Below are 57,671 nucleotides of genomic sequence, written 5' to 3' on the forward strand. Positions count from 1 at the left end.
AGCTCCCTGTGTTACCGCTCGACTTGCATGTGTTAGGCCTGCCGCCAGCGTTCAATCTGAGCCATGATCAAACTCTTCAATTTAAGTTTGATGCTCGTGAATTAAACTTCGTAATAAATTACGCATGTTCACTCAGAGACTTGGTATTCATTTTTCGTCTTGCGACGTTAAGAATCCATGTCACTTTGAGTGCCCACACAGATTGTCTGATAAATTGTTAAAGAGCAGTGCAACGCGGCTTTCGCTCACCGTTGCGAGGTCCCGTATATTACGTTTTCCTCATTCAGAGTCAAGTGATTATTTTCGCTTTTCTCTGTTGGCGTTCATCTCTGAACCCCGCTAACCCGGCGGCCTGCAAGCCGTTGTTCCGTGTCAGTGGAGGCGCATTATAGGGAGTTCTCAGACGTTGACAACCCCTCTTTTAAAAAAAACTTTCAACCGTCTCTTTTTTGCTCAAAACCGTGCTATAGCGCCAGTTTTTCGAGCGTTTCAAAGCCATAACGGCGTAAAACGGGTAAAAGTTGTTCAGTTTCTTTTGTTAACGCCATACAAAACGAGATATTCGCATCCGTAGATTTCGCATCCGGGGCTTCATGCTCCAGCAACCAGGCCGTACGACGGGCGATAGCCGCACCGGAATCCACCAGGCGAGTCCCCTCCGGCAGCACCTCTAATAACTCTTCCTGGAGTAGCGGGAAGTGGGTACAGCCCAACACAACGGTATCCGGGGGTTCAGACATCCGCAGCCACGGACGAAGAATACGACGCAGCTCGTCGAGTGATACCGCCTTGCCATGCAGCTTCGCTTCCGCCATCTCTACCAGCTCAGCCGAACCGAGCATCGCAATCTGGCATTCGTTGGCGAAACGGTCGATCAGCTCGCGGGTATAAGGACGCTTTACCGTACCTCGCGTGGCCAGCAGGCCCACAATGCCGTTCGCCGTCAGACGCGCGGCAGGCTTTATTGCCGGGACGACGCCCACAACCGGGAACTGGAATTTTTCACGCAGGGCGGGAAGAGAAACGGTGCTCGCCGTATTACACGCGATAACGGCCAGCGCAAGGGGATAACGCTGTTGTACCGCAGTGACGATTTCCACCACGCGCTCGACAATAAAATCTTCGCTCTTTTCCCCATACGGGAAAGCGACGTTATCGAAGGCGTAGATGTAATGGAGATCCGGCAGGAGATGCCGAATCTCATCATAGACCGAAAGCCCACCGACGCCGGAATCAAACACCAGCACGGTAGGGCGCGGATTAGAAGGTGTAGCTGCCAGACAAGGTGTATTCCCGTCCTGCAGTTTGGTAGCCATAAACTGTCTCGTAATCTTTATCGAACAGGTTGGCTATTTTACCACGAACTGTAAGGTGTGAGGTGACAGGATACGAAACTGCGACATCCCACAGGCTTACACCGCCCATTTTTACTTTCTCAGACGGGTAAGTACCAAAGTCAGTGTCGTAACGCGTACCGAGATAGTGATAAGTCAGGCTCCAGTCGAAATCATAGATCTGCGTGTCGAGCTGATATTTCACCTGCTGCTTAGCACGACGATCCAGAAGTTCGTTGGTTGCGGCATTTCGGGCATCCACGTAGTCATAGCCAACAGTATGCGTCAACGGACCCGTATCAAACGATGCTGTCGCTTCCACACCTTTAATGCGCGCTTTACCGACGTTGTAATATTGCTGAAGGTTATTATCGAAGTCGATGAGATTATCAACGTCATTACGGTAGCCGGATACGCGCCAGCTCACGCCCGCCGTCAGGCCTTCAAACGCACCTTCCCACTGCTTGCTCTCTTCTGGATCAAGATGGTCATTGCCATAGAAACCGTAGAGTTGACCCAGATTCGGTGCCTTATAGGCCGTACCATAAGAAGCAACGAAACGGTAACCCTCCACGAACTCCCAGGCCGCACTGCTTTGCCAGGTGCCATGACGACCGAACTGAGAGTTGTCATCGCTGCGAACAGCCCCTTCCAGGGTGAAGTCACCAAACTGCTGCAGCCCGGTCAGGTAGACGCCGGTGTTACGCAGGTCGTAGCCGTTGGTCACGTAGTTTGTACCCGGCTCGGTGCTCTGCTTCTGCCAGTCAATGCCCGCGCCAATGTTCCCATGGCCAACATCAACGGAGTTGAGCCACTGGACGTTGTACTGTTTGATTTCATCCAGCGTGGCTGTCGAATCGTAGCGGCCTAAATTTGGGTCGTAGTTATAGTCCTTGCTGTGGCTATAGCTGGTGAGCAGCTGCGAATGGAAGATGTCATCGTTGAAGCGCAATCCTGCATCCCAGGTCTGGCTATAGAGCTGGCGGGTATCGACCAGTACGTCAGGGGTAAAGGAGCTGTAGTAGCCGTCGTAGGCCGTACGGTTGCTGTAGCCAAAGCCGCGAACAAAACCGCTCCACTGGTCTGAGAATGCGTGATCCAGTGCGCCGTAGAGCGTTTTATTCATAAAGCCGTCGCGATCGGTCTGGGCAAGGCCACCATTGTTGCCGTCCGCAACCACATCAAACCCTTTGGTATAGGTGTAATCACCCGCAAGCGTGACGCGCGTGCTGTCGCCCAGTGTTTGCTGAGTACTGCCGCCATAATTCTGGTAGCCGTGTGAGCCTACGCCAGCATTCAGCGTGGTACCGTCCTTCGCACGAGTAGTAATAATGTTTACGACACCACCAATCGCATCTGAGCCGTATACCGCCGAACGCGGTCCACGAACATATTCGATTCGCTGCACCAGGGAGATTGGGAACTGGCTGAGATCGGACGACCCCGTGACGCCCGCCTGGTTAAGGCGGATCCCATCAACAAGGATCAGGACGTGGCTGGAGTTGGTGCCACGGATAAAGAGAGAGGAGAGTTGCCCCATCCCACCACTTTGCGCCGTATCCACGCCGGGCAGGCGGCGCATAACATCCAGGAGCGAGGTTGACTGCCAACGGTCAATATCGGCACGCGTAACAACCGTGTTTGCAGCCAGAATAGTTTTTTCAGGTTGTTCAAAACGATTTGCCGTCACCACCAACGAGTCTGCGCTATCCTGCGCCCAGCCCGAAAATGCCGTGACGGACAACGCCGTCAACAGCGATACTTTTTTAATCATTGTTAAAGCATCCACAATATAAGAAGGATGCCGCAGGCCTCATCGATAGCACGCGATGATGAAACCAAATGCGACGTGATCCCGGCAGGTCTTCGGGCTAGGTGGCTATATAAGGATGAAGACTTCCCATTTTCACAGTGTCTACAACGCTCATCCCGCCAGTCTTTACCGCTGCGCGTCAGCTCCAGATTTACACTGGATTCCCTTTTCACTCTCAGGAGACCGGAAACAGAATGCTACAATTAGACACGTATGGATGTCCAGACAGCTATTGGCCATTAAATCTGGACATCCCCTGAACAATGCCTACAATCGCCGCGTAATTCTTTATCACTCAGGACGCATCATGACCCCAGAACACCTCCCGACAGAACAGTACGACGCGCAGCTGGCAGAGAAAGTCGTCCGCCTGCAAAGTATGATGACGCCTTTCAACGCGCCCGTTCCCGAGGTGTTCCGCTCTCCTGTCAGCCACTACCGCATGCGTGCCGAGTTCCGCATCTGGCACGACGGTGACGACCTGTACCACATCATTTTCGATCAGCAGACGAAATCCCGCATTCGCGTGGACAGCTTCCCGGCAGCGAGCGAGCTTATCAATCAGCTGATGACGCTGATCGTTGAAGGCGTGCGTAACAACCCGGTGCTGCGCCACAAGCTGTTCCAGATTGACTACCTGACCACGCAAAGTAACCAGGCGATTGTCTCACTGCTGTACCACAAAGCCCTGAACGACGAGTGGCGCGAGCAGGCCGAAGCCCTGCGTGATGCGCTGCGTGCGCAGAACATCAACGTTCACCTGATTGGCCGTGCGACAAAAACCAAAATCATGCTGGATCAGGACTACGTCGACGAGCGCCTGTCGGTGGCGGGTAAAGAGATGGTCTATCGTCAGGTGGAGAACAGTTTTACCCAGCCGAACGCCGCGATGAACGTGCAGATGCTGGAGTGGGCGCTGAAGGCGACGGAAGGGTCTAAGGGCGATCTGCTTGAACTCTACTGCGGTAACGGCAACTTCTCGCTGGCACTGGCGCGTAACTTCGATCGCGTTCTGGCAACCGAAATCGCCAAACCGTCGGTGGCCGCCGCGCAGTACAACATTGCCGCCAACCATATCGACAACGTGCAGATCGTTCGTATGGCCGCAGAAGAGTTCACGCAGGCCATGAACGGCGTACGCCAGTTTAACCGTCTGGAAGGAATCGATCTGAAGAGCTACCAGTGTGAGACGATTTTTGTCGACCCGCCGCGCAGTGGCCTGGACAGCGAAACCGAGAAGATGGTGCAGGCGTACCCGCGTATTTTGTACATCTCCTGTAACCCGGAGACGCTGTGCAAGAACCTGGAAACGTTAAGCCAGACGCACAAGGTTGAACGTCTGGCGCTGTTCGATCAGTTCCCGTATACGCACCATATGGAGTGCGGCGTACTGCTCACGGCGAAGTAATGTGGCCTTGTAGGGCAGGTAAGCGAAGCGCCACCTGCCAAAAAAGCCGGATGGCGCTTCGCTTATCCGGCCTACAAAACCCTATCTACTCCGGTAACTGGCTCTTACGGCTACGCATGCGCGAGCCAATCCAGAACACCAGCGCAACAGACAGTACCGCAGGGAAGAAGTTAGAGCCGATATCCGGATACTCCGCGCGCACCACCGTGCTGTACAGCAATACGCCCAGAATAAAGCAGGCGGCGGCCAGCCCCGGTAACCCCACCGGCATGGTGCGGTTCAGGTAGCGTTGATGCAGGCAGTACACCGTCAGCACCAGCGCAATAAGCGGGAAAATCGAAAACGGCACGATGGAGCTAAAAATAGCGGCGAACGTACCATTAATGGATAAGCCAGCGATCAATGCCAGCAACAGCGTCCCTTTATCCTGACCTGACTGTTTCATTACTCACCTTCACTCTTCGGTTTGATGTGCCAGTTTCTCTTGTTCACGGCGATACCAGTAGTACGCGCCTTTGGAGATCATCCTGAGCTGCAATACCAGTCGCTCTTCAAGCTGCTTGCGTTGTTCAATGCTGACATCCAGCGCTTCGGCACCTGCGCTGAAAACAATCGTCACCATCGCCTCGGCCTGTGCTTCGGTAAACGCACGCGGCATATGGTTTTCGAGTTCAAGATAGTCGGCAAGTTCCGCGATGAAGTGCTGAATTTCACGCGCGACGGCGGCACGAAACGCCGCCGACGTGCCCGAACGCTCGCGCAGAAGCAAACGAAACGCGTTGGGGTTGTTGCCGATAAATTCCATAAAGGTCGACACGGAGGTACGGATCACGCTGCCGCCTTTGGCGATACGCTGACGCGCCTGGCGCATCAGCTGGCGCAGCATCAAACCGCTCTCGTCGACCATGGTCAGGCCCAGTTCATCCACATCACGGAAGTGACGATAGAAGGACGTTGGCGCAATCCCGGCCTCGCGTGCAACCTCGCGCAGGCTCAAACTGGCAAAACTTCGCTCAGCACTCAGTTGACTGAATGCGGCTTCCACCAGCGAACGCCGGGTTTTCTCTTTTTGTTGTGCTCTTACGCCCATCACGATAGTTGAATCCTTCCAAAGGCCTGATGGCACTATACCAGAGAATAAAATTAATCTGTTTACCTGGCTTTGTGAATGATTGTTTACGTGCGGTTTGTGCTCCACTGCCGGAAAAAAGCACAACGATAATTGGGTTACTCTGGCAATGATGTTATGATTCTGTTGCTTTTATGTATAAGAACAGGTAAGCCTTACCATGCCACATTCCTACGATTACGACGCAATAGTTATTGGTTCCGGCCCCGGCGGCGAAGGCGCTGCTATGGGTCTGGTGAAACAGGGAGCCAGAGTAGCGGTCATTGAGCGCTACCATAATGTCGGCGGCGGTTGCACCCACTGGGGCACCATCCCTTCGAAAGCCCTCCGCCACGCCGTTAGCCGCATTATCGAATTTAACCAGAATCCTCTTTACAGCGACCACTCCCGACTTCTTCGTTCCTCTTTTGCCGACATCCTGAATCACGCGGATACCGTCATTAACCAGCAGACGCGCATGCGTCAGGGGTTTTATGAGCGTAACCACTGTGAAATTTTGCAGGGCAACGCGCATTTTGTGGATGAACACACCCTGGCACTCGAATGCCACGACGGATCGGTTGAAACCATCACCGCTGAAAAATTTGTGATTGCCTGCGGTTCACGTCCGTACCATCCGGCCGACGTGGACTTCTCGCACCCGCGCGTCTACGACAGCGACTCGATTCTGAGCCTGCACCATGAACCCCGCCACGTCATTATCTATGGCGCAGGGGTCATTGGTTGCGAATATGCGTCGATCTTCCGCGGAATGGACGTCAAAGTTGACCTGATCAATACTCGCGACCGCCTGCTGGCCTTCCTCGATCAGGAGATGTCGGACTCCCTCTCCTACCACTTCTGGAACAGCGGCGTGGTCATTCGCCACAACGAAGAGTACGAGAAGATCGAAGGCTGCGACGACGGGGTGATCATGCACCTCAAGTCAGGCAAGAAGCTGAAAGCGGACTGCCTGCTGTACGCAAACGGCCGTACCGGCAACACCGATTCCCTGCAGCTGGAAAATATCGGGCTTGAAACCGACAGCCGCGGTCAGCTGAAGGTCAACAGCATGTATCAGACCGCCCTGCCGCACGTTTACGCGGTCGGCGACGTGATTGGCTACCCAAGCCTGGCCTCCGCCGCTTACGACCAGGGACGCATTGCGGCTCAGGCGCTGGTGAAGGGCGAAGCGACGGCGCATCTGATCGAAGATATCCCGACGGGTATCTACACCATCCCGGAAATCAGCTCAGTCGGCAAAACCGAGCAGCAGCTGACGTCAATGAAGGTGCCTTACGAGGTGGGTCGTGCGCAGTTTAAACATCTGGCGCGGGCGCAAATCGTGGGGATGAGCGTGGGTACGCTGAAAATTCTGTTCCATCGCGAGACGAAAGAGATCCTCGGGATTCACTGCTTTGGTGAACGCGCCGCGGAAATCATTCATATCGGCCAGGCGATCATGGAGCAGAAAGGTGGTGGTAACACCATTGAGTACTTCGTCAACACCACCTTTAACTACCCGACCATGGCGGAAGCCTATCGGGTAGCCGCGCTGAACGGCTTAAACCGCCTGTTTTAACGCGCTGTCAAAATGGCCATCCATCGCACCGCGGATGGCCTCTGCCAGCTGCTCATAGCGGCTGCGCAGCGGTGAACCCGGGCGATAAACCAGGCCAATCGTACGACGCGGCTCTGGCTTAATGCACGGCAAGTAGACCACGCCATCACGCTTACGCTCGTGCGGCACCGCCAGCGCAGGCAGCAGCGTAATACCGCTTCCCGCCGCGACCATATTTCGCAGGGTTTCCAGGCTGGTTGCGCGGAAGTGGGTATCTTCATCAGCACCCGCTTCGAAACAGAAGCCCATCGCCTGGTCGCGCAGGCAGTGGCCATCTTCCAGCATCAGCAGCTTTTCACCCGCCAGATCGGCCATCGGCACGCGATCGCGGTTCGCCCACGGGTGATCTTCATAGATCGCCAGCATCATCGGCTCATCGAACAGCGGCACTTCAATAAAGGCTTCACTCTCTTTTACCAGTGCCAGAATGGCGCAGTCGAGCTTGCCGCTGTCCAGCTGCGCCAGCAGCTGATGCGTCTGCGCTTCATGCAGGTACATTTCGAGTTTCGGGAACGTCTGGTGCAGCATCGGAATGATGTGCGGTAACAGGTACGGGCCAACGGTTGGGATCAGGCCAATATGCAGCGGGCCGGACATCGCCTCCCCCTGCTGGCTTGCCATTTCCTTGAGCACTTTGACCTCGCGCAGCACGGTGCGCGCCTGATCCACCAGCAGAAGACCTGCCTGTGTGAACAGAACCTTACGACTGGTGCGCTCCAGCAGCATCACGCCCAGCTCGTCTTCAAGCTTGCGGATCTGGCCGCTCAGCGTGGGCTGGCTGACGTGGCAGGAATCTGCCGCGCGGCGAAAGTGACGATGCTCGGCTAACGCTACCAGGTATTCAAGATCACGAATATTCATTATTCATCCTCCGTCGCCACGATAGTTCATGGCGATAGATAGCATAGCAACGAACGATTATCCCTATCAAGCATTCTGTTGAATAATACACCACATAGACGAGGCGGCACGTGTTTGACCCTTGACGTCCCCGCCACCGTCAGCGAGTTTCTCTCAAAACTCGAACAACTAAAGCCAACGTGAACTTTTGCGGACCCCGTGGTCCGCTTTTTTTTTGCGTAAAAAAGCCCAACTCAGGGTTGGGCTGGGGTTTTGTAGGTCGGGTAAGGCGAAGCCGCCACCCGACGTTTCAGACATCAAATCAGGCGGTTTTTCGCCTCCGCAATGGCCTGCGCCACCTGCTTCGGCGACACGCCGCCTTTTGCAGCACGCTTGTCCAGGCAGGACTGCAGCGCCAGTATCGGATACACATCATCCCCGATAGCCGCGCTGAATTTTTGCAGGTCGGCCAGCGCCAGATCTTCCAGCGGTTTACCCTGACGAATGGCTTCCACTACCGCTTCACCGACAATATGGTGCGCTTCACGGAACGGCACGCCCTTCGCCACCAGATAATCCGCCAGCTCGGTCGCGTTCGCATAGCCCTGCTGCGCCGCTTCCTGACAGCGCGGACGCTTCACCTGAATGCCGTCCAGCACCAGCGCGCCCATATGCAGACAGTCGAGCCAGGTGTCGAGCGCGTCGAACAGCCCTTCTTTGTCTTCCTGCATATCTTTGTTGTACGCCAGCGGCAGCCCTTTAAGGGTCATCATCATGCCGGTCAGCGCGCCCTGCACGCGGCCACATTTCCCGCGGATCAGCTCCAGCGCGTCCGGGTTTTTCTTCTGCGGCATCAGGGATGAGCCTGACGTCACGCGATCGGACAGCTCAACGAAGCCCGCTTCACCGGAGTTAAAGAAGATCAGATCTTCGGCAAAGCGCGACAGGTGCACCATCCCGATAGAGGCATTGGAGAGCAACTCCAGCACGTGGTCACGGTCAGAGACGCTGTCCAGGCTGTTACGGGTGGCGGAGGCAAAGCCCAGCCAGCCTGCCAGCTGTTCACGGTCGATTTCGTAAGCGGTACCCGCCAGCGCGCCGCTGCCCAGCGGGCTGACGTCCAGACGCTTCAGGGTATCCTGCAGACGGCTTTCGTCACGCGCCAGCATCTCAACGTAGGCCAGACACCAGTGCGCAAAGGTCACCGGCTGCGCGCGCTGCAGGTGGGTATAACCCGGCATCACCGCGTCCTGATTGTTCTGTGCGGTCTCCACCAGCGCGGTCTGCAGCTGACGGTTAGCCGCCAGCAGCTCCGCGACGGTATCTTTACACCACAGCTTCAGGTCGGTCGCCACCTGGTCATTACGGCTACGCCCGGTATGGAGCTTTTTACCCAACTGGCCGACTTTGTCGATCAGTTTGCCTTCCACCCAGCTGTGAATATCTTCGGCATCGCTCTGCAGAATTTGCTGCGGATCCAGACGCACTTCTTCCAGCAGATTGTTCAGCGCCTCTTCCAGCTGCTGCTGTTCGTCTGCGGTCAGTACGCCAACGGTCACCAGCGCTTTGGACCAGGCCACAGAGCCGACGATATCCTGTTCGGCCAGGCGGTAGTCGAAGCGCAAAGAGTCGTTGAACTGTTTGAACCGCTGATCCGCTGCCTGTGTAAAACGCCCACCCCAAAGTGCCATAACGAATTTCCTTAATGATGATATTTTTGCCCGGTGGCGCTGCGCTTACCGGGCCTACAAAATTCACGTAGGCCGGATAAGCGAAGCGCCATCCGGCACAGAATCTTAAGCCAGAATACGCGTGCCAATCGGCGAGCCGTTAAACAGCGCCGGAAGCTGCTCCGCGTGACGCCAGGAGGCGATATCAACCGGACGGCCCAGCGTGCGCGCCGCATCCAGCGCGGCGTTCACTTTGACGATCATGCCGTCGGTGATGATGCCCTGCGCAATCAGCTGCTCGGCTTTTGCCGCAGTCATTTCCGCAATGCGCTGGCCTTTACCGTCCAGAATGCCGCTCACGTCGGAGAGCAGGATCAGGTCCGCACCCAGCGTTGCCGCCAGTGCAGTTGCCGCCTGGTCAGCGTTAACGTTCATCAGCTCGCCCTCTTCGGTCACGCCGATAGAGCTCACCACCGGCAGGAAACCGCCTTCCAGCAACGTGTTAATCAGCTTAGGCGAACCCGGCTGCGCCAGTCCAACGTGACCGAGCGCTTCGTCGAGCTGGGTCACTTTTACGCTGTCGCCATCGCCCAGATAGAGGCCAACGGAGGCAATGTGGTGTTTCTTCGCCCAGGACAGCAGGGTTTTGTTCGCCGTACCCGCCAGCGCACCGGTGATAATGTCAATCTGATCCGCAGGCGTCACGCGCAGGCCGTTCTTCTTGATCACCGGCAGGTTGAGCCCTTTCATCAGTTCATCCACCACGCAGCCGCCGCCGTGCACAATCACCAGCGGACGTTGGTGTGATTCGCGATAGTTCACCAGCGCGGTAAACAGACGCTCCAGCGCTTCTTCGCTGTCCAGCAGTACACCACCGAGTTTGATAATTAATGGGTTCATCATCACACCTTAAATAAGAGCCTGCGTTTCCGGGAAACCGAAACGAATATTTGCACACTGCATTGCCTGAGCGGCAGCGCCTTTCAGTAAGTTATCTTCTGCGGCCACCACGATGAGATGCTCACCCTGCACGGCAAAGCCGATGTCGCAGAACGGCAGGCCGACCACATTTTTCAGCGCCGGCACGCCTTTGTCGTACAGGCGCACCAGCGGTTTGTCCGCATACGCCTGCGTGAAGACCTCATTCACCTGCTCTTTGGTCACGCCCGGCTTCAGGCGGCAGGTAATGGTTTCGAGGATCCCACGCGGGAAGCTGCCCAGGTGCGGGGTGAAAATGACGTCCGCGCCCAGATGCGTCGTGATTTCAGGATGATGACGGTGGTTAAACACGCCATACGGCTGAAGGCTCACTTCGCAGAAGCTATTGGAGATCGCCGCCTTGCGTCCTGCACCGCTCACGCCGCTGGTGGCGTTGATCACCGGCCACTGGTTCAGATCCAGCAGACCCGCGTCGATCAGCGGCTTCAGGGAAAGCTGCGCCGCCGTCGGGTAGCAGCCCGGAACGGCAATCAGGTCCGCTTCTTTCAGTTTATCTGCGCTCCACTCCGCCAGGCCGTACACCGCTTTTTCAAGCAGATCCGGATGCTGATGGGTGAAACCGTAATATTTTTCGTAGAACGCGCCGTCGTTAACGCGGAACGCGCCGGAGAGGTCGAAGACCACGCAGCCAGCCGCAAGGAACTGCGGCGCCAGGTCGTGGCTGACCTCGTGCGCGGTGGCTAAAAACACCACGTCGACGCCGTCGGTAAACTCGCTGATGTCAGACATGGGCTGCAAAGGCAGATCGACCAGCCCCTTAAGCTGCGGATGCAAATCGGAAATTAACTTTCCTGCATCATTGCTTTGCGCTGACACGGTCAAAGCGGTTATGGTCATATGTGGATGGCGATTCACGTAGCTTACAAGCTCTGCGCCCGCATAACCGCTAGCGCCTACAATCAGCGTATTCAACATCGGGTTCCTTTATGCTCAACGTTAATGTATTTTTATTCACATTTATTGCATGGATATTGATACTATCACGACCTAAGGTGTGTCAACAATGAAAATGAACTTACCGCCATTTATCGAGATCTACCGCGCCCTGATTGCCACACCGTCCATCAGCGCAACGGAAGAAGCGCTGGATCAGAGCAATGAGTCTTTAATCAATCTGCTGGCGGGTTGGTTTAGCGATCTTGGGTTTAACGTTGAGGTTCAGCCCGTCCCCGGCACTCGCCACAAATTTAACCTGCTCGCCAGTACCGGAACCGGTGCGGGCGGCCTGCTGCTGGCCGGTCACACCGACACCGTGCCGTTTGACGATGGCCGCTGGACGCGCGATCCGTTCACCCTGACCGAGCACGACAACAAGCTCTACGGTCTGGGCACCGCAGACATGAAAGGCTTCTTCGCCTTTATCCTCGACGCGCTGCGTGACGTGGACGTGACGAAGCTGAAAAAACCGCTCTACATTCTGGCGACCGCTGATGAAGAGACCAGCATGGCGGGCGCACGCTACTTCTCAGAAAACACGTCGATTCGTCCGGATTGCGCGATCATCGGCGAGCCGACGTCTCTGCAACCGATTCGCGCACATAAAGGCCATATCTCTACCGCCGTGCGCGTGCTCGGCCAGTCCGGCCACTCCAGCGATCCGGCGCGGGGCGTCAACGCCATTGAGCTGATGCATGACGCCATCGGCCGCATCATGACCCTGCGCGACGATCTGAAAGAGCGTTACCACTATGAGGCGTTCACCGTGCCGTATCCAACGCTCAATCTCGGCAGCCTGCACGGCGGTGATGCCTCGAACCGTATCTGCGCCTGCTGCGAGCTGCACATGGACATCCGACCGCTGCCGGGCATGACCCTGAGCGATCTGGATGGTTTACTGAACGAAGCGCTGGCCCCGGTGAGTGAGCGCTGGCCTGGCCGCCTGACGGTCTCGGAACTGCACCCGCCGATCCCGGGTTACGAATGCCCGCCGGACCATCAGCTGGTCGAAGTGGTGGAAAAGCTGCTCGGTGAAAAAACTGACGTGGTGAATTACTGCACCGAAGCGCCGTTTATTCAGACGCTGTGCCCGACGCTGGTTCTTGGCCCCGGCTCCATCAACCAGGCGCACCAACCGGATGAATATCTTGAAACCCGCTTTATCAAGCCCACCCGCGAACTGATTACCCAGGTTGTACATCATTTCTGCTGGCATTAATGACCTTTCCCCTCTCGGAAGAGAGGGGAAAATCCCGCGATCTCCGTCACATTTCCATAAGCATCTCTTATCTGACGCAATGCGAATTAAATTTCGTAAATTGCCCACATTTATTCGTTTGCTGAACCGTTTTCGCAGCAATTGACGACGGGGGTTTTACGTGGCTTTATAAAGGGAGATGACAAAATAATGTCCAGAAGATTTTCGCCTGGGCATAAACAAAAATGATGGGGTGACTGGGTTTTTATGAACGAACAATATTCCGCGTTGCGTAGTAATGTCAGTATGCTCGGCAAAGTGCTTGGAGATACCATCAAAGATGCGTTGGGGGAGAACATCCTCGACCGCGTTGAAACCATCCGCAAGCTGTCTAAATCTTCCCGTGCCGGTAACGAGGCCAGTCGTCAGGAGCTGCTCACCACCTTGCAGAACCTCTCGAACGACGAGCTGCTGCCCGTTGCACGCGCATTCAGCCAGTTCCTGAACCTGGCCAACACCGCTGAGCAATACCACAGCATTTCGCCAAACGGCGAAGCGGCCAGCAACCCGGAAGTCATTGCCCGCACCCTTCGTAAACTGAAAGACCAGCCAGACCTCAACGAAGCCACCATCAAAAAAGCGGTGGAGTCACTTTCGCTGGAGCTGGTACTGACCGCTCACCCAACCGAGATCACCCGTCGCACCCTGATCCACAAAATGGTGGAAGTGAACAACTGCCTGAAGCAGCTGGATAACAAAGACATTGCCGACTATGAACGCAACCAGCTGATGCGCCGCCTGCGCCAGCTGATTGCTCAGTCCTGGCACACCGATGAAATTCGTAAGCATCGCCCAAGCCCGGTCGACGAAGCTAAATGGGGCTTTGCGGTGGTGGAAAACAGCCTGTGGGAAGGGGTACCGAACTACCTGCGCGAGCTGAACGAACAGCTGGAAGCGAACCTGGGCTACCGTCTGCCGGTCGACTTTGTGCCGGTCCGCTTTACCTCCTGGATGGGCGGCGACCGCGACGGCAACCCAAACGTCACCGCAGAAATCACCCGTCACGTCCTGCTGCTGAGCCGCTGGAAAGCGACCGATCTGTTCCTGAAAGACATTCAGGTACTGATCTCCGAGCTGTCGATGGTAGAAGCGACGCCGGAACTGCGCGCGCTGGCCGGTGAAGAAGGCGCCAGCGAGCCGTACCGTTTCCTGATGAAAAAACTGCGCGGTCAGCTGATGGCTACTCAGGCCTGGCTGGAAGCGCGCCTGAAAGGCCAGCGTCTGCCAAAACCAGAAGGGCTGCTGAGCCAGAACGAACAGCTTTGGGAGCCGCTGTACGCCTGTTATAAATCGCTGCAGGCCTGCGGGATGGGCATCATTGCCAACGGCGAACTGCTCGACACCCTGCGTCGCGTGAAGTGTTTCGGCGTGCCGCTGGTACGTATCGACGTGCGTCAGGAAAGTACCCGTCATACCGAAGCGCTGGGCGAGCTGACCCGCTATCTCGGCATCGGCGACTATGAAAGCTGGTCCGAAGCCGACAAACAGGCGTTCCTGATCCGCGAGCTGAACTCCAAGCGCCCTCTGCTGCCGCGCAACTGGGAGCCAAGCAACGATACCCGCGAAGTGCTCAACACCTGTAAAGCGATCGTGGACGCACCGAAAGGATCGGTCGCCGCCTATGTGATCTCCATGGCGAAAACCCCATCCGACGTGCTGGGCGTTCACCTCCTGCTGAAAGAAGCGGGAATCGACTACGCCCTGCCTGTCGCCCCGCTGTTTGAGACCCTCGACGACCTGAACAACGCCAACGACGTGATGAGCCAACTGCTGAACATCGACTGGTATCGCGGCTTTATTCAGGGCAAACAGATGGTGATGATCGGCTATTCCGACTCCGCAAAAGATGCGGGCGTAATGGCGGCATCCTGGGCGCAGTATCAGGCGCAGGACGCACTGATCAAAACCTGCGAGAAAGCCGGTATCGAGCTGACCCTGTTCCACGGACGCGGTGGCTCCATTGGCCGTGGCGGCGCGCCAGCACACGCGGCACTGCTGTCACAGCCGCCGGGAAGCCTGAAAGGCGGCCTGCGCGTGACCGAGCAGGGCGAGATGATCCGCTTCAAGTACGGCCTGCCGGAAGTGACCATCAGCAGCCTGTCGCTTTATACCAGCGCGATCCTGGAAGCCAACCTGCTGCCACCGCCGGAGCCGAAAGCCTCCTGGTGCCACATCATGGACGAGCTGTCGGCTATCTCCTGCGATCTGTACCGCGGCTACGTGCGTGAAAACAAAGATTTCGTGCCTTACTTCCGTTCAGCCACGCCTGAGCAGGAGCTGGGTAAACTTCCGCTGGGCTCGCGTCCTGCCAAGCGTCGTCCGACCGGCGGCGTTGAATCCCTGCGTGCAATCCCGTGGATCTTTGCCTGGACGCAGAACCGCTTAATGCTGCCCGCCTGGCTGGGTGCCGGTGCCGCACTGCAAAAAGTGGTGGAAGACGGTAAACAGAGCGAACTGGAAACCATGTGCCGCGACTGGCCGTTCTTCTCTACCCGTCTGGGAATGCTGGAGATGGTCTTCTCGAAGGCCGACCTGTGGCTGGCGGAATACTACGATCAGCGCCTGGTGAAGCCAGACCTGTGGGCGCTGGGCAAAGAGCTGCGCGAACTGCTGGAAGGCGACATCAAAGTGGTGCTGGACATCGCTAACGACTCACACCTGATGGCGGACCTGCCGTGGATTGCCGAGTCTATCCAGCTGCGTAACATCTACACCGACCCGCTGAACGTCCTGCAGGCAGAGCTGCTGCACCGTTCGCGTCTGGCAGAAGAAGAAGGGAAAGAGCCGGATCCACGCGTTGAACAGGCGCTGATGGTGACGATTGCGGGCGTTGCGGCGGGTATGCGTAACACTGGCTAATGCTTTACGCCCGGCGGCGCTGCGCTTGCACGGGCCTACGATAAGTAGGCCGGGTAAGCGTTAGCGCCACCCGGCAAATTTCGGTAGTCTGCTTATGCATTCCGATATCACCCAGATTTTGACAGACCTGGTGAACCGCACGTTACCGCTGGGTCAGATTCATTTCTCAGCGCTGGCTGAACAGCATCCCCGAACCTCTCCCTGCCTCGGCATTACCCTTGACACACCCTGCGAGGCGATTTTTTCTTTTTTTGGACAAATTACGCATCCTGCGCCTCACGCCCTGAGCATACATTTCGGTAAGCAGCAGCTTACAATCGAGTTACAGCATGACAATGTGCTCTTACAACAACTCCAGGTTGCCCGACGTGGTCCGCGAACGGGGGCTTTTCTTCTGCAAACGCTCACCGAATTACAGATGCAGCCAGAAGAGCAGGACACAGCAAGGCTGGTGGTTTTAAGCCTGCTCAGCCACTGCCGGGATCTGCTTGGAAGCGAAATTCACACCGACAGCCGCAGCCGGGCACTGTTCGAAGCCGTTCGGAGCTATATCGAAGAAAATTATGCCTCTTTGTTAACTCGCGAATCCGTGGCACAGGCGTTCTACATCTCACCAAACTACCTTTCCCATCTATTCCAGAAAGTCGGCAGCGTCGGATTCAATGAATATTTAACAAAAACGCGCCTGGAACAAGCGCGTCAGCTGCTGAAAGGCTACGATCTCAAAATTAAAGATATCGCCACACGCTGTGGATTTACGGACAGCAACTACTTTTGCCGTCTCTTTCGCAAGCACACCGAACGTTCCCCTTCCGAATATCGACGCCAGTACCACAGCCAGCTGATCGCCAAAAAGTAGCATTGTGATCGCTCTCTCACTTCGCCAAGGACATTACATTTGTCCAGTATTTGGCAAAATTGACCTGTATTCGCCGCGCCTGGGTGCGCCGTATCCTTTATTCAACCTTTCTGACTTAAGGAAAAATAATGGAACTGTACCTGGATACCGCCAACGTGGCGGAAGTAGAACGCCTGGCGCGCATCTTTCCCATCGCGGGCGTCACCACCAACCCGAGCATCATTGCCGCCAGCCGTGAATCCATCTGGGACGTGCTGCCGCGCCTGCAACAAGCCATCGGGCCGGAAGGCACGCTGTTTGCTCAAACCATGAGCCGCGATGCCGAAGGCATGGTGGCAGAAGCCAAACGTCTGAGTAACGCCATTCCGGGCATTGTGGTGAAAATCCCGGTGACGGCTCAGGGACTTATCGCAATTAAGGCCTTGAAAAAAGAGGGGATAACCACGCTGGGCACCGCCGTTTACAGCGCGGCGCAGGGGTTGCTCGCCGCACTCGCAGGGGCGAAATATGTCGCGCCGTACGTCAACCGCGTCGACGCGCAGGGCGGTGACGGCATTCGCATGGTTCAGGAACTGCAGTCCCTGCTGGAGCTGCACGCGCCGGACAGTAAAGTGCTGGCCGCCAGCTTCAAAACGCCGCGTCAGGCGCTCGACTGCCTGTTGGCAGGATGTGAAGCAATCACGCTTCCCTTAGACGTAGCGCAACACATGCTCGGTACGCCGGCGGTAGAGTCAGCCATAGAGAAGTTCGAGCAGGACTGGAAAAACGCGTTTGGTAACCTCAACCTCTAAGGGAGAACTGTTATGGACCGTATCATTCAATCGCCGGGGAAATATATCCAGGGCGCGGATGTGCTGACCCGTCTAGGTGACTATCTGAAACCCCTGTCAAACCGCTGGCTGGTCGTCGGCGATAAGTTTGTGCTGGGTTTTGCCGAAGACACCCTGCGCCAGAGTTTTAAAAAAGCCGAACTGCATGCCGAAATTGCGCCGTTTGGCGGCGAATGTTCGCAAAATGAAATCGATCGTCTGAAAAGGCTGGCCGACAGCGCCGACTGCCTGGCGGTGCTGGGTATTGGTGGCGGTAAAACGCTGGATACCGCGAAAGCGCTGGCTCACTTTATGGACGTGCCGGTCGCCATTGCGCCGACTATCGCTTCCACCGACGCGCCGTGCAGCGCCCTTTCCGTTATCTACACCGACAGCGGCGAGTTCGATCGCTACCTGATGCTGCCGCACAACCCGAACATGGTCATTGTGGATACGAAAGTGGTAGCAGGTGCGCCTGCACGTCTGCTGGCCGCCGGGATTGGCGACGCGCTGGCGACCTGGTTTGAAGCACGCGCCTGCTCGCGCAGCGGCGCGACCACTATGGCCGGGGGTAAATGCACACAGGCGGCATTAGCGCTCGCCGAGCTGTGCTACAACACGCTGGTTGAAGAGGGTGAAAAAGCGATGCTGGCGGCGGAACAGCATGTGGTGACGCCTGCGCTGGAACGCATTATCGAAGCCAACACCTATCTCAGCGGCGTCGGCTTTGAAAGTGGCGGGCTAGCGGCTGCACACGCTATTCATAACGGCATGACGGCGGTGCCGGACGCGCATCACTTCTATCATGGGGAGAAAGTGGCGTTTGGTACGCTGACGCAGCTGGTGCTGGAAAACGCGCCAGTAGAAGAAATTGAGACCGTCGCGGCGCTTTGCCACAGCGTAGGGCTGCCGATCACCCTGGCACAGCTGAACATCAAAGAGGATATTCCGGCCAAAATGCGTCTGATCGCCGAAGCCTCATGTGCGGAAGGAGAAACGATCCACAACATGCCGGGGGGCGTCACGCCGGATCAGGTGTATGCGGCGCTGCTGGTGGCAGACCAGTATGGACAGCGATTCCTGCAGGAGTGGGAATAATAAAAAAGCCGGGTGGCGCTGCGCTTACCCGGCCTACATGGCACTTTAATTTGTAGGCCGGGTAAGGCGTAGCCGCCACCCGGCACACTGGCTACTTCACGTCAAACCGATCCAGATCCATGACCTTCGCCCAGGCGGCAACGAAGTCGCGGACAAACTTCTCATGCGCATCATCGCTGGCGTAAACCTCGGCCAGCGCGCGCAGGACGGCGTTAGAGCCGAAGACCAGATCGGCGCGTGTGGCGGTATATTTCACTTCACCGCTGGTGCGATCGCTTCCGGCAAACAGCTCATTGGACTCATCGGTCGCCTTCCACTGCGTGTTCATATCCAGCAGGTTCACGAAGAAATCAGTGCTCAGCACGCCCTCACGGTTGGTAAACACGCCGTTCTTGCTGCCATCAAAGTTGGCACCCAGTACGCGCAGGCCGCCGATCAGCACCGTCAGTTCTGGCGCAGTCAGCGTCAGCTGTTGGGCTTTATCAATCAGCAGAGACTCCGTGGTGGACACATCCACCTGCGCACGGTAGTTGCGGAAACCATCGGCAATCGGTTCGAGCAGGTTAAACATCTCGATATCCGTCTGATCCTGACGCGCATCAACGCGGCCCGGCGTGAACGGTACGGTGACATACACACCTGCTGCTTTTGCGGCCTGCTCAACGCCTACCGCGCCCGCCAGCACGATGATATCGGCCAGAGAGGCTTTGTTGGTGGTGCGCTGGATAGCTTCCAGGGCTGGCAGCGCGCGAACCGCCGCAGCGTTCACGTCCCAGTCACGCTGAGGCGCCAGCGCCAGACGCGCGCCGTTGGCACCGCCACGCTTATCGCCACCGCGGAAGGTCGAGGCTGACGCCCAGGCAACGGAAACCAGTTCGCTCACGGAGAGACCAGAGGCAACAATTTCCGCCTTCAGGCTTTCAATGTCTTCTTTCGTCGGATTGAACACCGCCTGCGGCAGCGGGTCCTGCCAGATCAGATCTTCTTTCGGCACTTCCGGGCCAAGGTAACGCGATTTTGGCCCCATATCACGGTGGGTCAGCTTGAACCAGGCACGCGCGAAGGCTTCGTTGAAAGCCTGCGGGTCGTTCAGGAAGCGGCGGGAAATCTTCTCGAATTCCGGGTCGAAGCGCAGCGTCAGGTCGGTGACCAGCATGGTAGGCTTGCGTTTTTTCGACGGGTCGAACGGATCGGGCATGATTTCCGGTGCATCCACGGCTTCAAACTGAATCGCCCCTGCCGGACTGCGGGTCTGTACCCATTCGTATTTGAACAGGTTCTCGAAGAAGTAGTTGCTCCACTGGGTCGGGGTTTGTGACCAGATGACTTCCAGACCGGAGGTAATGGCATCAGCGCCAACCCCCGTGCCGTGCGTGCTGGCCCAGCCCAGGCCCTGTGCTTCAATCGGTGAGGCTTCGGGGTCGGTACCCACGTGGGTGGCTTCACCCGCGCCGTGAGTCTTGCCGAGGGTGTGGCCGCCTGCAATCAGCGCGACGGTCTCTTCGTCGTTCATGCCCATGTTGCCGAAGGTCGCACGAATCGCTGCCGCCGCTGACAGCGGTTCACCGCTGGCGTTCGGCCCTTCCGGGTTCACGTAGATCAGGCCCATTTCGGTGGCTGCCAGAGGACGCTTAGCCAGCGCTTCCGGGTCACGGTGGGTCAGCCAGGCTTTTTCATCACCCCAGTTCACGTCCAGATCCGGTTCCCAGACGTCTTCACGCCCGGCACCAAAACCAAAGGTACGGAAGCCGGAGTTCTCCAGCGCCACGTTACCCGCGAGGATAAACAGGTCGGCCCAGGAGATTTTTTGTCCGTATTTTTTCTTGATAGGCCACAGCAGACGGCGCGCTTTATCGAGGCTTACGTTATCCGGCCAGGAGTTCAGTGGCGCAAAGCGCTGTTGACCGCGTCCTGCCCCACCGCGCCCGTCCACGGAGCGATAGGTACCCGCACCGTGCCACGCCATACGGATAAACAGGCCCGCATAGCTGCCCCAGTCGGCAGGCCACCACGGTTGAGAGTCGGTTAAAAGTGCTTTGAGGTCGCCTTTAAGGGCAGAGTAATCAAGCTTGCTGAATTCTTTGCGGTAGTCGAAGTCTTCACCCAGCGGGTTCGAACGATTGGAATGTTGGTTAAGAAGATCGATGCGGAGTTGTTTTGGCCACCAGTCGCGGCTGCCTGTACCTGCGCCCGCGCTGTGATCGACGCCGCCCTGATGGAACGGGCATTTGCCGACTGATGCCGCTTTATTGGTCTCGTCTGACGTGCTCATCGCTATGCTCCCTTTTACAGTGTTACCGTTACGATATACACCACTAGCAATAAGTTATAGTTGAATTAATCCACAGATTCGATAGCTGATACCTTTTAACTTTTTACCCTGTTAAAAAGCCCTCTATTTAAGAGGGCTTTTGGTGTTTTACGCGGGGCGAACGCCCAGAGTATGGCAGATGGCATAGCTCATCTCCGCGCGGTTTAGCGTGTAGAAGTGGAAGTCTTTCACCCCTTCACGGCTTAAGATTTTCACCATGTCCATCGCGATATTGGCCCCCACCAGCTTGCGGGTTTCCGGGTCATCATCCAGACCTTCGTACATTTTGGACATCCACAGCGGAATGCGCACGTTGGTCATATCGGCGAATTTCTTCGCCTGTTTGAAGTTAGAGACCGGCAGAATGCCCGGGATAATTTCAACGTCGATGCCCGCGGAGACGCAGCGGTCACGGAAGCGCAGGTAGCTTTCGACATCAAAGAAGAACTGGGTAATGGCGCGGTTGGCACCGGCCTCCACTTTACGCTTGAGGTTAAGCAGATCCGCCTGGGCGCTTTTCGCTTCCGGGTGAACCTCAGGGTAAGCAGCCACGGAGATATCGAAATCTGCCACCTCTTTCAGCAGCCCAACCAGGTCGGCCGCATACATCTCTGGCTTGCCGCTGCCGGGCGGGAGGTCGCCGCGCAGTGCGACAATATGACGGATGCCGTTATTCCAGTAATCCTGGGCGATGGCACGCAGCTCGTCGCGGGTAGCGTCGATACAGGTGAGGTGCGGCGCCGCTTCCAGACCGGTACGATCTTTGATGCCTTTAATGATGCTGTGCGTACGGTCACGCTCGCCAGAGTTCGCACCGTAGGTCACGGAGACAAACTTTGGTTTCAGGCTGCTGAGACGATCGATAGAGCTCCACAGGGTTTGCTCCATTTCACTGGTGCGCGGCGGGAAAAATTCAAAAGAGACGTTAATCTGGCCGTTTACTTCGGCCAGGCTCTGGTTCAGTGCTTCCCGCTGGTTGGCGTGAAAAAAGCTCATACCCTACCCCTATCAATCGCGTGTAATTGTCTGTTGTGTTGTGAACTTCTATACGTTTAGACGTCCAGATGTAAAAATGACGGAAAAGCGGAGGGACGTCAATAGAAATAATCAACAATAACGGTGAGGTTTGCTCAGGGAAGATGAGGGAAATTCATGATGGGGGTGAGCGCGGTCCGATGCCCTCACCCTAACCCTCTCCCAAAGGGAGAGGGAAATTGAGTTTTTACAGCAGCTTAGCCAGACGGTTAATGTCGGACTGGATCGCCCCGGCGGTGACGTCGCGCCCGGCGCCCGGGCCGCGGATCACCAGCGGGTTATCGCGGTACCAGCGGCTTTCGATGGCGAAGACGTTATCGCACGGCAACAGCGCCGCCAGCGGATGTTCAGGACGCACCGCCTCGACACCGACGCGCGCTTTTCCGTTGGCCTCGAAACGTGCCACGTAGCGCAGCACCAGACCCATCTCGTTCGCCGCTTCCAGACGCTGCACCATCTGCTCGTTAAGCTCTTCACCATTTTCAAAGAAATGATCCACAGAACCCTCTTCACAGCCGGCAGGCACCAGCGACTCGACGCGGACGGAATCCGGCTCGATGTCATAACCGGCTTCGCGCGCCAGGATCACCAGCTTACGCATCACGTCTTTACCGGAGAGGTCAACGCGCGGATCGGGTTCCGTTAAGCCCTGCTGCCACGCCTGATCCACCAGGTCAGTGAACGGCACGGTGCCGTCAAACTGCAGGAACAGCCAGGAGAGCGTACCGGAGAAGATACCGCTCAGCGCCAGAATGCTGTCACCGCTTTCAATCAGGTCGCGCACGGTGTGGTTTACCGGCAGGCCCGCGCCCACGGTGGCGTTATACAGCCAGTGACGGCCGGTTTTTTCAAACGCGTCGTGGATCTGGCGGTATTTATCGGTGCTGCTTGCCCCCGCCAGCTTGTTGGCGCTGATGACGTGGAAACCGTGGCTGGCGAAATCAAGATACTGATCGGCAAGCTGTTCGCTGGCGGTCACGTCCAGCACCACCAGATCGTCATACGGGTGCGCGCGCATCCACAGGAACAGCGACTCTTCATCCTGTTCAACGGCTTCATCATTAAAGAAGGCAAGCGCGCGGCTGGCATCCAGCCCTTCGTAGTTCAGCAGGCTGCGGCGGCTGTCCACCACGCCTGCGAGAATGAATTCGAACCCGGTACGCGCCGAGAGCGTGACCTGCTCGCGGGCGAACAGCTCCAGCCAGCGGGAACCGATGTTGCCTTTACCAAACAGCACCAGGCCGATACGTTTTTCCGCGCGGAACAGAGAGGTATGCAGACCCTGAATCAGGCTTTCGGTTGGCCCTTTGCGCAGAACGGCAACCAGGCTGATGCCCTCTTCCGACTGCCAGGTGAACTCCACCGGCTGGCCTTTCAGCTGCTGCCAGAAGCGGTGGCAGTGCAGCGGGTTACGGGTGACGCCCGCGCCCACCATCGCCACCAGCGCCAGCCCCTGACGCAGGCGAAGTTCGCCCGGCAGGCCTGCTTCATCCAGAATTTTCAGCGCGCTGTCCGCCACTTCTGCGGTATAGCAGAACTGCAGCAGCTGGCGGTCATTATGAACACCCACGGCCAGCGGACGCACCTGGGCGCGTTTCAGGATCGTGTCGATCTCTTTATGTGCCAGCCTGAAGTCCTGGCCCGCAGGAACCTGGAACTCAATCAGGCAGATGTCGTCGTGGCTCGTAACAATACGCGCCCCGGTACCAGAGGCCAACACGCGCTCAATGCGCGTGGAGCCTTGATCCGGGGTGTAGCTGCAGCGCAGCTGCAGGTCAATATCGCTACCGGAAACCGGCTGCAGCGTACGGGCGTGCAGCACCGGTGCCGCCAGACGCGCCAGCTCGCTGGCTTCATCCAGGCGCAGCAGCGGCAGCAGGCAGGCATCTTTTACTTTGCGCGGGTCCGCGCTATAAACACCGGCCACGTCGCTCCAGATGGTGACGCGGGACACGCCCGCCAGAGCACCGATTTGCGTCGCCGAGTAGTCGGAGCCGTTACGGCCCAGCAGCACGGTTTCACCCGCGTTGCTGCGGCTGATAAAGCCGGTAACCACAATGCGTTTACCGGGATGTTGCACCAGCAGCTGTTGCAGCAGCGGGTAGGATAACCCTTCATCCACCTGCGGTTGCGCGGCGCGTTCGGCACGCAGGAAATCACGCGCGTCGAGCCAGGCGGCGTCCACACCCAGGTGTTGCAGAACCGCAGCCATCAGGCGCGCGGACCATACTTCACCGTGGCCCACCACTTCGGCATACACCGCATCGGTAATGCCGCTGTCCAGCAGGGCAGCCAGACGCTCAAGATCGTGCGTGAAGGCGCTGATCAGCCCGTCCGCCACGTCCGCAGGCAGCAGGCCGGCAATCAATTCGCTCTGATAGCGACGTAATGACTGTTGCACCTGATGCGCAGAAAGGCGATCGGTCTGGCTCAGTTTCAGCCAGCTAATCAACTGGTTGGTGGTGCTGCCCGCCGCCGAGACAACCATCATGTCACCCGGCTGTGAATATTCCGTCATGATCCCTGCGACACGCAGGTAACATTTCACATCAGCAAGACTACTACCACCAAACTTGTGCAGCTGACGACCCTTCGCCCCTGCCTGCGCTATCACACTCATGATTACCCCTTGGCTGCGACCCGGAAGCCATTTTCCAGATCGGCAATTAAATCTTCAGAATCTTCGATACCGGTTGAGATCCGCAGCAGCGTCTCAGAAATCCCGGCGGCGGCACGTGCTTCGGGTGCCATACCTGCGTGCGTCATGGTCGCGGCGTGGGAGATCAAGCTTTCAACCCCACCTAAGGATTCCGCCAGCGTAAACAATGACAGCCCGCTCAGGAAGCGACGCAGCGTTTGCTCGTCACCGTCCAGTTCAAAACTTAACATCGCGCCAAACCCTTTCTGCTGGCGCGCGGCAATCTCGTGCCCCTGATTTTCCGGCAGCGACGGGTGATACAGCTTCTTCACCAGCGGCTGGGTTTTCAGGAAGTCGACAATCGCCTGAGCATTGCGCTGCGCCACGTCCATACGCGGCGACAGCGTACGGATGCCGCGCAACAGCAGGTAGCTGTCGAAGGCGCCTGCGGTGACGCCAATATTATTGGCCCACCATGCCAGTTCGGTGACAACGTCAGGATCTTTGGCAATCACCACGCCTGCTACCACGTCAGAATGGCCGTTCAGATATTTAGTGCATGAATGCAATACCAGATCGGCACCCAGTGCGAGTGGGTTCTGAAGGGCCGGACTGAGGAACGTATTATCCACTACACTTATCGCTCCCGCATCCCTTGCGAGCTGACAAATTTTCGCAATATCGACAACGCGCAACAATGGATTGCTTGGACTTTCTACCAGAACCAGCTTCGGTTTCTCTGCCAGCGCCTGTTTCAGCGCCTGTTCATCGTTTTGATCGACAAACAGCACGCGATAGCAGCCGCGCTTTGCCAGGCTATCAAACAGGCGATAGCTGCCGCCGTAGCAATCGTGCGGCGCAACCAGCAGGTCGCCGGGTTTAAGGAACACCGTGGTCACCAGGTGAATGGCGGACATCCCCGTGTTGGTTAATACGGCGCCTGCGCCCCCTTCCAGCTCGGCCAGCGCGCGCTGGGTTACATCACGCGTAGGGTTGCCACGACGCGAGTAGTCATGCGCACGGGGTTCATTAAATCCGGTGAAATTGTAGGTACTGGAAAGATGAATGGGCGGGACAACGCAGCCGTACTGCTCGTCATCATTTAATCCGCTACGCACTGCGATAGTGGCCTGTTTACGCGTCATGGTGAGGGCTTCCTGGCGAATGAGGTGAAAAGTCAGGCACCAGAGTAAACATTGAAAGTATGGACGTCAATACATCTGGACATCTAAACTTCTTTGCGTATAGATTGAGCAATGCGCAAATAGCCGTTAAAATTATATGCTTTAGTGCACGCTGCAGCGGCAATATCCGTGCCACGGTATCGTCTCTACGGTAAACTAGGCAAGATTGCGGTTCAAAACGGGTGGTTACCGGTTTTGCACCTTTAGATAAATGACTGAGAGGATTAAAGGTATCTCATGGCTGAATGGAGCGGCGAATATATCAGCCCATACGCTGAGCACGGTAAGAAGAGTGAGCAAGTAAAGAAAATTACGGTTTCCATTCCTCTGAAGGTGTTGAAGATCCTCACCGATGAACGTACGCGTCGTCAGGTGAACAACCTGCGCCACGCAACCAACAGCGAACTGCTGTGCGAAGCGTTTCTGCATGCGTTTACCGGTCAACCGTTGCCGAACGATGACGATCTGCGCAAAGAGCGTAGTGACGAAATCCCGGAAGAGGCGAAGGTGATCATGCGTGAACTGGGTATCGACCCGGAGACGTGGGAATACTGAGAAGCGGATACAAAAAAGGCACCTTGCGGTGCCTTTTTTTCGGGAAACTTATTTAGCGCCCGGGATGCTGAAACGCTTGTTGAAGCGGTCAACACGGCCACCGGTTGCAACATCACGCTGCTTACCAGTGTAGAACGGGTGGCATTTGCCGCACACGTCCAGGTTCAGATCGTGACCCACGGTAGAGCGGATCTGGATAGAGTTACCGCAAGAACAGTTTGCAGTAATCATTTCGTATTTCGGGTGAATATCTTTTTTCATGGGAGAACCTCAGTTAAGGCCGCGTCGCTCTTCCAGCCCTAACGCCAGACACCACGCGATGTTGATTGTAAGTTCTTTGGCGTAAAGTACACCAAAGGCGGCGAATCATACAGAATTTGACCAACGTATGCAAACTGATCCGCACGCCGCTTTTACTAATGTGTATACTAACGCGCCACTTTTCAAGTCAGGAAGATTCGATGCCCGTCGCTCACGTTGCCCTGCCCGTTCCGCTTCCCCGCACCTTTGACTATCTGCTGCCCGACAGCATGAGCGCCAAAGCGGGCTGTCGCGTGACCGTGCCGTTTGGCAAACAGCAGCGCGTGGGGATCGTCGTCTCCGTCAGCGATAAGAGCGAACTGCCGCTTAACGAACTGAAATCGGTCGTTGAGGTGCTGGACAGCGAGCCCGTCTACTCCACCAGCACCTGGCGACTGCTGCTGTGGGCGGCGGATTATTATCATCACCCCATCGGCGACGTCCTGTTCCACGCCCTGCCAATTATGCTGCGTCAGGGCAAGAGCGCCAGCCATGCGCCAATGTGGTACTGGTTTGCCACGGAGGAAGGCCAGGCCGTCGACATCAACAGCCTGAAGCGCTCGCAGAAACAGCAGCAGGCGCTGGCGGCGCTGCGTCAGGGGAAAATCTGGCGGCATCAGGTCGACGAGCTTGAGGTCAGCGAAACGGCGCTACAGGCATTAAGAAAAAAAGGGCTGAGCGACCTGGCAAGCGAGGCGCCTGCCCTTAACGACTGGCGGGAGAGTTTCTCCGTTTCAGGGGATCGCCTGCGTCTGAATACCGAGCAGGCCACCGCGGTAGGCGCAATTCATAGCGCCTCCGATCGTTTCTCTGCCTGGCTGCTGGCTGGGGTCACCGGTTCCGGCAAGACCGAAGTTTACCTGAGCGTGCTGGAAAACGTGCTCGCGCAGGGCAAACAGGCGCTGGTGATGGTGCCGGAAATTGGCCTGACGCCGCAAACCATCGCCCGATTCCGCGAACGCTTTAACGCGCCGGTTGAGGTGCTGCACTCAGGCCTGAATGACAGCGAGCGACTCAGCGCCTGGCTGAAAGCGAAAAACGGCGAAGCGGCAATTGTAATCGGCACCCGCTCGTCGCTGTTCACGCCGTTTAAAAATCTTGGCGTTATCGTGATCGACGAAGAGCACGACAGCTCCTATAAACAGCAGGAAGGCTGGCGCTATCACGCCCGCGATCTGGCCGTCTACCGCGCGCACAGCGAGCAAATTCCTATTGTTCTGGGATCCGCCACGCCTGCGCTCGAAACGCTGCACAACGTGCGCCAGCGTAAATACCACATGCTGCGCCTGACGCGTCGCGCGGGGAATGCCCGTCCGGCCATTCAGCACGTGCTGGATTTGAAAGGTCAGCAGGTCCAGGCGGGGCTAGCGCCCGCGCTTATTACCCGCATGCGCCAGCATTTGCAGGCGGGGAATCAGGTCATTCTGTTCCTCAACCGTCGCGGATTTGCACCTGCCCTGCTGTGCCACGACTGCGGCTGGATTGCCGAATGCCCGCGCTGCGATCACTACTACACCTTCCATCAGGCCCAGCGTCATCTGCGCTGCCACCACTGCGACAGCCAGCGTCCGGTGCCGCGCCAGTGCCCGTCGTGTGGCTCAACGCATATTGTGCCGGTCGGTCTGGGGACGGAACAGCTGGAGCAGGCGCTTGGGCCCTTTTTCCCGGACGTGCCGATTTCGCGTATCGACCGGGACACCACCAGCCGCAAAGGCGCACTCGAACAGCAGCTGGCGGAAGTGCATCGCGGTGGCGCGCGCATCCTGATTGGCACCCAGATGCTGGCCAAAGGCCACCACTTCCCGGACGTGACGCTGGTCGCCCTGCTGGACGTGGACGGCGCGCTGTTCTCGGCAGATTTCCGCTCCGCCGAGCGCTTCGCCCAGCTTTACACCCAGGTTGCAGGGCGTGCAGGACGCGCCGGTAAACAGGGCGAAGTGGTGTTGCAAACGCACCACCCGGAGCACCCGCTGCTGCAAACCCTGCTGCACAAAGGCTATGACGCCTTTGCCGAGCAGGCGCTGGCCGAACGCCAGACCATGCAGCTACCGCCGTGGACCAGCCACGTCATCATCCGCGCGGAAGATCATAACAACCAGCAGGCGCCACTTTTCCTGCAGCAGCTGAGAAACCTCCTGCAGGCCAGCCCGCTAGTGGATAGTCAGCTGTGGATTTTGGGCCCGGTGCCTGCCCTCGCGCCAAAACGCGGCGGCCGTTTTCGCTGGCAAATTTTACTCCAGCACCCCTCGCGTATTCGCCTGCAGCACATCGTCAGCGGCACGCTGGCGCTCATCAACACCCTGCCGGAAGCGCGAAAAGTGAAGTGGGTACTGGACGTCGATCCCATCGAAGGCTGAAGACGGATCGAAAAATTTAACGCGCCTCACACTTTTTATGAAAATTCTGTAACCGATTCCATTAACTATCTGTAAAAATGGTGGTGTCCGCAGTTCGGTGTTCAGGCGAGGAGAAGACGTTGAAGTCCAGGAAAGAGGTTGCGGCTGCGACCATGAAAGACGTTGCCCAGAAAGCACAGGTCTCTACGGCAACAGTATCCCGCGCATTAATGAACCCGGATAAAGTCTCCCAGGCGACCCGTAACCGGGTGGAGCAGGCTGCGCTTGAAGTGGGCTATTTTCCGCAGGCAATGGGACGTAACGTCAAACGCAACGAGTCGCGCACCATCCTGGTGATTGTGCCGGACATCTGTGACCCTTTCTTTAGCGAGATTATCCGCGGCATAGAAGTCACGGCGGCGGAGCAGGGGTACCTGGTCCTGATTGGCGACTGCGCCCATCAGAACCAACAGGAAAAAACCTTCATCGACCTCATTATCACCAAGCAGATCGACGGCATGCTGCTGCTTGGCTCTCGCCTGCCGTTTGATGCCAGCATCGAAGAGCAGCGTAATTTACCGCCGATGGTCATGGCCAACGAGTTTGCGCCAGAGCTGGAGCTGCCGACGGTCCATATCGATAACCTTACCGCCGCGTTCAACGCCGTAAACTATCTCCAGGAGCTGGGGCATAAGCGTATTGGCTGCATCGCCGGACCGGAAGAGATGCCGCTGTGTCACTACCGTTTGCAGGGTTACGTTCAGGCGCTGCGACGTACCGGCGTGACCGTCGATCCGCACTACATTGCGCGCGGTGATTTTACCTTCGCAGCCGGTGGACAGGCGCTGGAGAAACTTCTGGACCTGCCTGAGCCGCCAACCGCCGTATTTTGCCACAGCGACGTGATGGCGCTGGGCGCATTATCGTATGCCAAACGCCGCGGCCTTCGCATACCGAAAGATTTATCCATCATCGGTTTTGATAATATTTCGCTTTCGGAATTTTGCGATCCGCCGCTCTCAACGGTCGCTCAGCCGCGCTACCAAATCGGCCGCGAAGCGATGCTGCTTCTGCTGGATCAGCTTCACGGTCAAACAGTTAGCAGCGGTTCACGGTTGCTGGACTGCGAACTGATCGTCCGCGGCACGACCCAGGCATTGACTTAAAGTAAACGTCTTTCGGATACCCTTATCTGGTCAAAGCCCCGCCGCTTAAGTAACATGGCGGACTGACGAACGAATAAATACAGCGAAACGATAGTGGCACAACGAGATTATGTACGTCGCGGCCAGCCGGCACCTTCGCGACGCAAAAAGAGTAGCTCAAGAAAAAAGCAACGTAACCTGCCTGCTGTCTCGCCAGCAATGGTCGCTATTGCTGCGGCTGTAGTCGTCGCCTTTATTGGTGGCCTGTACTTTATCACGCACCATAAAAAAGAAGAGTCTGAGGCGCTTCAGGCCAGTAAAGTCGCCGGAAATGGCCTCCCTCCGAAGCCTGAAGAGCGCTGGCGCTATATCAAAGAGCTGGAAAGCCGTCAGCCTGGGGTACGTGCGCCAACCGAACCTTCTGCGGGTGGTGAAGTGCAGAATGCGAATCAGCTGACGGATGAACAGCGTCAGCTGCTGGCACAAATGCAGGCCGATATGCGCCAGCAGCCTACGCAGCTGAACGAAGTGCCGTGGAATGAGCAGACGCCGGAACAGCGTCAGCAAACACTGCAGCGTCGCCAGGCACAACAGCAGATTCAGCAGCAACAGCAGTGGGCGCAAACCCAGCCGGTACAGCAGCCTAAGGCACAGCCGCGGGTAACGGAACAGCCGTATCAGCAGCCGACGCGTACGGTGCAGTCTCAGCCTGTCCAGCAGCAGCCTAAAACACAGCCGCAGAAGCAGGCGGCTCAGCCGTATCAGGATCTGCTCCAGACGCCAGCGCACACCACCGCCCAGCAGCCGAAAACGCAGCAGGCCGCGCCGGTCACGAAAGAGACCGAAGCGCCGAAGCAGACGGCGGAGAAAAAAGACGAACGTCGCTGGATGGTACAGTGCGGTTCGTTCAAAGGTGCGGAGCAGGCGGAAACGGTGCGCGCACAGCTGGCCTTTGAAGGGTTTGATTCGCGTATTACCACCAATAACGGCTGGAATCGCGTGGTGATTGGTCCGGTCAAAGGCAAAGAAAATGCCGATGGCACCCTTTCTCGTTTGAAAATCGCCGGTCACACAAACTGCATTCGACTCGCCTCCGGGGGTTGAAACCCCCAAAATCCCCCCCATCTATCATTTAATTCAGCCCTGGGCACAGGCTCAGGGCTTCTGTTTCCCGATTCTGTAACCAGGGGGTCTGCTCGTGACAACAATAGTAAGTGTACGCCGTAACGGCCATGTGGTAATCGCCGGTGATGGCCAGGCCACGCTGGGTAATACCGTCATGAAAGGCAACGTGAAGAAAGTGCGTCGTCTCTACAACGACAAAGTGATCGCCGGTTTTGCAGGCGGCACGGCAGATGCCTTCACGCTGTTTGAACTGTTTGAACGTAAACTGGAAATGCACCAGGGTCATCTGGTGAAAGCCGCCGTTGAGCTGGCGAAAGACTGGCGTACCGACCGCATGCTGCGCAAGCTCGAAGCGCTGCTGGCGGTCGCCGATGAAACCGCTTCGCTGATCATCACCGGTAACGGTGATGTGATTCAGCCGGAAAATGACCTGATTGCCATCGGCTCTGGCGGCCCTTATGCCCAGGCTGCTGCCCGCGCACTGTTGGAAAATACCGACATGAATGCGCGTGATATCGCGGTGAAGGCGTTGGATATTGCAGGTGATATCTGCATCTATACCAACCACAACCACACCATCGAAGAATTGACCTCCAAAGCGTAAGGATCTCCCATGTCTGAAATGACCCCACGCGAAATTGTCAGCGAACTGAACAAACACATTATCGGCCAGGATAACGCCAAGCGTTCCGTGGCTATCGCCCTGCGTAACCGCTGGCGTCGTATGCAGCTTGACGAAGAGCTGCGCCACGAAGTGACGCCGAAAAACATTCTGATGATCGGCCCGACCGGCGTCGGTAAAACCGAAATCGCCCGTCGTCTGGCGAAGCTGGCCAACGCACCGTTCATCAAAGTTGAAGCCACCAAGTTCACCGAAGTGGGCTATGTGGGTAAAGAAGTGGACTCCATCATCCGCGATCTGACCGACTCGGCGATCAAAATGGTGCGCGTCCAGGCCATTGAGAAAAACCGCTACCGTGCGGAAGAGATGGCCGAAGAGCGCATTCTCGACGTGCTGATCCCACCGGCAAAAAACAACTGGGGTCAGGCTGAACAGCAGGCGGAACCGTCCGCTGCGCGTCAGGCGTTCCGCAAAAAACTGCGTGAAGGCCAGCTGGATGATAAAGAGATTGAGATCGATCTCGCTGCCGCGCCAATGGGTGTGGAAATCATGGCACCTCCGGGCATGGAAGAGATGACCAGCCAGCTGCAGTCCATGTTCCAGAACCTGGGCGGTCAGAAGCAAAAAACGCGTAAGCTGAAAATCAAAGACGCGATGAAGCTGCTGATTGAAGAAGAAGCGGCGAAGCTGGTGAATCCGGAAGAGCTGAAGCAGGACGCTATCGACGCGGTTGAGCAGCACGGTATCGTGTTTATCGACGAAATCGACAAAATTTGTAAGCGCGGCGGCAACAGCTCCGGCCCGGATGTATCCCGCGAAGGCGTTCAGCGCGACCTGCTGCCGCTGGTAGAAGGCTGCACCGTCTCAACCAAGCACGGCATGGTGAAAACGGACCACATCCTGTTTATCGCATCAGGTGCCTTCCAGGTTGCCAGCCCGTCGGATCTAATCCCGGAACTGCAGGGCCGTCTGCCTATCCGCGTTGAGCTGCAGGCGCTGACTACCGAAGACTTCGAACGTATCCTGACCGAGCCAAACGCCTCTGCAACCGTTCAGTACAAAGCGCTGATGGCAACCGAAGGCGTGAACCTCGAGTTCACCGAAGACGGTATCAAACGTATTGCCCAGGCTGCATGGCAGGTGAACGAAACCACCGAAAACATCGGTGCGCGTCGTCTGCATACCGTGCTGGAACGCCTGGTGGAAGATATCTCTTACGACGCGAGCGATCTGAACGGTCAAACCGTTACCATTGACGCAGAATATGTGAGTAAACATCTGGATGCGTTAGTGGCAGATGAAGATCTGAGCCGTTTTATCCTATAATCGCGGTTACTGGATTCTCATCACGTTTAATGGGGGCTAATGCCCCCATTTTTATTGGCTAAATACTTATGACTGACATCAGCCGTACTCAGGCGTGGCTCGAAAGTCTGCGCCCTAAAACACTCCCTCTGGCCTTTACCGCGATTATCGTCGGTACGGCGCTTGCCTGGTGGCAGGGTTATTTCGATCCGCTGGTTGCCGCGCTGGCATTGATTACCGCCGGCCTGCTGCAAATTCTCTCCAACCTCGCCAACGACTATGGCGACGCGGTGAAAGGCAGCGACAAACCTGACCGTATCGGGCCGCTGCGTGGGATGCAAAAAGGGGTGATTACCCAGGCGCAGATGAAGCGCGCGCTGATTATCACCGTGGTGCTGATCTGTTTATCGGGTCTGGCGCTGGTGACAGTGGCGTCTAAGACCCCCAGCGATTTTATTGGCTTCCTGGTGCTGGGCTTATTGGCCATTATCGCAGCCATCACCTACACCGTCGGCACGCGTCCTTACGGCTACATTGGACTCGGGGATATCTCCGTACTGGTGTTCTTCGGCTGGCTGAGCGTGATGGGAAGCTGGTACTTACAGGCGCATACGGTGATCCCTGCGCTGTTCCTGCCTGCGACCGCCTGCGGTCTGCTGGCGACCGCGGTGCTCAACATCAACAACCTGCGCGATATCGACAGCGACCGGGAGAACGGCAAAAACACCCTGGCGGTCCGTCTGGGGCCGATGAATGCGCGTCGCTACCATGCCTGCCTGCTGATGGGTGCTCTGGTCTGCCTGGCGCTGTTTAACCTGATTTCCCTGCACAGTCTGTGGGGCTGGCTGTTTGTGCTTGCCGCGCCGCTGCTGATTAAGCAGGCCCGTTTTGTGATGCGTGAACGCAGCCCGGCCGCCATGCCGCCGATGCTGGAGCGCACGGTAAAAGGCGCGCTGCTGACTAACCTGTTGTTCGTCATCGGGATTGTCTTAAGCCAGACGCTCAGTTAGCTGACAAATATCAATTAACAATTGATGATTTTGCCAACAACGCATTTCGCACGATATACTGAACACATTCGCAGCAACTGAGCGTTAAACCTATGAAATACGATACCTCCGAGCTTTGTGACATCTACCAGGAAGATGTCAACGTCGTTGAACCGCTGTTCTCCAACTTTGGTGGGCGGTCGTCGTTTGGCGGACAGATCGTCACGGTGAAATGTTTCGAGGATAACGGGTTGTTGTACGATCTGCTCGAACAGAACGGCCGTGGCCGCGTACTGGTGGTCGATGGCGGTGGTTCCGTACGCCGCGCATTGATTGATGCTGAACTGGCCGGTATTGCCGCACAAAACGAGTGGGAAGGCATAGTGGTGTACGGTTCCGTGCGCCAGGTGGACGATCTGGAAGACCTGGATATCGGGATTCAGGCCATCGCGGCCATACCGGTAGGGGCGGCAGGTGACGGCATCGGCGAAAGCGACGTGCGCGTTAACTTCGGCGGCGTGACCTTCTTCTCCGGCGACCATCTCTACGCCGATAATACCGGCATTATCCTTTCCGAAGATCCGCTGGATATTGAGTAATAAAACCGTAAGCGTGGACCATAAAAAAACCGCCAACAGCAATGTGGCGGTTTTTTTATCCCTCGGGATTCGCGGTCCGTTGGGAAGGCTTGCAACCTTTGACCAAGTTTTTTATCTTACCCTGGTTCAAATCTCAGGTAATCCCCTCGACCCTTTATAAATTCCTAATTATCTATACAGACCTTAACTACGCTGCTGTTGCTTACTATGATGCTGCGTCCCTTTCCGCCATCTCGCACATGGGCATCGGTCCAGGGAAAGGTGTCTTCACAACCGTAAAGCAACCCTTGATCAGGCTTGTGTCCACCGACTTATCACCGGTGGTGAACGGTGGAGCGGTTAGCTGCAGGGACCGCATAATGAAACGCTATTTATGTATCGCGTTCATTGTCGCCAGCGTACTCGTTGTAAAGAGTGATGAACCGAATGTGTTCGTTGCTTTTACTATGATAGCGCAGGACAAGTAGCGTTAAGGCCGCCTTTGGCGGCCTTTTTTATGGTTGGGTGTCAGTCAGCGAGAACCATAAAAAAAGCCGGGTAGCGGCATCGCCTTACCCGGCCTGTTCAGTTCATCCCAGTGGGAATCAGACTTCTTCCATACGTCCCAGCAGCGCCTGCAGGCGATCCTGCCAGCCGTTCTGCTGTTCGCGCAGCTGGTTGTTTTCGCGCTCCAGTTCTTCGCGGCTGTGCTGCGCGTTCTGTACTTCCTGCGCCAGGCTGCTGTTCTTCTCTTTCAGCTCTTCAATTTCCATCTGCAGCAGGGTGATGGTGTCAATCGCCTGCTGTACTTTCGATTCCAGTTTCTCAAACACTTCTAAAGACATGATGCTACCTCTCCTGAATTGCAAGGCGACGCTTTAACATAAACGCGCACGACATATACCGTCGATTGTATGGAGCGCGGCGCTCTGTGTCCAGCGACACACCGCGCAGATCGCGGTTTGCAACACTTTTAGGTCTGGTCCTGGTGCGTTCGCGTCATATACCCCTAAATTGTTAACTGATTCGTTAATGAAATGATTCAGCTCACCTTCCTGTACTGATCCTGTACTGCTGCAAAAATGTGCTTTATGGCGCGAAAACGCTCATTTTATTGACGCAGACCACACATTTCGATTTCGATATTTCTCGTTTTTGCTCGTTAACGATAAATTAACACTATGTCTACAGGGCATCGTGGCTGTCACGGGCGGCCATGCTAACAATAAACATCAATTTCTTCAGGATTCCGATTATGAGTCAGACATCAACCTTAAAAGGCCAGTGCATTGCCGAGTTCCTTGGTACCGGGTTGTTGATATTCTTCGGAGTGGGCTGTGTCGCTGCACTGAAAGTGGCGGGTGCCAGTTTTGGTCAGTGGGAAATCAGTATCATCTGGGGTCTGGGCGTGGCGATGGCCATCTACCTGACTGCAGGGGTGTCTGGTGCACATCTTAACCCGGCGGTGACTATCGCACTGTGGCTGTTCGCGTGCTTCGACGGACGCAAAGTAGTTCCTTTCATTCTTTCTCAGTTTGCCGGCGCGTTTTGCGCAGCGGCGTTAGTTTACGGGCTTTATTACAATCTTTTCATCGACTTCGAACAGACGCATCATATGGTGCGCGGCAGCGTCGAAAGTCTGGATCTGGCAGGCATCTTCTCAACCTATCCAAACCCGCATATCAATTTTGTGCAGGCGTTCGCAGTTGAAATGGTGATTACCGCTATTCTGATGGGCGTTATCCTGGCGCTGACCGACGACGGAAACGGCATTCCGCGCGGCCCGCTGGCCCCACTGCTGATTGGCCTGCTGATTGCGGTGATTGGTGCCTCCATGGGCCCGCTGACCGGCTTCGCGATGAACCCGGCGCGTGATATCGGACCTAAAGCGTTCGCCTTTATCGCAGGCTGGGGCGACGTCGCCTTCACCGGTGGCAAAGACATTCCTTACTTCCTGGTACCGCTGTTTGCGCCAGTTGTCGGGGCTGCGCTGGGTGCGTTCAGCTACCGCAAATTAATTGGTCGCCATTTACCGTGCGACACCTGTGTGGAAGAGGAGAAGGAAACGACTTCTACCGCACAACAAAAAGCTTCGCTGTAATCTGACTACGGGACACATACCATGACCGAAAAAAAATATATCGTTGCGCTCGACCAGGGCACTACCAGCTCCCGCGCTGTCGTAATGGATCATGACGCGAACATCGTCAGCGTGTCACAGCGCGAATTTGAGCAAATTTATCCTCGTCCAGGCTGGGTCGAACACGACCCAATGGAGATCTGGGCGTCACAAAGCTCCACGCTGGTCGAAGTGCTGGCAAAAGCCGATATCAGTTCCGACGAGATTGCCGCGATTGGTATCACTAACCAGCGTGAAACGACGATTGTCTGGGAACGTGAAACCGGTAAGCCTATTTACAACGCCATCGTCTGGCAGTGCCGCCGTACCTCTGAGATCTGCGAGCAGCTGAAGCGCGACGGCATGGAAGAGTACGTGCGCAGCGCCACCGGTCTGGTGGTTGACCCGTATTTCTCTGGCACCAAAGTGAAGTGGATCCTCGACCACGTGGAAGGTTCACGCGAACGTGCAAAACGCGGCGAGCTGCTGTTCGGCACCGTCGACACCTGGCTTATCTGGAAGATGACCCAGGGACGCGTCCACGTCACCGACTACACCAACGCCTCGCGTACCATGCTGTTCAACATCAACACCCTGGAGTGGGATGACAAGATGCTGGACGCGCTGGATATCCCACGTGCGATGCTGCCTGACGTGCGCAAGTCTTCTGAGGTTTACGGCCAGACCAACATCGGCGGTAAAGGCGGCACCCGTATTCCTATCGCCGGTATTGCCGGTGACCAGCAGGCGGCGCTGTTCGGCCAGCTGTGCGTCAAAGAAGGGATGGCGAAGAACACCTACGGCACCGGCTGCTTTATGCTGATGAACACCGGCGAGAAAGCGGTGAAATCAGAAAACGGCCTGCTGACCACCATCGCCTGTGGACCACGCGGCGAAGTGAACTATGCCCTGGAAGGTGCGGTGTTCATGGCCGGTGCGTCTATCCAGTGGCTGCGCGACGAGATGAAGCTGATCAGCGATGCGTTCGACTCCGAGTACTTCGCGACCAAAGTGAAAGACACCAACGGCGTGTACGTGGTGCCTGCATTCACCGGTCTGGGCGCGCCGTACTGGGATCCGTATGCACGCGGCGCAATTTTTGGCCTGACGCGTGGCGTTAACTCTAACCACATTATTCGCGCCACCCTGGAATCCATCGCCTACCAGACGCGCGACGTGCTGGAAGCGATGCAGGCGGACTCCGGCATTCGTCTGCACGCCCTGCGCGTGGACGGCGGTGCGGTAGCGAATAACTTCCTGATGCAGTTCCAGTCCGACATTCTGGGCACCCGCGTTGAGCGTCCTGAAGTGCGTGAAGTCACGGCGCTGGGCGCGGCGTACCTTGCCGGTCTGGCGGTAGGCTTCTGGCAGAACCTGGACGAGCTGCAGGAAAAAGCGGTGATCGAACGCGAATTCCGCCCTGGCATCGAAACCACCGAGCGTAACTTCCGCTACAGCGGCTGGAAGAAAGCGGTGAAACGCGCCCTGGCGTGGGAAGAGCACGAAGAGTAATCATATATTCCCTCTCCCCTGGGGAGAGGGTCAGGGTGAGGGGCCCGGACCGCACCGGTCCCCTCGCCCCTCCCCACTCTGTGATAAACTTCGTGCAATTCCTTTTGATTGTACGAGTACCTCATGAAACGTGAACTTGCTATCGAGTTTTCCCGCGTCACCGAAGCGGCTGCCCTTGCAGGCTATAAGTGGCTGGGTCGTGGTGACAAAAATACCGCAGACGGCGCAGCCGTCCATGCCATGCGCATTGTGCTTAACCAGGTCAACATCGACGGCACCATCGTGATCGGCGAAGGCGAGATCGACGAAGCGCCAATGCTCTACATCGGTGAAAAAGTCGGTACCGGCAAAGGCGATGCCGTGGATATCGCCGTCGACCCGATCGAAGGTACGCGCATGACCGCAATGGGTCAGGCCAACGCCCTGGCGGTGCTGGCCGTGGGCGATAAGGGCTGCTTCCTCAACGCGCCGGATATGTACATGGAAAAGCTGATTGTCGGTCCTGGTGCGAAAGGCGCAATCGACCTTAGCCTGCCGCTGGAAGAGAACCTGCATAACGTCGCCAGCGCGCTGAACAAACCGCTGAGCGAACTCACCGTCACCATTCTGGCCAAACCGCGCCACGACGCCACCATCGCGCAGATGCAAAAGCTCGGCGTGCGCGTGTTTGCCATTCCGGATGGTGACGTTGCCGCCTCGATCCTGACCTGCATGCCGGACAGCGAAGTAGACGTGCTGTACGGCATCGGCGGCGCGCCGGAAGGCGTAGTCTCTGCAGCCGTGATCCGCGCGCTGGACGGCGATATGCAGGCACGCCTGCTGCCGCGTCATGAGGTGAAAGGCGACAGCGACGAGAACCGCCGTATCGGGGAAAACGAGCTGGCACGCTGCGAAGCGATGGGCATCGAGGCCAACAAAGTGCTGGCGCTGCATGATATGGCGCGCAGCGATAACGTGGTCTTCTCGGCGACAGGTATCACCAAAGGGGATCTGCTGGACGGCATCAGCCGCAAGGGCAATATGGCCACCACTGAAACGCTGCTGATCCGCGGTAAATCACGCACCATTCGCCGCATCCAGTCTATCCACTATCTCGACCGCAAAGACCCGGACGTACAGACGCACATTCTGTAAAACCGTTTGATCGATAGAGCTTTCCGGCCCAAATGGGCTGGAAATCTCCCCGTTAAGTACGGAAGATAGAACAGAGAAACAGCACAGGAGAAGATCATGGCGGACTGGGTAACAGGTAAAGTCACAAAGATACAGTTCTGGACCGATGCGCTATTTAGTCTCACCCTGCATGCTCCCGTCCACCCGTTTAAAGCCGGGCAATTTGCGAAGCTGGGGCTGGATGTCGACGGCGAGCGCGTGCAGCGCGCCTACTCTTACGTTAACGCGCCTGATAACCCGGATCTCGAGTTCTATCTGGTCACCGTTCCTGACGGTAAACTCAGCCCGCGCCTTGCCGCCCTCAAGCCCGGCGACGAGGTGCAAATCGTGAGTGAAGCAGCAGGCTTCTTTGTGCTCGAAGAGATCCCGGATTGTGACACGCTCTGGATGCTGGCAACCGGTACGGCCATCGGCCCTTATCTCTCTATTTTGCAGTACGGCAAAGACCTGGAGCGTTTTAAAAACATCGTGCTGGTTCACGCTGCGCGCTACGCCGCAGACCTGAGCTACCTGCCGCAGATGCAGGCGCTGGAACAGCAGTACGGCGGAAAGTTAAAGATTCAGACGGTGGTCAGCCGCGAAACCGTAGCAGGAACGCTGACCGGTCGCGTGCCGGCGTTAATTGAGAATGGTGCCCTGGAAGAGGCGGTGGGTTTACCGATGACGGCTGAAACCAGCCACGTCATGCTGTGTGGCAACCCGCAGATGGTACGCGACACGCAGCAGCTTCTGAAGGATACCCGGCAGATGACGAAACATCTTCGCCGCCGACCGGGCCATATGACCGCCGAACACTACTGGTGATCAGCGGTATTTCACCTCAACGGTGTCTTTACCGTATTTGTTTTCGCTCTGGGTGCCAATAAACGCGCCCAGATCGACAATCATCATCACGAAGATGACCGACGGCAGCAGCCTGCCCACCACCCACGGCAGGATGGACGGAAGCATCGCCCAGTTTCCCGCCACCAGCATCCACGCCAGAATAATCAGAAATGCCCACGCGCCGGAACGACCGCGATCGTGCAGGCGTTTCACCACGACAGCCGCCGTTGGCCAGAGCAGGCAGACCAGCGCGAAGGCCGCCGTTTGCGTGCTCAGCCACGCGTTATAGGCGACGAAAAACAGAAGCAGCATGGCGACAACCCACGTCACCATCCAGATCCAGAAATCACGGCGTCCAATACGCCCTTTGAATGAAAACAGCCACTGCTGTATGGTCATGTAAGGTTCCTTATTATCGTTTAGCCCGCATTTTACCCTGGAGTTGTGACCTTTTGACAAGCCGACCAGATATCGTTTTAATCATGAGCACTTACGGCCAGGGACAATGTTGATGAAAAGTTCGGCACATTCTCTATTCCTGTGTTTAGCGCTGCTCAGCGCGGGTTTTACCCTGCACGCCGCCGAAACCACAGCCCCGACCACAGCACCGTACCTGCTGGCGGGCGCACCGTCGTTCGATCAGTCCATCAGCCAGTTTCGTGAAGCCTTCAATCAGGCCAACCCCACGCTGCCGCTGGATGAGTTTCGTGCCATTGATGGCCCCCGCGACACGCCTACCCTGACCCGTGCGGCAAGCAAGATTAACGAGAATTTGTATGCCTCCACGGCGCTGGAGCGCGGGACGTTAAAAATCAAAAGCATGCAAATCACCTGGCTGCCAATACAGGGCCCAGAGCAGAAAGCCGCGAAGGCGAAAGCGCTGGAGTACATGAGCGCGGTATTGCAGGCGTTTACCCCTGCGCTGACGAAAAAGCAAAGCCAGCAAAAGCTGCAAAAACTCCTCACCGCCGGTAAAAACAAGCGTTACTACGCCGATACCGAAGGCGCGATCCGCTATGTGGTGGCGGACAACGGCGAAAAAGGACTGACCTTCGCTGTTGAACCGATTAAGCTGGCACTATCTGACACCCTCGGCGGGGCGAATTAATGACAAAAAGCAAAGCCTTTCGAGGGAAAATCTCTATACTGATTCACAGACCATGCTGCCCGACAGGGTGGCCATATTCCTTAATTCGCTTATTGAGCGTGGAGAATTGAAATGCGACATCCTTTAGTGATGGGTAACTGGAAACTGAACGGCAGCCGCCACATGGTAAACGAACTGGTTGCGAACCTGCGTAAAGAGCTGGCTGGCGTGACCGGCTGCGCGGTTGCTATCGCTCCGCCGGATATGTACCTGGATCTGGCTAAACGTGCCGCTGACGGCAGCCACATCATTCTGGGCGCGCAGAACGTTGACGTTAACCTGTCTGGCGCGTTCACCGGTGAAACGTCCGCTGAAATGCTGAAAGATATCGGCGCGAAATACATCATCATCGGCCACTCCGAGCGTCGCACCTATCACAAAGAATCCGACGAGTTCATCGCGAAGAAATTCGCCGTGCTGAAAGAGCAGGGTCTGATCCCGGTTCTGTGCATCGGTGAAACCGAAGCAGAAAACGAAGCGGGCAAAACTGAAGAAGTGTGCGCACGTCAGATCGACGCAGTGCTGAAAACGCAGGGCGCAGCAGCGTTCGAAGGCGCGGTTATCGCTTACGAGCCAGTCTGGGCGATCGGTACCGGCAAATCAGCCACCCCTGCGCAGGCTCAGGCGGTTCACAAATTCATCCGTGACCACATTGCGAAAGCTGACGCCAAAGTGGCTGAGCAAGTGATCATCCAGTACGGCGGTTCCGTTAACGCGTCTAACGCTGCTGAGCTGTTCACCCAGCCAGACATCGATGGCGCGCTGGTTGGCGGTGCATCCCTGAAAGCGGACGCTTTTGCGGTGATCGTTAAAGCGGCAGAAGCGGCTAAACAGGCGTAATTGCCTTTGTGGCGGGTGGCGCTTTGCTAACCCGCCCTACGGTTCTGGAGGCCCGGTAAGCGTCAGCGCCACCGGGCTTTTTTACAGCCGTCCCAGCAGGCTAAACCACAGATAATCCAGCGGCAGCAGCACCAGATACGTTGCCACCGCCAGCGCCAGACAGAGCACCATCCCCGCCCTGGCAGGCACTTTTCCTAACCCCATCGCCACCACGATCGGCGACGCCTGATACGGCAGCAGCGGCGTAGAATAGCCCAGCACCTGAATCATGAGCACCGACAGCAGCGGGAAGCCGGTCGCATCCGAGAAGCTCTGCGCCAGGGTGGTATACAGCGCCGGAACGCCGTTGGCGGTCATGATGAAGTTGAGTGCGGTGGTAATACCGGTCAGCGCCAGGAAGCTGGTGAACGGTCGGTCTGCATCGAGCGGCATAATACGGAGCAACGCCTCGCCCACCGCCGTGCCGATACCGGTTTGCGTCACGACGATCGCCAGCCCCAGAATACCGGCAACGTAGATACAGGTGCGCATATTCACCCCCGCAGAAAACTCCTCCCCGGTGATAAAACCGATGCGCGGCAGCATAACGATGACCGACGCCGCCAGCCCGGTCCAGGCGGGCCCCACGCCGTGCCAGCTCTCCGTCACCCACATCCCCAGCACCACCGCCAGCAGCCAGGCAAGACGCTTTTCGTCCCGCCCCATAGACTCAGACGGCGCCTGTTCCTTCGGCGGTTTTGGGCTGCCGGGAAAAAGCCAGCAGATCAGGCCAATCAGGATCAGGCCTTTAAGAATGCCCAGCACCGGCGTGTGCAGCAGCAGATACGGGACATAGTTCAGGTGGATGCCGTACGAGCCTTCCGCCGCACCGCTCATCACCAGGTTAGGCACGTTAGCGGGCAGAATCGTCGCCGAAAGCTGGAACGTCCCGAACCCTACCGCCAGCGCCAGACCAAACCAGGCGCGGGAGCCGTCGGCGATACCGGCGCGTTTCGCCATTGCGGCGACAATCGGCATCAGCAGCGCAATACGTCCCATATTCGATGGCATCACAAACGCCAGCGCATAGCTCAGCAGCACCACGCTCGCTACCATTAATACCCAGGAGTCGGTGAGCTTTGCTGACAGCGCCCGGGCGGCCCGGTCCGCCAGCCCGGTTTTACGTATCGCTACGCCGAGCACGAATCCGCTGAAGACCAGCCAGAAAGCCGACGAGGCAAAACCGCCGAAAATCACCTCCGGCGGGGCGATCTTCGCAGTCATTGCCGCCGTGAAGAACAGCAGCGCGGTAATGAACTCCGGCAATAGCGACGTCGCCCATAGTACGATGGTGACGCCCACAATCAGTGAAGGCAGCAACAGAGGATACGTTGACCAGAGCGACATACCTGTCTCCTGTAGAATTTTTCAGCAAGTCTACGGCGACAGGCAGGGCGAGTAAACGCTATTTATGGTGCGGTCAATTAAGGATAGCGCATTGATGATCCTGCAGTTCCTCAGCCGACGCGCGGTTAAGCATCAGCAGGTTGCGCTCGGTGGCCAGCAACACAAACGAACCATCTGACTGCTGCGCCATTGCCAGCGCGAAGCGCCCCATATGGTCGCGCGCTTCCGGCAGCTCTTCAGCCAGCATCATAAACGGGCTGCGCTGCACCAGTTCATTCTCCGTCACCCGACGAGCAAGATACTCATGCCCTTCCAGGCCGCCAGGAAGGGGTAGCCATTGGGTGCTGATTTCTCCCTGCGCGGCGTTCAGCTTCTCGCGCACGTCCGGGCGCAGGCAGGAGATATGAATGTGAAAATGGTTCTGCGTGCGCCCTGTCGGCGAGTTAATCGTCAGTGAAATGGCGCTGTCGGGCACCTCGCTTCCACGCTTCAGGGTCATAAAGCTTCGCGACTGCCAGGCCAGCCAGAAAAAGTTCGGCGTATGCGCTTCGGTCAACAGCGGGCTTTCGGTGCCGTTGATGCGATATGTCGGCATCAGCAGGTATTGCAGCGGCCCGTTGCGGTCTTTAAAGACTACATAGCCTGCGTCAGGCTTCACCTGCGCACACGGTGCCGGGTTACGGTGTTGCAGTTGATTTGGCAGGCATTGGTCGAGAACGATATGTCGCAACGCATTCGGATTACCCGCTTTCATCCAGTACCAGCCGCCAGCGGCAAGGGCGATGACAATGAGGATCAATAAGATAATTTTTTTCACGACGCGTTCCCTGTTTTCAATAGAGGCAAAAGAGTAACGCAAAATGATGACCAAATAAAAAACCCGGCGGATTTCTCACGCCGGGTCACCGTGTCGTTTATTTATGTTCAGCGCTGGCTGATCTGGTCAAAGGTGCCGCCGTTAGAGAAGTGCTCTTTCTGCGCTTTCGTCCAGCCACCGAAAACATCATCAATGGTGAAGAGCTTCAGTTTCGGGAATTCGCCGTCATATTTCTTCGCCACAGCCGCATCGCGTGGACGGTAGAAGTTCTTCGCTGCAATCTCCTGACCTTCCGGCGAGTAGAGGTACTTCAGGTAGGCTTCCGCCACCGCTTTGGTGTCTTTCTTCTCAACCACTTTATCGACAACAGAGACGGTCGGCTCAGCCAGAATAGATTCGCTTGGGGTCACGATCTCAAACTTATCTTTACCCAGTTCGTTGGTCGCCAGCAGGGCTTCGTTTTCCCACGCAATCAGCACGTCACCAATGCCGCGCTCCACGAAGGTGTTGGTTGCACCGCGCGCGCCGGAGTCCAGCACTTCGACGTTTTTGTACAGCGCTTTCACGAACTCCTGGGCTTTAGCCTGGTCACCGTTGTTGTGGTGCAGTGCATAGCCCCAGGCGGCCAGATAGTTCCAGCGTGCGCCGCCGGAGCTTTTCGGGTTAGGGGTAATAACTGACACGCCCGGCTTAATCAGGTCATTCCAGTCATGGATCTGTTTCGGGTTGCCTTTACGTACCAGGAAAACGATGGTCGAGGTGTAGGGCGCGGAGTTATCCGGCAGGCGTTTGATCCAGTTTTTGTCGATACGGCCACGCTCGGCGATCGCGTCAACATCGTAGGCCAGCGCCAGGGTCACCACGTCGGCTTCAATACCGTTGATGACGGAGGTCGCCTGCTTGCCAGAACCACCGTGAGACTGGCGAACCACGACATTGTCGCCGGTTTCCTGCTTCCAGTGTGCCGCAAACGCTTTGTTGTATTGTTCATACAGTTCACGCGTCGGGTCGTATGACACGTTCAGTAACTGGATATCCTTAGCCAGAACGCTGGTCGATGCCAGCAATAATGTTAAACCCACGCCCCATTTATTCATCGCCCAGCTCTCTTGTGTAGTGTTTTGATGAATGCAGCGTGCCAGAAAGCGAATCGAGGATTAAAGAATAAAAAAAGATTGGCTATAACATAGTGGAATAAAAAGGCAAATGGTGCAGACAAAAAAAGCCCGGTGGCGCTTCGCTTACCGGGCCTACGAACCGTGCTTTTGTAGGCCGGGTAAGGCGAAGCCGCCACCCGGCACAAACCAAACGCCGATCAGTACAGTTTTTTCGCGCAGTCCAGCCAGTCACCTTTGAACGGACGCTTCATGTTTTCAATCGCGTCGATGATGTCATGGTGAACCAGTTTCTCGTTCTGAATACCGACGCAGCGGCCGCCGTGGCCCTGCAGCAGCAGTTCGATTGCGTACGCGCCCATACGGGACGCCAGAATACGGTCGTACGGGCCAGGGGAACCGCCACGCTGGATGTGCCCCAGTACGGTTGCACGGGTTTCACGCTTGGTTTCGGTTTCGATGTACTTCGCCAGCTCGTCTACGTCACAGATGTGCTCGGTGATAGCCACGATCGCATGTTTTTTGCCTTTCGCGATGCCCGCTTTGATTTCAGCTACCAGATCTTCACGGCTGAATTCCACTTCCGGAACCACGACAAACTCACAGCCCCCCGCAATCGCCGCAGCCAGGGTCAGGTCACCGCAGTAACGCCCCATCACTTCAACGATAGAGATACGCTGGTGGGAGGAAGAGGTGTCACGCAGGCGGTCAATCGCTTCCACAACGGTGCCCAGCGCGGTGAAGTAACCGATGGTGTAGTCGGTGCCTTTGATGTCGTTGTCGATGGTGCCCGGCAGGCCGATGCACGGGAAGCCCATTTCAGTCAGACGTTTTGCACCCATGTACGAGCCGTCACCGCCGATAACCACCAGGGCGTCCAGTCCACGTTTTTTCATGTTCTCGATAGCCACTTCACGAACGTGTTCATCACGGAATTCCGGGAAGCGCGCAGACCCAAGGAAGGTACCGCCACGGTTGATCATGTCAGACACGCTGTAACGGTCGAGCTGAACCATACGGTCTTCATACAGACCCAGGTAACCATCATAGATACCAAAAACTTCCAGACCTTCCGTCAGCGCCGCGCGGACAACCCCACGAATTGCCGCGTTCATGCCCGGCGCATCACCGCCGCTTGTCAACACACCGATTTTCTTAATCATGACTACCTCTGAACTTAGGAATGCAAAATTGAAATCTGTTGCCGGAAGAAACTTATCGACCAACGAATACTGCAGATAGTATATCAATCCCTTCCAGCTGAATTGATTCAGGTCAGACCAAATGGCGGTAATTTATACACAAAATGCTGGCCTGGCTCACTTTTTTACAACGAATTACGAAAGCCCAACATGTCCGGGTACAACCGAGCAGGGATCCTGGTGAATGATGACGTCTGAACCAGGAAAACGCTGCAAAATCGCCTGCTCGACCTGCTCAGCAATCACGTGAGCCTGAACCAGTGGCAGGTTGTCTTCCATTTCAATATGAATCTGAATAAAGCGGGTCGGCCCTGACTGCCGCGTTCGAAGATCGTGTGCACCGCTGACGCCGGGCCAGCCGGTCACGATAGAAAAAATTTCATTACGTTCTGAGTCCGGGAGGGCGCGGTCAAGCAGCGATTGCACTGCTTCATACCCCATCCGCAGGGCACTATATAAAATATAGATACCAATCCCTAACGCAAACAACGCATCGGCCCGATGCCAGCCATACCAGGCCAGACCGAGCGCAATAAGAATAGCCCCATTCATCATAACATCAGATTGATAATGAAGCATATCCGCCCGTACGGCCTGACTTTGCGTTTTGCGAACGACCCAGCGCTGGAACGTTACCAGAACAAGTGTGCAAATAAGTGCAACGACCGTCACAACGACGCCGACGCCAGGATCGTTCATCGGCGTCGGCGAGACGAGATGCTGTATGCCGGTGAGAAACAGGAACAGCGCAGAACCGGATATAAACATGCTTTGCGCCAGTGCGGCCAGCGACTCCGCTTTGCCGTGCCCAAAGGTGTGCTCTTCATCCGCTGGCTGCAGCGAGTAACGCACGACCAGCAGGTTGGTCAATGAGGCGGCAATGTCCATCAGCGAATCCACCAGCGCCGCCAGAATACTGACCGAGCCGGTATACCACCAGGCAAAGATTTTAATCAGTAACAGGCTGGATGCCATGACGGTCGCCGCGATGGCGGCCCGGCTGACCAGTCTTCCATAGGATTGATTCATAAACGCTCCTGTCATGTCATGCCGCTAGTATAACGGAAGCATGTGGAGTCGAAGGATGAATAAACGGTTAACAAACAGAATGTGGGGCAAAAAAAACCCCCACATCATGTGGGGGAAGACAGGGATGGTGTCTATGGCAAGGAAAACAGGGTTTACTGGTTACTACGGGTACTGCTATTGCTACTGAAAAACGAGGTTTCTGAGCTTCGCTGCATCCGTGCAACCTCACGCAGCTGATCCATACGCTGCTGATGTTTGGTGTTCAAAACCGCTTGCTGCTCCGGCGTTAGCAGGTGGAACATCTGGTTGCGGACCTTCGCCATCTCTACCTGGCGAGCAACCTGTTCCTGTGCCATTTTTTCGGCCTGAGCGCGCACAGCGCTTTCGTCAAAATTTTCTGCGGTGACAAGGCGATGCATTGTCTCCATTTCGCTAACATTAACAGGGGGCTGGTCGTGTCTCGCCCTCTGCATCAGATCTCGCATCTGTTGACGCTGATGTTCGGTTAAACTTATGCCGTCAAACATATGGCTTTGGCTGCTGTTCTGCGTTGCGCCCTCTTGTAAGGGACCGTTATCGCTGATGATAGCTACAGCAGCCTGGCTAAACGCACTGAACGCCAGCGTTGAGGCCATGACGGCAGCGGTAACTTTGCGCATCACTTGCTCCCAAAATCTTTCGTGTCGCGATTCAACGAGAGACAGTCTACGATTCAGGCTGCAAACATGCGTCAGGGGGTGTAAAACAACGTAAAGTCATGGATTAGACAGCCTTGATGTCGTAATTTCTGCCTCGGAGGTATTTAAACAATGAATAAAATCCTGTTAGTTGATGATGACCGAGAGCTCACATCCCTTTTAAAGGAGTTGCTCGACATGGAAGGTTTCAACGTCCTGGTTGCCCATGATGGCGAGCAGGCGCTGAGTCTCCTTGACGACAGCATCGATTTACTTTTGCTCGACGTGATGATGCCGAAGAAAAACGGCATTGATACGCTGAAAGAGCTTCGCCAGACGCACCAGACTCCCGTTATTATGCTGACCGCGCGCGGCAGCGAACTCGACCGTGTACTCGGCCTGGAGCTGGGCGCGGATGACTATTTACCGAAGCCGTTTAACGACCGCGAACTGGTCGCCCGTATTCGCGCGATCCTGCGTCGTTCCCACTGGAGCGAGCAGCAGCAGAATACCGACAACAGCTCGCCAACGCTGGAAGTGGACTCCCTGAGCCTGAACCCGGGCCGCCAGGAAGCGAGCTTTGATGGCCAGACGCTCGAACTCACCGGCACCGAGTTCACCCTGCTGTATCTGCTGGCACAGCACCTCGGCCAGGTGGTATCGCGTGAACATTTAAGTCAGGAAGTGCTGGGCAAGCGTCTTACCCCGTTTGACCGCGCCATCGACATGCACATCTCTAACCTGCGCCGTAAGCTGCCGGAGCGTAAAGACGGTCACCCATGGTTTAAAACCCTGCGTGGTCGCGGTTATCTGATGGTTTCCGCTTCATGATAGGAAGCTTAACCGCCCGCATCTTCGCCATCTTCTGGTTGACGCTGGCACTGGTTTTAATGCTCGTACTGATGTTGCCAAAACTCGACTCACGCCAGATGACGGAGCTGCTCGACAGCGAGCAACGTCAGGGCGTGATGATCGAGCAGCACGTGGAAGCCGAGCTGGCAAACGATCCGCCAAACGATTTGATGTGGTGGCGCAGGCTATTTCGCGCTATCGACAAGTGGGCGCCGCCCGGACAACGCCTGCTGCTGGTGACCAGCGAAGGCCGCGTGATTGGCGCCGATCGCAATGAAATGCAGATCATCCGCAACTTCATTGGCCAGGCAGATAATGCCGATCACCCCCAGAAGAAAAAATATGGCCGCGTAGAGATGGTGGGGCCGTTCTCCGTCAGAGATGGCGAGGATAACTATCAGCTCTACCTGATTCGCCCCGCGAGCAGCTCCCAGTCCGATTTTATCAACCTGCTGTTTGACCGCCCTCTCCTGCTGCTGATTGTCACGATGCTGGTCAGCTCGCCGCTGCTGTTATGGCTGGCGTGGAGCCTGGCAAAACCCGCACGTAAGCTGAAAAACGCCGCCGACGAAGTGGCGCAGGGCAACCTGAGGCAGCACCCGGAACTGGAGTCCGGACCGCAGGAGTTCCTGGCCGCCGGGACCAGTTTTAACCAGATGGTGAGCGCGCTCGATCGCATGATGACGGCCCAGCAGCGCCTGCTGTCGGATATCTCGCACGAGCTGCGTACCCCGCTCACGCGCTTACAGCTTGGCACCGCCCTGCTGCGCCGCCGCAGCGGAGAAAGCAAAGAGCTGGAGCGCATCGAAACCGAAGCGCATCGTCTGGACAGCATGATCAACGATCTGCTGGTCATGTCGCGCAATCAGCAGAAAAACGCGCTGGTGAGCGAAACGGTGAAAGCCAATCATCTGTGGCATGAAGTGCTGGATAACGCGGCGTTCGAAGCGGAGCAGATGGGCAAATCCTTCACCGTTAACTTCCCGCCGGGTCCATGGCCGCTGTACGGTAACCCCAACGCGCTGGAAAGCGCGCTGGAAAATATCGTGCGTAACGCCCTGCGCTACTCGCACACGAAGATTGAGGTGGCGTTCTCGGTGGATAAAGACGGGATCACCGTCATCGTCGACGACGACGGTCCTGGCGTCAGCCCGGAAGACCGCGAGCAGATCTTCCGTCCGTTCTACCGCACCGACGAGGCGCGCGACCGGGAATCGGGCGGTACGGGACTGGGGCTGGCGATTGTGGAAACCGCCATGCAGCAGCACCGCGGCTGGGTGAAAGCCGACGACAGCCCGCTGGGTGGGCTGCGGTTAACGCTGTGGCTACCGTTGTATAAGCGTTCGTAGCTGTTAGTGCCGGGTGGCGGCTTCGCCTTACCCGGCCTACTTTTTACGGAGGTCTATTTCCCCCACAACCTCCGCGAATTATCCTCGATCTTGCTGCTTAAACGCCGTTTCTGCATCGTTCTTGTCCAGCTGGTCGACAGCCCCGCCGCCGACAGCAGGCGATGATACTGCTCGTCATCAAACGGCATATGCCACGCAATGGCGCAGGCGTCGTAAACAGACACCTCACTCAGGCGTGATACCAGCTCAAGCGGCGCATCCGCTGAAACCTGCCCAGCCAGCACCACCCGGTACAGCCAGCCGGTTTTACCCGCGCTTTGCATCTGAGCCGACATGTCATGAATGCCGAAATGGTAGTTGAGCTTGAAGCACGGCGAGCGCGGCTGCGTCACCTGAATCAGGGCATCGCCCCAGCGGTAGATATCACCAATAAACACGTTCTTTTCGGTGAGCCCTTCAGTGGAGAGATTTTCACCAAACGCGGGAGCAACGAAGAGATCCGCCTGCTCGGGGAACTCCGCCTTCCAGTGCTGATAGTGCTCGCGCGGATAGTGGCACAGCGCGCGCTCCGGCCCGCCGTGGATCTTCTTTTCGGCCTGCTCGTCACCCGCAAGCCCGAGGTCGGTTAACGTCAGCTCACCGTCGACCTGAATTTTGGCGATGGCGCTCGGGCGGCTGCCGTCGTACTCCCTTACCTTGCCTGTAAATACATTCACCGGATAATGCATCGCTGCCTCCATTACGCAGATACAAAAAAAGCGAGCCATCAGACTCGCTTCTCACAGGCGTCAATGCAACCTTATTTTTTAGCGGCGAAACGCGCTGCTGCTTCGTCCCAGTTCACCACGTCCCAGAACGCTTTGATGTAGTCCGGACGACGGTTCTGGAATTTCAGGTAGTAAGCGTGTTCCCACACGTCCAGACCCAGGATTGGGAAGCCGGATGCGCCAGAGATCGCTTCACCCATCAGCGGGGAGTCCTGGTTCGCGGTAGAAACCACGGCCAGTTTGTCACCTTTCAGTACCAGCCACGCCCAGCCAGAGCCGAAACGGGTTGCAGCGGCTTTCTCGAACTCCGCTTTGAAGTTATCAACGGAACCGAAGTCGCGCTCGATAGCCGCTTTCAGGTCGCCCTGCAGGGTAGTACCGGTTTTCAGGCCTTTCCAGAACAGGCTGTGGTTAGCGTGACCGCCCGCGTTGTTGCGCAGCACGGTTTTCTTGTCCGCTGGCAGCTGGTCCAGCTTGGTGATCAGCTCTTCAACAGGCAGGTTAGCGAACTCAGGCAGGCTTTCCAGCGCGGCGTTCGCGTTGTTCACGTAGGTCTGGTGGTGTTTAGTGTGATGGATTTCCATCGTCTGCTTGTCGAAATGCGGTTCCAGTGCGTCGTAGGCATACGGCAGGGATGGCAGTGTATAACTCATAATCCTCTCCATTATTGTCGGGCGGCACAGCTGTTAATGCCGCGTAAGCAGTTGGTTCATTATAGTTAATTAAATGATATTGAAAATGATTATCAATGCCGTAGTTTTTATAGGGTTATTCATTTTTTGACCAACGCCGGAATAGTGAATGGGTTCAGGGTGTTAATGGACTTCTAGCGCCTTATTGCCCGCCGCTATCTCCTCCCTGCTGCTGAGCGTAAACGCCGACACCACCGTAATCGCCAGCACGAAACAGCCCAGCATCAGGTATGTCTCCTGAAAACCGATCCGGTCATACATATTCCCGGCAAACGCGGAGAGGAAGATTGCCGCCGACTGTTTGGCAAACTGGAAGCCAATCAGATAGATAGTCGCCGAAAGACGCGTATCAAACACCCCGGTGATGTACTTGAAGGCCCCTACCAGCAGGAACGGCACCTCCAGCGCGTGCAGCATCTTCAGGGCAATCACTTCTACGGCGGTGGTGGCAAACGACGAGCCGATAATGCGCGTCGCCATAATCACCCCGGCGATGAGCAGCGTGTTTTTCGCGCCGATGCGGTTAATGATCCACGGTGAACAAAACATGATGATCGCATTGCAGATTTCCCCGGCAGTGGTCGCAAAACCAAAGGCGCGAGTGCCCTCCTGCGGCGTGGCGAAGAACGTTTTGAAGAAGGTAGCAAACTGCTGGTCGAAGACGTCATAGACGCAGGCCACGCCAATCACGTACAGAATAAACATCCACATTCTGCGCTGGCGGAACAGGCTAAAGACCGTTTTCGCGGTGATCTGCGGCTGGTTGGCACCCAGCGCATTCATCACCTGCGCCGTCTGGTTGGGTCTAGGCTTTGCGACCACCAGCAGCAGCATCAACAGCAGCGCCGCCGCCGAACCCATCCAGAAAACATACGACGGATCGATGCCGAACAGGATCCCGCCCGTGGAGGCGCACAGCCCCCAGCCGAGGCAGCCAAACATGCGCGCCTTGCCGTACTCAAAGAAACTGTTACGGCTCACGCGTTCAATGTAGGCCTCAATGGCCCCTGAGCCCGCCGAAAAGACAAAGCCGATATAAATGCCGCCGCTCAGCGCGCCCAGCCAGATGTTAGCTTTCAGTAACGGCGCAAAGACGTAGAGGAAGAAAGGGGCAAACAGGAACAGCAGCACGGAGATGATCCACAGCAGGTGTTTTTTCAGCCCCAGTTTATCCGAGATCACCCCAAGCACCGGCTGGAAGGCAATGGCCGAGAGTGAGATGCAGGAGAAGACGATGCCGGTATGGGTTTTATTGAGGCCGATGATATCCGACAGCCAGATCGGCAGGAACGGAAAGCAGGTGGCCATGATGAAAAAGTAGAGAAAGAAGAACAGCCCGAAAATCCAGAAATTAGGGTTGTCTTTGTGGGTACAGGTTGTTGTGTTCATTATTTTTATCCTCAACGGAGGGCCAGTTTCCCGGCCCGTCACCTTTACACGCGTTCCACGCCAATCAGGATGGCGCTTTCCGGATCGAGAATCGGCAGCGCAATGCCCGCCTGCATCAGCCACTCACCGCTCGCCGTTTGCGGGGCCTCCATCCATGCCGGCAGCTTGCGCATGGTATGGCCTCCTTCACCGGTGATGTGAATATCAGGGTGATCGAGCAGCGAAATACGATACTGCGCGCTGGCCTCAAGCCCCGGCATGCGCAGCGGCATCATCAACGTGTAGTCCGGCATGGCGAGCTGGCTCACGATAAACAGTCCCTGCTTTTTATCTTCGCTCACAATACCCTGTGCCAGCGTAGTGGCATCCGGCATATCCACGCGCCAGTGGGTGCCCTGATGGATAACCTCGCGCCACTGCTTATACAGCGCGGCGTAACGGCGATAACCTTCGCGCTCCTGCTCATCAACGGTGAGGGGATCCAGTTCCAGCCCCATATGGCCAAACAGCGCCGTCAGACCGCGAAATTCAATGCTGTGCTGGCGGAAGGTGGCGTGACATTTATGATGACCGATATGCGCCCCCATCACCTCCGGCGGGAAGAAATAGCTCATGCCGCGCTGGATAGCGTTGCGCTCCAGCGCATCGTTGTTGTCCGAGGCCCAGAAGCGGTGGCAGCGCGTCAGCACTTCATAATCAATTCGCCCCCCGCCGGAGGAACAGGATTCAAATTCGACGTGCGGGAAACGCTTGCCCAGCACGTCCAGCAGGCGATAAAACTGGCGGGTTTGCGCGTCGGCGGCGGCCTTTCCGTCGTGCCCCGGCTGTACCAGCTCACGGTTCATGTCCCACTTCACGTAGTCGACCTCATGTTCACCCAGAAGCCAGCTCATGCGCTCCACCAGGTAATCAAACGCCTGCGGAATGTTCAGGTTAAGCACCAGCTGGTGCCGCCCGGTATGTTGCCTGTAGCCGGGCAACGCCAGCACCCAGTCGGGATGCGCACGATAAAGATCGGAATCCGGGTTAATCATCTCCGGCTCAACCCAGATGCCAAACGCCATGCCGAGCTGTTTCACATGGCTGATGACCGGCGTGAGGCCGTTCGGGTACTTCTTCTCGTCCAGATACCAGTCACCTAGCGCGGCGTAGTCGTCGTTGCGACCTTTGAACCAGCCGTCGTCGATGATAAAGCGCTCCACGCCCAGCGCGGCCGCCTCGTCGGCCATGCGCATGATGTAGTCCGGGTCGTGGTTAAAGTAGATGCCTTCCCAGGTATTGAGGTGGACCGGGCGCGGTTTGTTTTCGGGGAAGCGGATAACGTTGTCGCGAAGGTAATGGTGAAACTGCTGGCTCATGCCGTTCAGGCCCTGCGCGGAGTAGCTTGCATACAGGCGCGGCGTCCAGAGCGTGTCGCCCTCCTCAATCGCCATTTCGCCCGGCAGGTAGAGGGCTTCAGCCTGCAGATAGCGGCGGCCGTCGGTTTTGGCTTCCGCACGCAGGCGGTGGTTGCCGCTCCAGCCCAGATGCACGCCCCAGACGTCGCCGTGCATTTCGCTGAACGACGGCGTACCCGAAATCAGCGCCGGGAAGTGTTCATGGGAGGTTTTACCCCGGCGGTTTTCAATCACAAAGCTGTCGTGTTCAAGCGTCACGCGGTGCGGCTGAAATTCCCGGATCCAGCGTCCGTGGAAGGCCATCACCTCCCGCGCGCGTTCGGCCACGGGTAGCGTTATGGCAAAACGGTCCACCTGCCACGCCTGCGCTTTCAGGTTGGTTAAACCGTGGCGCACCGCCAGCACGCCGCTGTCATCCAGCGCCAGCTCGCTGGTCAGCCGCAGGCCCGCATGTTCATCTTCTGCCGTAATCGTCAGGGTTTGCCCCTGCTGCTGGACGTCTGTGGTGCTAAAGAGAGGTGAACCGTCCCGGCCCAGACGATGCCCTTCAATACCGGGCGACCCAAACAGGCCGTGCCCCAGCTCGGCCATCAGCGTGACCGGAGAATCCACATCCAGCCTGCCGTTGGCAACTGGCCGGGAAAGGGTTTCAGCATTCTGCGGCGAAAAGTGCTGAAGATGCGGCCCCCAGTAAATAATTTCGGCGAACGGGTGCGTTTTTATCACCACATCCACCGTCGCGCTTTCGAGTCGTAAAATGGAATCTTGCATCAGACATCTCCTGTCATGGGATGCCTTGAGTTTTGATCCGAAACGTTTCGGATACAAACCAAAACGTTTCGGATTTGTGATCGGGTTTAGAAAATGGAGAGATTCAGGCCGTCTGGCCGGGAGAGAATTCGGGCTGCCAGAGTACCTGGAGCTGCTCAATCGCCTCGCCGTTGATCAGCTGGCGAACCATATCGGCAATCTGTTTCCCGACGCCCTGACGGGTGGACTGGATCACTGCCGCCACGTCAGCGTCGACGATGCTGTCCTGCGGAAGCCCGTCATAAACCACCAGCGCAACGGCGTTCTCGCCGGTCAGGCGGCCCAGCTCCGCCAGCGCCATCGCCGCGCCGTCGCCGTGAGTGTTGCAGTCGGTAATGATGGCCGTGGGCGGCTGCGACAGCGAGAGAAGCTCTTTCGTGGTGGCATACCCCACCCGGCGTGAAGGGGGCATGGCGCGCAGCCATTCGCTGGAAAGCCCGGCTTCCCGCAACGCGTCCAGATAGCCCTGACGACGCTGGGTGATGAATGCCTGATTGTTGCTTTCGCCCAGCAGGGCAATGCGCTGATGGCCTTTTCCGATCAGCCAGCGGGTAGCATTGTACGTACCGGCATAGTTGTCGAAGTCGAACCACGCGTACGGCTGCGGCAGCTGGCTGCGACCAAGCGCCAGAAAGGGGAATCCGGCGGCCTGCAGCTGCTCAAGTCGCGGATCGCGATCCAGCGTGTGTGCGACAATCAGCGCATCCACGCGGCGGCTTTGCACCATGCGCATATAGCTGTGTTTATCGGCCAGATCGTCATCGGCAATCAGCAACAAATCGATTTCATGTCGCGCCAGTTCGTGGCTAATTTCGCCGACCATGTCCATAAATACGCTGTTATTGAGCGGAACAGGATGGACCGGGAACACCAGCCCAACGGCGTCAATTTTGCCCATCTTCAGGCGGCGGGCGAAGGTGTTCGGTCGGTAACCACGGCGCTGGGCCTCTGCTTCCACGCGTGCGCGCGTCTCGTCAGAAACGTCGTCATATCCGTTAAGGGCGCGGCTGACGGTAGTAACAGAGAGCCCCAGTTCTTTAGCGATGGCTTTGAGCGACATGATTTTCCCTATCTTCGTTAGTTTTGTTCCGCCACCAGCAGCGCGTAAGTGTCTGGCTCCAGGGCCTTGAAGATGTGCGGCTGGTCGGCGGGATAACAAATGTAATCCCCTGCGCCAAGCTCTTCCGCCGCGTCGAGCAGGCCGACCAGCGCCCGCCCCTGCGTCACAATAATATGTTCAACCGAGCCCGGTGGATGCGGCTGAGAAAGACGGTCTGCGCCCGGTTGGGTCATCAGAAGATAGACATCGCGGCGCGCGCCGGGAGGGCATGCCGCCAGCAAAATGGCTTCATAATTAGCCTCTCCGGCGACCACTTTCGTCCCTTCACCACGGCGTATCACCTGCGTGGTCGGTAGCTGCGGCTCAAGCAAGCGGGCGAAAGGAATATCCAGCGCCACGCACAGCGACCACAGCGTTTCCAGGCTAGGGTTACCGTTGCCGGACTCCAGCTGGGAAAGCGTGGATTTTGCGATCCCGGCACGGCGGGCAATTTCCGCCAGTGAAAGCCCGGTTCGCAGGCGTTCTCGCACCAGACTTTTGGCGATCAGGCTGATCGGCTGCGTCATATAACGGCCTCGCGTTCTATAAAGCGAACGAATCGTTCGTCTTGAAAATCAGTTTCGTTGCGTTCATTATAATGGATACACGTTCGATATGGCTAAAATTGTATGAAGCATCATCTCTCTTGTCTGAAAGGCGACACCATAAAAGCAATCATCCTGGTCTGCCTCGCGGTGGGCGTGGTCGGGATGTCCTACGGCTCGCTGGCGATGGCCTA

At 56.8% G+C, this 57,671-nt stretch carries 51 protein-coding genes, 1 rRNA gene and 1 riboswitch (1 of these 53 running past the window's edge); of the genes, 24 read left to right on the forward strand and 28 right to left on the reverse strand.

The features are described from left to right. From FHC52_RS15555 to btuB, 3 genes are all read right to left on the reverse strand, one after another. A 16S ribosomal RNA gene (locus FHC52_RS15555) occupies positions 1-83 on the reverse strand; the annotation flags it as partial. 381 nt (positions 84-464) lie between these two features. Next, positions 465-1,316 (reverse strand): glutamate racemase, encoded by an 852-nt coding sequence (gene murI, locus FHC52_RS15560; RefSeq protein ID WP_220420141.1) that lies wholly within the window; start codon positions 1,314-1,316, stop codon positions 465-467. Next, positions 1,261-3,108 carry a TonB-dependent vitamin B12 receptor BtuB gene (btuB, locus tag FHC52_RS15565; RefSeq protein WP_220420142.1) on the reverse strand — a complete coding sequence of 616 codons (1,848 nt, stop codon included), beginning with the start codon at positions 3,106-3,108 and terminating at the stop codon, positions 1,261-1,263. The genes murI and btuB overlap by 56 nt, the downstream gene beginning before the upstream one ends. 65 nt (positions 3,109-3,173) lie before the next feature. Beyond that, positions 3,174-3,350, reverse strand: a riboswitch (cobalamin riboswitch). 104 nt (positions 3,351-3,454) lie between these two features. On the opposite strand from btuB, the gene trmA reads away from it, so the two are divergent. After that, the gene (trmA, locus tag FHC52_RS15570) at positions 3,455-4,555 is read left to right on the forward strand and encodes a tRNA (uridine(54)-C5)-methyltransferase TrmA (protein WP_045352999.1); all 1,101 of its coding nucleotides are present in this window, start codon (positions 3,455-3,457) and stop codon (positions 4,553-4,555) included. A gap of 85 nt (positions 4,556-4,640) precedes the next feature. Here trmA and FHC52_RS15575 read toward each other — a convergent pair whose 3' ends face one another. Both FHC52_RS15575 and fabR read right to left on the reverse strand, forming a co-directional pair. Further along, positions 4,641-5,000 carry a YijD family membrane protein gene (locus FHC52_RS15575; RefSeq protein ID WP_008501783.1) on the reverse strand — a complete coding sequence of 120 codons (360 nt, stop codon included), beginning with the start codon at positions 4,998-5,000 and terminating at the stop codon, positions 4,641-4,643. A gap of 9 nt (positions 5,001-5,009) precedes the next feature. Next, the gene (gene fabR / locus FHC52_RS15580; RefSeq protein ID WP_008501784.1) at positions 5,010-5,648 is read right to left on the reverse strand and encodes an HTH-type transcriptional repressor FabR; all 639 of its coding nucleotides are present in this window, start codon (positions 5,646-5,648) and stop codon (positions 5,010-5,012) included. A 196-nt stretch (positions 5,649-5,844) separates the two neighbouring features. On the opposite strand from fabR, the gene sthA reads away from it, so the two are divergent. Next, positions 5,845-7,245, forward strand: coding sequence for a Si-specific NAD(P)(+) transhydrogenase (gene sthA, locus FHC52_RS15585; RefSeq protein WP_008501785.1), 1,401 nt, complete (start codon positions 5,845-5,847; stop codon positions 7,243-7,245). Here sthA and oxyR read toward each other — a convergent pair. From oxyR to argC, 4 genes are all read right to left on the reverse strand, one after another. Continuing rightward, a complete protein-coding gene (gene oxyR, locus FHC52_RS15590) occupies positions 7,228-8,145 on the reverse strand; it encodes a DNA-binding transcriptional regulator OxyR (protein WP_008501786.1) in 918 nt (305 codons plus the stop codon). The genes sthA and oxyR overlap by 18 nt on opposite strands. Before the next feature lie 296 nt (positions 8,146-8,441). Then, positions 8,442-9,815, reverse strand: coding sequence for an argininosuccinate lyase (argH, locus tag FHC52_RS15595; protein WP_063616230.1), 1,374 nt, complete (start codon positions 9,813-9,815; stop codon positions 8,442-8,444). Positions 9,816-9,920: 105 nt separating this feature from the next. Continuing rightward, positions 9,921-10,697 (reverse strand): acetylglutamate kinase, encoded by a 777-nt coding sequence (gene argB / locus FHC52_RS15600; protein WP_102063213.1) that lies wholly within the window; start codon positions 10,695-10,697, stop codon positions 9,921-9,923. Between the two features lie 6 nt (positions 10,698-10,703). Continuing rightward, positions 10,704-11,708, reverse strand: a complete 1,005-nt coding sequence (gene argC, locus FHC52_RS15605) for an N-acetyl-gamma-glutamyl-phosphate reductase (RefSeq protein WP_008501789.1) — start codon at positions 11,706-11,708, stop codon at positions 10,704-10,706. 88 nt (positions 11,709-11,796) lie between these two features. On the opposite strand from argC, the gene argE reads away from it, so the two are divergent. From argE to FHC52_RS15630, 5 genes are all read left to right on the forward strand, one after another. After that, positions 11,797-12,948: an acetylornithine deacetylase gene (gene argE, locus FHC52_RS15610; protein ID WP_008501790.1), complete on the forward strand. Its 1,152-nt coding sequence runs from the start codon at positions 11,797-11,799 to the stop codon at positions 12,946-12,948. 246 nt (positions 12,949-13,194) lie between these two features. After that, positions 13,195-15,846: a phosphoenolpyruvate carboxylase gene (ppc, locus tag FHC52_RS15615; RefSeq protein WP_063616228.1), complete on the forward strand. Its 2,652-nt coding sequence runs from the start codon at positions 13,195-13,197 to the stop codon at positions 15,844-15,846. Between the two features lie 94 nt (positions 15,847-15,940). Then, complete coding sequence (locus tag FHC52_RS15620; RefSeq protein ID WP_063616227.1) at positions 15,941-16,705, forward strand: AraC family transcriptional regulator; 765 nt, start codon at positions 15,941-15,943, stop codon at positions 16,703-16,705. A 128-nt stretch (positions 16,706-16,833) separates the two neighbouring features. Further along, on the forward strand, positions 16,834-17,496 hold the full coding sequence (gene fsa, locus FHC52_RS15625; protein ID WP_021242818.1) for a fructose-6-phosphate aldolase: 663 nt from the start codon (positions 16,834-16,836) through the stop codon (positions 17,494-17,496). A 12-nt stretch (positions 17,497-17,508) separates the two neighbouring features. Further along, complete coding sequence (locus FHC52_RS15630; protein WP_063616226.1) at positions 17,509-18,612, forward strand: glycerol dehydrogenase; 1,104 nt, start codon at positions 17,509-17,511, stop codon at positions 18,610-18,612. A 91-nt stretch (positions 18,613-18,703) separates the two neighbouring features. Here FHC52_RS15630 and katG read toward each other — a convergent pair whose 3' ends face one another. From katG to metB, 4 genes are all read right to left on the reverse strand, one after another. Beyond that, positions 18,704-20,884, reverse strand: coding sequence for a catalase/peroxidase HPI (katG, locus tag FHC52_RS15635; protein ID WP_032664795.1), 2,181 nt, complete (start codon positions 20,882-20,884; stop codon positions 18,704-18,706). Positions 20,885-21,031: 147 nt separating this feature from the next. Continuing rightward, a complete protein-coding gene (metF, locus tag FHC52_RS15640; protein ID WP_008501796.1) occupies positions 21,032-21,919 on the reverse strand; it encodes a methylenetetrahydrofolate reductase in 888 nt (295 codons plus the stop codon). 226 nt (positions 21,920-22,145) lie between these two features. Further along, entirely contained in the window at positions 22,146-24,578 is a 2,433-nt protein-coding gene (locus FHC52_RS15645) for a bifunctional aspartate kinase/homoserine dehydrogenase II (protein ID WP_008501797.1), read from the reverse strand. A 2-nt stretch (positions 24,579-24,580) separates the two neighbouring features. Next, entirely contained in the window at positions 24,581-25,741 is a 1,161-nt protein-coding gene (metB, locus tag FHC52_RS15650; protein ID WP_021242813.1) for a cystathionine gamma-synthase, read from the reverse strand. A gap of 276 nt (positions 25,742-26,017) precedes the next feature. Here metB and metJ point away from each other — a divergent pair, with 276 nt between their 5' ends. After that, positions 26,018-26,335: a met regulon transcriptional regulator MetJ gene (gene metJ, locus FHC52_RS15655; protein WP_003862042.1), complete on the forward strand. Its 318-nt coding sequence runs from the start codon at positions 26,018-26,020 to the stop codon at positions 26,333-26,335. Positions 26,336-26,383: 48 nt separating this feature from the next. Here the strand turns inward: metJ and rpmE are convergent, their stop codons facing one another. Then, entirely contained in the window at positions 26,384-26,596 is a 213-nt protein-coding gene (gene rpmE, locus FHC52_RS15660; protein ID WP_003862040.1) for a 50S ribosomal protein L31, read from the reverse strand. Positions 26,597-26,796: 200 nt separating this feature from the next. Here rpmE and priA point away from each other — a divergent pair, with 200 nt between their 5' ends. From priA to rraA, 7 genes are all read left to right on the forward strand, one after another. Then, a complete protein-coding gene (gene priA / locus FHC52_RS15665) occupies positions 26,797-28,992 on the forward strand; it encodes a primosomal protein N' (RefSeq protein ID WP_063616225.1) in 2,196 nt (731 codons plus the stop codon). A gap of 119 nt (positions 28,993-29,111) precedes the next feature. Continuing rightward, entirely contained in the window at positions 29,112-30,137 is a 1,026-nt protein-coding gene (gene cytR, locus FHC52_RS15670; RefSeq protein ID WP_023293597.1) for a DNA-binding transcriptional regulator CytR, read from the forward strand. 93 nt (positions 30,138-30,230) lie between these two features. Then, on the forward strand, positions 30,231-31,220 hold the full coding sequence (ftsN, locus tag FHC52_RS15675; RefSeq protein WP_032635441.1) for a cell division protein FtsN: 990 nt from the start codon (positions 30,231-30,233) through the stop codon (positions 31,218-31,220). Positions 31,221-31,314: 94 nt separating this feature from the next. Next, a complete protein-coding gene (hslV, locus tag FHC52_RS15680) occupies positions 31,315-31,845 on the forward strand; it encodes an ATP-dependent protease subunit HslV (protein ID WP_008501802.1) in 531 nt (176 codons plus the stop codon). 9 nt (positions 31,846-31,854) lie between these two features. Next, the gene (gene hslU / locus FHC52_RS15685) at positions 31,855-33,189 is read left to right on the forward strand and encodes an HslU--HslV peptidase ATPase subunit (RefSeq protein ID WP_008501803.1); all 1,335 of its coding nucleotides are present in this window, start codon (positions 31,855-31,857) and stop codon (positions 33,187-33,189) included. A gap of 68 nt (positions 33,190-33,257) precedes the next feature. Next, the gene (gene menA / locus FHC52_RS15690; protein WP_126289409.1) at positions 33,258-34,178 is read left to right on the forward strand and encodes a 1,4-dihydroxy-2-naphthoate polyprenyltransferase; all 921 of its coding nucleotides are present in this window, start codon (positions 33,258-33,260) and stop codon (positions 34,176-34,178) included. Positions 34,179-34,270: 92 nt separating this feature from the next. Further along, positions 34,271-34,756: a ribonuclease E activity regulator RraA gene (gene rraA / locus FHC52_RS15695; protein WP_008501805.1), complete on the forward strand. Its 486-nt coding sequence runs from the start codon at positions 34,271-34,273 to the stop codon at positions 34,754-34,756. A gap of 584 nt (positions 34,757-35,340) precedes the next feature. Here the strand turns inward: rraA and zapB are convergent. Next, positions 35,341-35,580, reverse strand: a complete 240-nt coding sequence (gene zapB, locus FHC52_RS15700) for a septal ring assembly protein ZapB (RefSeq protein WP_023326318.1) — start codon at positions 35,578-35,580, stop codon at positions 35,341-35,343. 410 nt (positions 35,581-35,990) lie between these two features. On the opposite strand from zapB, the gene FHC52_RS15705 reads away from it, so the two are divergent. From FHC52_RS15705 to fpr, 4 genes are all read left to right on the forward strand, one after another. Continuing rightward, a complete protein-coding gene (locus FHC52_RS15705) occupies positions 35,991-36,836 on the forward strand; it encodes an MIP/aquaporin family protein (RefSeq protein ID WP_014885705.1) in 846 nt (281 codons plus the stop codon). A gap of 21 nt (positions 36,837-36,857) precedes the next feature. Further along, complete coding sequence (gene glpK / locus FHC52_RS15710) at positions 36,858-38,366, forward strand: glycerol kinase GlpK (protein ID WP_008501808.1); 1,509 nt, start codon at positions 36,858-36,860, stop codon at positions 38,364-38,366. Between the two features lie 123 nt (positions 38,367-38,489). Continuing rightward, positions 38,490-39,500: a class II fructose-bisphosphatase gene (glpX, locus tag FHC52_RS15715; protein ID WP_063616224.1), complete on the forward strand. Its 1,011-nt coding sequence runs from the start codon at positions 38,490-38,492 to the stop codon at positions 39,498-39,500. A gap of 96 nt (positions 39,501-39,596) precedes the next feature. After that, the gene (gene fpr / locus FHC52_RS15720) at positions 39,597-40,343 is read left to right on the forward strand and encodes a ferredoxin--NADP(+) reductase (protein WP_008501810.1); all 747 of its coding nucleotides are present in this window, start codon (positions 39,597-39,599) and stop codon (positions 40,341-40,343) included. Here fpr and FHC52_RS15725 read toward each other — a convergent pair whose 3' ends face one another. After that, positions 40,344-40,763 (reverse strand): DUF805 domain-containing protein, encoded by a 420-nt coding sequence (locus FHC52_RS15725; RefSeq protein WP_023293600.1) that lies wholly within the window; start codon positions 40,761-40,763, stop codon positions 40,344-40,346. A 112-nt stretch (positions 40,764-40,875) separates the two neighbouring features. Here FHC52_RS15725 and FHC52_RS15730 point away from each other — a divergent pair, with 112 nt between their 5' ends. Beyond that, positions 40,876-41,472, forward strand: coding sequence for a DUF1454 family protein (locus tag FHC52_RS15730; protein ID WP_021242806.1), 597 nt, complete (start codon positions 40,876-40,878; stop codon positions 41,470-41,472). Positions 41,473-41,583: 111 nt separating this feature from the next. Beyond that, the gene (tpiA, locus tag FHC52_RS15735) at positions 41,584-42,351 is read left to right on the forward strand and encodes a triose-phosphate isomerase (protein WP_003862019.1); all 768 of its coding nucleotides are present in this window, start codon (positions 41,584-41,586) and stop codon (positions 42,349-42,351) included. 81 nt (positions 42,352-42,432) lie between these two features. Here tpiA and FHC52_RS15740 read toward each other — a convergent pair whose 3' ends face one another. From FHC52_RS15740 to cpxP, 6 genes are all read right to left on the reverse strand, one after another. After that, positions 42,433-43,737, reverse strand: coding sequence for an SLC13 family permease (locus FHC52_RS15740; protein WP_126289405.1), 1,305 nt, complete (start codon positions 43,735-43,737; stop codon positions 42,433-42,435). 73 nt (positions 43,738-43,810) lie between these two features. Next, positions 43,811-44,554, reverse strand: coding sequence for a CDP-diacylglycerol diphosphatase (locus FHC52_RS15745; RefSeq protein ID WP_023293602.1), 744 nt, complete (start codon positions 44,552-44,554; stop codon positions 43,811-43,813). A gap of 107 nt (positions 44,555-44,661) precedes the next feature. Then, positions 44,662-45,651 carry a sulfate ABC transporter substrate-binding protein gene (locus tag FHC52_RS15750; protein ID WP_021242803.1) on the reverse strand — a complete coding sequence of 330 codons (990 nt, stop codon included), beginning with the start codon at positions 45,649-45,651 and terminating at the stop codon, positions 44,662-44,664. Positions 45,652-45,869: 218 nt separating this feature from the next. After that, complete coding sequence (gene pfkA / locus FHC52_RS15755; RefSeq protein ID WP_008501816.1) at positions 45,870-46,832, reverse strand: 6-phosphofructokinase; 963 nt, start codon at positions 46,830-46,832, stop codon at positions 45,870-45,872. A gap of 174 nt (positions 46,833-47,006) precedes the next feature. Next, a complete protein-coding gene (gene fieF / locus FHC52_RS15760) occupies positions 47,007-47,900 on the reverse strand; it encodes a CDF family cation-efflux transporter FieF (protein ID WP_063418379.1) in 894 nt (297 codons plus the stop codon). A gap of 152 nt (positions 47,901-48,052) precedes the next feature. Next, complete coding sequence (gene cpxP / locus FHC52_RS15765; protein WP_021242802.1) at positions 48,053-48,559, reverse strand: cell-envelope stress modulator CpxP; 507 nt, start codon at positions 48,557-48,559, stop codon at positions 48,053-48,055. Positions 48,560-48,709: 150 nt separating this feature from the next. Between cpxP and cpxR the strand changes: the two genes are divergently transcribed. Together cpxR and cpxA are read left to right on the forward strand one after the other, a co-directional pair. Continuing rightward, positions 48,710-49,408 carry an envelope stress response regulator transcription factor CpxR gene (gene cpxR, locus FHC52_RS15770; RefSeq protein ID WP_006179159.1) on the forward strand — a complete coding sequence of 233 codons (699 nt, stop codon included), beginning with the start codon at positions 48,710-48,712 and terminating at the stop codon, positions 49,406-49,408. Next, a complete protein-coding gene (cpxA, locus tag FHC52_RS15775; protein WP_003862003.1) occupies positions 49,405-50,778 on the forward strand; it encodes an envelope stress sensor histidine kinase CpxA in 1,374 nt (457 codons plus the stop codon). The genes cpxR and cpxA overlap by 4 nt, the downstream gene beginning before the upstream one ends. A gap of 53 nt (positions 50,779-50,831) precedes the next feature. Here the strand turns inward: cpxA and yiiM are convergent, their stop codons facing one another. The 6 genes from yiiM to FHC52_RS15805 all read right to left on the reverse strand — a co-directional run bounded on the left by yiiM (position 50,832) and on the right by FHC52_RS15805 (position 57,459). After that, positions 50,832-51,506 (reverse strand): 6-hydroxyaminopurine reductase, encoded by a 675-nt coding sequence (yiiM, locus tag FHC52_RS15780; RefSeq protein WP_008501820.1) that lies wholly within the window; start codon positions 51,504-51,506, stop codon positions 50,832-50,834. Positions 51,507-51,577: 71 nt separating this feature from the next. Next, entirely contained in the window at positions 51,578-52,198 is a 621-nt protein-coding gene (gene sodA, locus FHC52_RS15785) for a superoxide dismutase [Mn] (RefSeq protein ID WP_003861999.1), read from the reverse strand. A 162-nt stretch (positions 52,199-52,360) separates the two neighbouring features. Then, positions 52,361-53,626, reverse strand: coding sequence for an MFS transporter (locus tag FHC52_RS15790; RefSeq protein WP_023326324.1), 1,266 nt, complete (start codon positions 53,624-53,626; stop codon positions 52,361-52,363). A 44-nt stretch (positions 53,627-53,670) separates the two neighbouring features. Next, positions 53,671-55,794 (reverse strand): alpha-galactosidase, encoded by a 2,124-nt coding sequence (locus tag FHC52_RS15795; RefSeq protein ID WP_126289403.1) that lies wholly within the window; start codon positions 55,792-55,794, stop codon positions 53,671-53,673. 103 nt (positions 55,795-55,897) lie between these two features. Beyond that, positions 55,898-56,893: a LacI family DNA-binding transcriptional regulator gene (locus tag FHC52_RS15800; RefSeq protein WP_023345118.1), complete on the reverse strand. Its 996-nt coding sequence runs from the start codon at positions 56,891-56,893 to the stop codon at positions 55,898-55,900. Between the two features lie 17 nt (positions 56,894-56,910). After that, on the reverse strand, positions 56,911-57,459 hold the full coding sequence (locus FHC52_RS15805; protein WP_021242797.1) for a helix-turn-helix domain-containing protein: 549 nt from the start codon (positions 57,457-57,459) through the stop codon (positions 56,911-56,913). A 102-nt stretch (positions 57,460-57,561) separates the two neighbouring features. On the opposite strand from FHC52_RS15805, the gene FHC52_RS15810 reads away from it, so the two are divergent. Next, positions 57,562-57,671, forward strand: the 5' end (the start) of a protein-coding gene (locus FHC52_RS15810; RefSeq protein WP_023293608.1) for an AzlC family ABC transporter permease. It continues 550 nt past the right edge of the window; the window shows 110 of its 660 coding nt (coding positions 1-110); the start codon lies at positions 57,562-57,564; its stop codon lies beyond the right edge, outside the window.

Source organism: Enterobacter sp. EC_64, from assembly GCF_019584165.1.
GTDB classification, from domain to species: domain Bacteria; phylum Pseudomonadota; class Gammaproteobacteria; order Enterobacterales; family Enterobacteriaceae; genus Enterobacter; species Enterobacter roggenkampii.

What these genes read in the sequence shown, in the direction of transcription:
- murI (WP_220420141.1), bottom strand. Translation starts at nt 1,316, where the DNA reads ATGGCTACCAAACTGCAGGACGGGAATACACCTTGTCTGGCAGCTACA.
- btuB (WP_220420142.1), bottom strand. Translation starts at nt 3,108, where the DNA reads ATGATTAAAAAAGTATCGCTGTTGACGGCGTTGTCCGTCACGGCATTT.
- trmA (WP_045352999.1), top strand. Translation starts at nt 3,455, where the DNA reads ATGACCCCAGAACACCTCCCGACAGAACAGTACGACGCGCAGCTGGCA.
- FHC52_RS15575 (WP_008501783.1), bottom strand. Translation starts at nt 5,000, where the DNA reads ATGAAACAGTCAGGTCAGGATAAAGGGACGCTGTTGCTGGCATTGATC.
- sthA (WP_008501785.1), top strand. Translation starts at nt 5,845, where the DNA reads ATGCCACATTCCTACGATTACGACGCAATAGTTATTGGTTCCGGCCCC.
- oxyR (WP_008501786.1), bottom strand. Translation starts at nt 8,145, where the DNA reads ATGAATATTCGTGATCTTGAATACCTGGTAGCGTTAGCCGAGCATCGT.
- argH (WP_063616230.1), bottom strand. Translation starts at nt 9,815, where the DNA reads ATGGCACTTTGGGGTGGGCGTTTTACACAGGCAGCGGATCAGCGGTTC.
- argB (WP_102063213.1), bottom strand. Translation starts at nt 10,697, where the DNA reads ATGATGAACCCATTAATTATCAAACTCGGTGGTGTACTGCTGGACAGC.
- argC (WP_008501789.1), bottom strand. Translation starts at nt 11,708, where the DNA reads ATGTTGAATACGCTGATTGTAGGCGCTAGCGGTTATGCGGGCGCAGAG.
- argE (WP_008501790.1), top strand. Translation starts at nt 11,797, where the DNA reads ATGAAAATGAACTTACCGCCATTTATCGAGATCTACCGCGCCCTGATT.
- ppc (WP_063616228.1), top strand. Translation starts at nt 13,195, where the DNA reads ATGAACGAACAATATTCCGCGTTGCGTAGTAATGTCAGTATGCTCGGC.
- FHC52_RS15620 (WP_063616227.1), top strand. Translation starts at nt 15,941, where the DNA reads ATGCATTCCGATATCACCCAGATTTTGACAGACCTGGTGAACCGCACG.
- fsa (WP_021242818.1), top strand. Translation starts at nt 16,834, where the DNA reads ATGGAACTGTACCTGGATACCGCCAACGTGGCGGAAGTAGAACGCCTG.
- FHC52_RS15630 (WP_063616226.1), top strand. Translation starts at nt 17,509, where the DNA reads ATGGACCGTATCATTCAATCGCCGGGGAAATATATCCAGGGCGCGGAT.
- katG (WP_032664795.1), bottom strand. Translation starts at nt 20,884, where the DNA reads ATGAGCACGTCAGACGAGACCAATAAAGCGGCATCAGTCGGCAAATGC.
- metF (WP_008501796.1), bottom strand. Translation starts at nt 21,919, where the DNA reads ATGAGCTTTTTTCACGCCAACCAGCGGGAAGCACTGAACCAGAGCCTG.
- FHC52_RS15645 (WP_008501797.1), bottom strand. Translation starts at nt 24,578, where the DNA reads ATGAGTGTGATAGCGCAGGCAGGGGCGAAGGGTCGTCAGCTGCACAAG.
- metB (WP_021242813.1), bottom strand. Translation starts at nt 25,741, where the DNA reads ATGACGCGTAAACAGGCCACTATCGCAGTGCGTAGCGGATTAAATGAT.
- metJ (WP_003862042.1), top strand. Translation starts at nt 26,018, where the DNA reads ATGGCTGAATGGAGCGGCGAATATATCAGCCCATACGCTGAGCACGGT.
- rpmE (WP_003862040.1), bottom strand. Translation starts at nt 26,596, where the DNA reads ATGAAAAAAGATATTCACCCGAAATACGAAATGATTACTGCAAACTGT.
- priA (WP_063616225.1), top strand. Translation starts at nt 26,797, where the DNA reads ATGCCCGTCGCTCACGTTGCCCTGCCCGTTCCGCTTCCCCGCACCTTT.
- hslU (WP_008501803.1), top strand. Translation starts at nt 31,855, where the DNA reads ATGTCTGAAATGACCCCACGCGAAATTGTCAGCGAACTGAACAAACAC.
- menA (WP_126289409.1), top strand. Translation starts at nt 33,258, where the DNA reads ATGACTGACATCAGCCGTACTCAGGCGTGGCTCGAAAGTCTGCGCCCT.
- rraA (WP_008501805.1), top strand. Translation starts at nt 34,271, where the DNA reads ATGAAATACGATACCTCCGAGCTTTGTGACATCTACCAGGAAGATGTC.
- zapB (WP_023326318.1), bottom strand. Translation starts at nt 35,580, where the DNA reads ATGTCTTTAGAAGTGTTTGAGAAACTGGAATCGAAAGTACAGCAGGCG.
- FHC52_RS15705 (WP_014885705.1), top strand. Translation starts at nt 35,991, where the DNA reads ATGAGTCAGACATCAACCTTAAAAGGCCAGTGCATTGCCGAGTTCCTT.
- glpK (WP_008501808.1), top strand. Translation starts at nt 36,858, where the DNA reads ATGACCGAAAAAAAATATATCGTTGCGCTCGACCAGGGCACTACCAGC.
- glpX (WP_063616224.1), top strand. Translation starts at nt 38,490, where the DNA reads ATGAAACGTGAACTTGCTATCGAGTTTTCCCGCGTCACCGAAGCGGCT.
- fpr (WP_008501810.1), top strand. Translation starts at nt 39,597, where the DNA reads ATGGCGGACTGGGTAACAGGTAAAGTCACAAAGATACAGTTCTGGACC.
- FHC52_RS15725 (WP_023293600.1), bottom strand. Translation starts at nt 40,763, where the DNA reads ATGACCATACAGCAGTGGCTGTTTTCATTCAAAGGGCGTATTGGACGC.
- FHC52_RS15730 (WP_021242806.1), top strand. Translation starts at nt 40,876, where the DNA reads ATGAAAAGTTCGGCACATTCTCTATTCCTGTGTTTAGCGCTGCTCAGC.
- tpiA (WP_003862019.1), top strand. Translation starts at nt 41,584, where the DNA reads ATGCGACATCCTTTAGTGATGGGTAACTGGAAACTGAACGGCAGCCGC.
- FHC52_RS15740 (WP_126289405.1), bottom strand. Translation starts at nt 43,737, where the DNA reads ATGTCGCTCTGGTCAACGTATCCTCTGTTGCTGCCTTCACTGATTGTG.
- FHC52_RS15750 (WP_021242803.1), bottom strand. Translation starts at nt 45,651, where the DNA reads ATGAATAAATGGGGCGTGGGTTTAACATTATTGCTGGCATCGACCAGC.
- pfkA (WP_008501816.1), bottom strand. Translation starts at nt 46,832, where the DNA reads ATGATTAAGAAAATCGGTGTGTTGACAAGCGGCGGTGATGCGCCGGGC.
- fieF (WP_063418379.1), bottom strand. Translation starts at nt 47,900, where the DNA reads ATGAATCAATCCTATGGAAGACTGGTCAGCCGGGCCGCCATCGCGGCG.
- cpxP (WP_021242802.1), bottom strand. Translation starts at nt 48,559, where the DNA reads ATGCGCAAAGTTACCGCTGCCGTCATGGCCTCAACGCTGGCGTTCAGT.
- cpxR (WP_006179159.1), top strand. Translation starts at nt 48,710, where the DNA reads ATGAATAAAATCCTGTTAGTTGATGATGACCGAGAGCTCACATCCCTT.
- cpxA (WP_003862003.1), top strand. Translation starts at nt 49,405, where the DNA reads ATGATAGGAAGCTTAACCGCCCGCATCTTCGCCATCTTCTGGTTGACG.
- yiiM (WP_008501820.1), bottom strand. Translation starts at nt 51,506, where the DNA reads ATGCATTATCCGGTGAATGTATTTACAGGCAAGGTAAGGGAGTACGAC.
- sodA (WP_003861999.1), bottom strand. Translation starts at nt 52,198, where the DNA reads ATGAGTTATACACTGCCATCCCTGCCGTATGCCTACGACGCACTGGAA.
- FHC52_RS15790 (WP_023326324.1), bottom strand. Translation starts at nt 53,626, where the DNA reads ATGAACACAACAACCTGTACCCACAAAGACAACCCTAATTTCTGGATT.
- FHC52_RS15795 (WP_126289403.1), bottom strand. Translation starts at nt 55,794, where the DNA reads ATGCAAGATTCCATTTTACGACTCGAAAGCGCGACGGTGGATGTGGTG.
- FHC52_RS15800 (WP_023345118.1), bottom strand. Translation starts at nt 56,893, where the DNA reads ATGTCGCTCAAAGCCATCGCTAAAGAACTGGGGCTCTCTGTTACTACC.
- FHC52_RS15805 (WP_021242797.1), bottom strand. Translation starts at nt 57,459, where the DNA reads ATGACGCAGCCGATCAGCCTGATCGCCAAAAGTCTGGTGCGAGAACGC.